Source organism: Paenarthrobacter sp. (assembly GCF_031180005.1).
GTDB lineage: Bacteria > Actinomycetota > Actinomycetes > Actinomycetales > Micrococcaceae > Arthrobacter.
The window spans coordinates 54430-111033 of record NZ_JAPSHI010000007.1 but is presented as its reverse complement, the minus strand read 5'-3'; the positions used below and the strand labels follow the sequence as shown (position 1 = coordinate 111033).

Here is a 56604-nt window from a genome sequence, read left to right as displayed (position 1 = left end):
ACACGCAAACCCAGGTGGTAGCGGCGCCCATCCGGCTCGTAGTCCACAAACCCATCGCGCGTCAGCGAGCCCAGCAGCCTGTAGGTGGTACTGAAGGGGAGGTTCGCACTCCTCGCCAGGTCCGCTGCACTCGCCCCGCGGGGTTCATTGCCCAGTAAAACCAACAGGCTCAAGGCCTTGCCGACCATGTCGGTCTTTGTGTCCTCTTTCACACTCATGTCTCGATGCTCTCATATAGTGAGAGCTATTTCTAGATGGTGGCGACTTCTCTTGACAAGTGACCCCACTCACAGCCAGTATTGCTGTATTGCACAAGTAGCTCTCACCATGTGGTTACTTGTGCAGGGATCGACCGGCCGCACCTCGCTTGGGTCTCCCCACAGAAGCCAGATCCGCGACATCGTCGTCACAGAAGGAACACCCATGAGCCAAACAATGCCGTCAGCGACGCCAGGCACTGAAACCACCGCCGGAACACCCAAGAAAGCCGCGCTTGCCAGCTTCCTGGGCAGCGCCGTCGAGTACTACGACTTCTTCATCTTCGGTTCTGCCGCGGCCCTGATCTTCCCCCACGTCTTCTTCCCCTCCGCGGATGCCAACGCGGCCATCATGTCCTTCGCGACCTTCGGTTTCGCCTACATCGCACGTCCTGTAGGTGCCGTGATCCTGGGCCACTTCGGTGACCGCATTGGCCGGCAGAAGGTCCTCATGTTCACGCTGATCCTGATGGGGGCCGCCACTTTCGTGATTGGCTGCCTCCCGGACTTCAAGACCATTGGCTGGTGGGCACCCATCCTGCTGGTAGTTGCCCGCCTTTGCCAAGGACTTTCCGCCGCTGGTGAGCAGGCCGGTGCTTCCTCCATGACTTTGGAGCACGCCCCGGATAACCGCCGCTCCTTCTTCACCTCATGGACCCTCACCGGCACCCAGGGTGGCCAGATCCTCGCTGCGTTGGTGTTCATTCCTGTGGTGGCACTGCCTGACGACATCAAGTACGGCATCGGTTGGCGCATTCCGTTCTGGCTCAGCGCAGTAGTTGTCTTGGTGGCCTTCTTCATCCGCCGCACCCTCCACGAGCCGCCGGCCTTCGCGGAAGCCAAGAAGAACAATGAGATCTCCAAGCTGCCTGTTGCCGATCTCCTGAGGCTGCACTGGCGCGATGTCCTCCGCGTGGTCTGCTGCGCCTTCATCGCCGCGGTGAGTACGGTCTTTGGAACATTGGCCATCAAATACGCCCAGGATGTTGCAGGCGTCAACAGCACCATCACGCTCTGGCTGGTGGTTGCAGCCAACGTTGTTGCCCTGGGAACCCAGCCGCTGTTCGGCATGCTCTCGGACAAGATCGGCCGCAAGCCAGTGTTCATCTACGGAGCGCTCTCCAGCGCCATCATGACTCCGGTGTTCCTGCTGACCCTCGAAGGTGGCAACGTGCCGCTGATGTTCCTGGTCTCCGTGGTGTTCTTCTCCTTCGGATACGCCGCCGCCAACGCCGTATGGCCGTCCTTCTACGGCGAAATGTTCAGCACCAAGGTCCGCTTCTCCGGTTTGGCAATTGGCACCCAGTTGGGCTTCCTCATGGCAGGCTTCGCACCGGCCATCGTCACAGCCTTGGGTGGCACTAAGCCCGGCGGATGGGTCCAGATCTCCATCTTCACCGCGGTGATCTGTGTGATCGCAGCTGTCTCGGCCATGACCGCCCGCGAATCAGCCAAAACTCCCACCACGGAGCTCGGCCTGCACAAGCAAGTTCACTAAGCACCCCGGCACTAAGAAAACCCTGAGCTCCTTCCCGGCAACCGGGCCTGGAGCACGGAAATCAGGAACTATCGCGGGTCCAGCACCACCGTTTGGAACGCCCCCCGGCCGGTGCCTGTGTAGAGGAATAGTGCGCCGTTGCCGGCCACGCCAACCACGGAAGGATTGCCCGTCCCGGTGAAGGCATTACCCAAGGCCGCGAAGGAACTAAACATGTTCCATCCAGCTCCCATGGCCACCCGGGCCAGGAAGCCTCCGTTGCCGTTGCCCGGGTAGAGCCAGAGCGAGCCATCTGTTCCACGGGCCATGATGTCTTCCCAGCCGTCGCCGTTGAAGTCGCCGCCCTGCATCACGGAATTGAAGATGTTCCAGCCGGTGCCGATCTGCCGCCACGGCTGAAAACCTCCAACGCCGTTACCCGGGTAGAGCCACAGGCTTCCATCGGCAGCCCGCGCCACAAGGTCCGCTTTGCCGTCACCGGAGAAATCGCCCGGTGCGAGCATCTGGGTAAACCCCTGCCACCCTGTGCCGATCTGCTTTCGGGCCAGGAACTGCCCGCGACCATCCGTCGGGTACAGCCACAACACCCCGTCGGACGTGCGCGCCACAAGGTCCGGGTGGCCATCGCCATCGAAATCGCCTGCAGTGAGGACCGAATTGAACGCACCCCAGCCCGAACCAATTTGGACTCGCGGCAGGAAAGCGCCCGAACCATTCCCGGGGTAAAGCCACAGGACGCCGTCGGTGCCGCGCGCCAGAATGTCAGCGACAGCATCGCCGTCGAAGTCTCCCGCCTCCCACACCTGGCTGAACTGGTTCCACCCGGCCCCGATGGCCAGGCGTTCGGCAAAACCTGAGCCGCTGCCCGGGTAGAGGCGCATGGTTCCTGCCGATGTCACCGTCAGGACGTCGGAGCGCGTGTCACCCGTGAAGTCTTGCCCGCCCACGATGTCGCCCACGGCATTCCAGCCACTTCCGACGGCGACACGCGGCGCGAAACCACCCCAACCATTGCCGGGGTATAGGTAAAGAGTGCCATCGCTTGCCCGTGCGAGCAGGCCGGCTCCGGCACCGCCAAAGGAACCGTCGGAGGTGATGCTGGTGAAGCCGTTCCAGCCCGAACCGATCTGCGACCATGCACGGAAGCCCCCTTGACCATCGCTGGGGTAGAGCCACAGAGTGCCATCGGGCTTGGTGGCCATGACATCGGGCCGGGCATCGCCGTCGAAGTCCCCCACGCCAATGAGGTTCGAGAAGCCCTGCCAACCGGATCCGACCTGCCGTTTCGCTAGGAAACCACCATTGCCATCACCTGGATACAGCCAGAGGACACCGTCGCTGGTGCGGGCCAGGATGTCGCCCCGGCCATCGCCATTGAAGTCCGCAATGCCCGTCATGGTGTCGAAGATGTTCCACCCCGAGCCGATCTTCCGGGGATTATCAAGCCTGTTGCCGGGCAGCCCTGCGTAGAGCATCAGGGAGCCGTCAGCCTCACGGGAGAGGACATCGGCTAGCCTATCGCCGTCGAAGTCGCCCGCCGAGAAGCGGACCTTCGCCGTGAGCTTGGGATCGGCAAAGATAGTGACCGACGCCGATGTGGTGGACACCGAATTGATGGTCACCTGGGTGCCGGTATAGGTGGTGAAAGTGCTGCCGGCCTGCCAGGCGTGGTTGCTGGCGTACCAAGGTTCCGGGAACGGCTTGGTGGACGGCATGAGGATCAGGGACGAAGCTATGGTGGCTCCGCCGCGCTGGACGATCTTGACACCCCTGTTTCCGGCCGGCCTTCCCGAGTCGTCGAGGTAACTGTCATAGCCTGCGGCCTGCCGCAACTCAAGGTAGTAGACCTCTTTGCTGATGGGATCGGTGAACTTGATGGCACGCTGTGCTTCGGTCCCGCCCCACGGTTTAAGCGTGTAGGTCTTGGCGCCCGTAGCGACGCCAACATCACGGATTTCATCACCACGGCCCAATCCTGCGTAGTCCCACAGCGGGCTGCTGATCACGGGCGAAGCGAATTGGGCTGCCCCCATGATGTCCGTGGTGTCGCCGTACTCCCGGATGTAGCAGGAAGGATCCGTGAACCGTCCGTTGCCGTCAACCCCGACGTCGGACACTCCACTGCCGCACTGCAACGCGTCCGCATGCATGAGGCCAATGACGTGCCCGAACTCGTGGCTCATCACGTTGTTCGTGAACCCGCTGATCTGCGGCAGGAGAACGCGGCCACTATAGCTTCCGCTGCTATATCCGGCTCCGAGGGCGTTTCCGGACAGAGTGGATGTAGGAATGAAAATTACCAGCGCCGTATACGGGCTCGCCGTCCACTTCAGCTCGCTGGTAATGATGGACATGATGGTGCTGTAGCTATCCGTTGACTTCGCCTTGGATTGGTGCCCGGCAACCTTGCTGTTCACTGTCATGGACAGCTTGTTGGCTGTCATCGCTTTCCAATAGTTGCTGGACGCGGCGACAGCCTGTTCAGCGCCAGTCATGGACACCGTATTGGTGTTGTCTGCCAGCTTGGCAGTGACCAGCCGCACCCGGATGTCGCCGCTTGGCCCCACAGCCGCCGGGCCGGCGTCGGGCGATGTGTTGAACGGTGTGGCGAGCTCGGGGGGTACCTCGAACGTATGCTCCGAGTGCGGGGTTCCCTCCACGAACTGGACATTGGGGTTGTCCGGCCCGGGCAACGGCACCGCCGTCGCGGGGGTTTGTACGAAAAACAGGCCGGTAGCAAACACCACCAAGCCTGTAGACAACGCGATTGTTCGCCGTAGCACACCCATTTGATCTCCCCGGGGACGGAGCTTGTGATTCCTGTGAGTCTCAAGAACCGAGATCAGGCTACAACCGGGTAGGCGGCGAGCCCGGCAGGCGGGGCTGGCCGCTTGGAAACTCAACCATCCCGGAATGCTAACGGGACCCTAACCGGGACGAAATACCGTGGCAACATTGCCGCGCCACACTGGAATAGCCGGCAAGTGCAGGCACAAGCTCCAGCCAGGAGGAAACCATGCTGAAGGTAGCCACCCCTCACACAACACGAATACGTGCTATCAGCCAACTCCACCGCGGAGACGAGATCGAAGCCCGCCTGTCCGTAGGTCCCGCTTACGATGACGTAGTGATCCGCCGCGGGTGCGTTCAGGAAACGGCGCCGGGCATCGGCGTGGTGTGGATCATGGACCACGCCTCCGGGATGCGGAAGGCAATCAATACTGACGAATGCAGTGTTTGGCGCGTCGCCTGATCCGGATTGACCCCAAACCCCTCTCAGCCGCCGGCCACGGATTGGATGATCAAAACCTCCTGGCCAGCCGCGACCTCCGTATCAAGACCTTTCACACGCCGGATCTCATCACCGTTCACGTAAATATTCACGTAGCGGCGCAGCGCCCCGGTTTCATCACGCAAACGCCTGGCCAGCACCGGGTAGTCTCCGGTTACCGTGTCCAGCAACTGTCCAACGGTCACAGCCCCGTCGGCGGACGCAGTCAGATAGGACTGTCCGCCAACGAGGGGCTGCAGGACACCAGGTAACAGGACCGTAAAGTCAGCCACCACCGGCCTACCCAAGCACCGGGGCGTCGGCTTTTTCTTCGGTGCCGGCCGGTATGCCAACCACGACGGCGGCACGCACGCACAGCACGTCCGGCAAGTGCGAGGCCACTTCAGTAAATGTCTCGCCCTCGTCAGCACTGGCATACACGGCTCCCCCGCGGGTTCCGAAGTAAACGCCAGTAGGTTCGGCGGTGTCCACGGAAGCGGCGTCCCTGAGCACGGCGTTGTATTCGTGGTCAGGGAGGCCTGTGTGCAGTTCTTTCCACGTTCCGCCGGCATCGTCGGTGCGGTGGACGCTGAGCTTGCTGTCCGGCGGGATGCGTTCGCCGTCCGCTTTCAACGGGATCACCCAGGCGGTGCCCTCGCGGCGCGGATGGGTCAGCATGACGAACCCAAAATCCGCCGGCAGCCCGTCCGCGATCGAATCCCAGTTCTCGCCGCCGTCGTCCGTGCGGTACACCCCGTGATGGTTCTGCGCATATAAACGATTCTCGACGGCGGCATCCGCCGCGATCTTGTGAACACACTGGCCGAACTCGGGATTTGGATCCGGCATGAAGTAGGCCGAAATTCCCTTGTTCCGGGGCTCCCAGGAGGCACCGCCGTCGAGCGATCTGTAAACGCCGCCCGTGCTCATGGCGATGTGGACCTTCTCGCCTGACGGATCAACCACGATGGAGTGCGCGGCCGCTCCTCCGTACCCGGCGCCCCACTCACTGCGGTGGGGGTGGTCCCAAAGTCCGCGGTTCAGCTCAAAGTGTTCGCCGCCGTCGGTTGATTTCCATACCGAAATGGGCTCACACCCGGCCCAGACCACGCCTGGTCGGGAGTCGGCGTCGGGGTATATCTGCCAAATGCGTTCCAGCGCGGCGTCTGTGCCGTTCGGAAATTTGATGGCACCCTGCTCGGGCTCGGTCCATGTGGCGCCAAGGTCGTCGGAGTGCGCCACTGTGGGACCCCAGTGCTCGGAGCGTACGCCAACCATGATTCGTGTATTGCCGTTCCGCGTGTCTATCCCGATGCTTGGAATCTCACTCATCAGGAAGTGCGGGCCGGAGAGGGACCATTCCTTGCGGTCCGGGCTGTTTGCCAGCCACAGGCCTTTCTTGGTCCCGATCGCGATGACGTAACTCTCTGCAGTAGCCATGGTCCCCATCGAACCATCAGGGCGTGTGGGTGGCAACGGTTTTCTGCCCTATGTGGATAGTCTGGTTTCCGGATAAAATCCTCCTCACGGTTACAGTGTGGCCAAACCCCGAATCGTGACGCGAAAATCGAGAAAAACTTTTTCCCGTGATGTGGCGGCCGTTGTCCACTGATTGGAAGAAACGTGCTTGACTGTGGTTCGCGGTCAAAAGGCCGCAGCAACTTACTGGGGGAATACATGTTTTGCGAGGTCAAAGAGCCATGAGACCAACAAAAGGGAATTCCGCGGTGGTCGGCCGGTAGCAGGACCACGCCATGATTGCAGCCTCCATGCAAGAGGGAACGATAGTCCTGGACCCGTTCTCCGTAAGAATGGTCCTCGCGGCCGTCATCCTAACCCTGATAGTTCTCTCCTGTGTCTCCTCCCGGCGCCTCCGGTCACCGTTCACCGATTGGTGGCGGGCGTCCCTGTGCCTTTTCTTTGCCGGAAATTGCGCCTTCCTACTCAACGGAACTTCCTTACTGGCGTGGGCCAATCCGCCCGGCAAAGCGCTAGTGGTCGCCGGAGCATTCAGCGTCTGGGCAGGAGCACGAAAACTTCGGGACCGTAAAATCAGCGCTTGGCAGCTGGCACCGGCACCCCTGATCACCTACGTTGCGTCGGTGCTGGACACAGCGGAATCCAGTCTCTGGTCCGGTGGTTTGGTCTATCTGGGCCTGACAGCGGCAGGCCTTGGCGTGTCCGCGGCAGAAATGTGGTTCGCGAAATCAACCCATACCCGGGCGACCAAGTTCCTGGCCCTCACCGCCGCACTTACCTCCCTGTACTACCTGGGCCGGGCAATCACGTTTGTGCTGGAAGGGCATGATGGGAACTTGTTCCAAACCGTCTTCGGCTATGCGCCGGCGGCCCTGGTACACCTAATTTTCCTGGTGTCGCTGTCCTTCACCATGAACGCGCTCAGCAATAACCACCTGATCAGAAAACTCAGGGAACGCGCCGAACGGGACCATCTCACCGGCCTGCTGAACAGGGGCGCCTTCCTTGGCCTGGCTGCCGATGAGCTGGCAGGCCAACGAGGTGGTGCCTTGATCCTGGCAGACCTCGACTACTTCAAAGCCGTCAACGATGAACACGGACATGCGGCCGGGGACGCCGCGTTGTGTGCCTTCGCCGAGGCCTGCACCGCTTCGGTTAGGTCAACCGACCTTGTTGGACGGTACGGCGGAGAAGAATTCATCCTGTTCCTGCCCGGGGCGACGCAACAGCGGGCCGAAGCCATCGCCTCGGAGATCAGCCATCGTCTCTCCGCAATGGAAGATCCGGATGGTTTGCCGTTTCCCACAGTCAGTTATGGCGTCACTTCCACTGGTGCTGAGGCTCCAGACCTGGATTTCATGATCAAGGTGGCAGACGCCGCGCTATATAGCGCCAAGGCCCAGGGACGTAACAGGGTTGTTGGCGCAGACCCAGCGGAAATTTCACTGCCTTAGTTTCACCGGGCCGTAGTCATGGACATACGGCGCATAGTGTCGGGCCTCACCCGTAGCCTGTTCTTATGGCCCGTTTTGCAGACTTACAGGGACTCGAAGGCTGCAACGAGATCCTCAACAACACCCGCGGTGGCCGTGCGGAGCTTGGAGAAAGTCACGAGTGAGGGTAGGGCGTTCCGTGTCCGCAAGCGCTTGGTATCGCGTTGTGTGACGTTATGCCTAGGCTGTGGGTGGCAAGTGAGAGTTCCCACCCGTGGATGACTGAGAACAACGATGATGGAGATCAACGATGACTGAAGCAAACACCAACGTACGTGCACAACAGCTGAAAGCCCTGCACGAGGCACCGGAAATCCTGAGCGTGGTTAATGTGTGGGACGCCGTCAGTGCCCGCACTGTTGCAGAACTTCCTGAAACCAAGGCCATCGCCACAGCAGGGCATTCCATTGCTGCGGCCTTTGGCTATGCCGACGGAACGATGCCGTTGGACGTCGCGCTGGATGGTGTCAAGCGAATCGTCGACGCCGTGGACCTCCCGGTCACTGCCGACTTGGACGATGGCTACGAGAACCCTGCCGAGACCATCCGCCGGGCGATTGGGATCGGCGTCGTTGGGGCGAATGTTGAAGACCGTTTGCGGCCCTTCGACGAAGCTGTTGCCCGTGTGCAGGCCATCATTTCTGCCGCCGCGGACGAAGGCGTCGAATTCCAGCTGAATGCACGCACAGACGCGATTGCCCGGGGCGGGGACCGTCCCATTAAGGACAGCATTGAGGACGCCATCACCAGGGGACGCGCCTTCCTTGACGCCGGTGCTTCGCTGGTCTTCGTGCCCGGTGCCATGACCCGTGAGGTCATCGAGCCTCTGGTTGAAGGCCTCGGCCACGGGAAGCTCTCCGTGATCGGCGCGCCCGGCGCCCTTCCGGCAGCTGAGCTTCAGGAACTTGGTGTTGCCCGCGTGTCCTATGGTCCCTTCACCCAACGGGTCGCGTTGCGTGCCCTTCGGGATCTGGCCACTGACCTTTACGGCTCCGGCGTGGTCCCTACTGATACACCTGCGCTGAACTAGTTGACGACTGTCTGGGTGCCGTCTGCCTGACCGGTCCTGCCTGTCCTGCCTTTCAAGGCGGGACAGGTCAGGCACCCGAGCGGGTGTCGAAGGCAGCCGCAGACTCCCGAAGCAGGCGGGCCACCGTGTCCAAGGGCAGGCTAGCGGCCTTTCTCCGGTCGAACCTCCGCAAGGCGATGTGCCGGGTTCCCAAGCCAGGAACATCCAGGATGTCCACCTGGTCATGGACGACGCCCGTCAGCGCCAGGGTGGGCACAATCGCAACCCCCTCACCAGCAGCGACGAGTGCCAGCGCGGTGAGTGTGTCGTGATACTGATGAACAGTCTCAATCCGTGCCCCCGTCGAGTGACGGAGGCGCCCAAGTACTGCAGTGTTGGCCGCTGATGGCTCGACTCCCAGCCATGGCAAGTGCAAGCGGCTCAGGTCAATGTTGTCCGTTCCCAGCAAGGTTCCTGCGGGAACCACAAGCTTCCATGGCTCGTCGAGCAGGGGTTCCTGGACCATTCCGGCCGCCATCGGACGCTGCTCTGCCGCCGTCGAATCCTGTTCGATCACCACAGCATCTAGCTGACGCTGCCGGAGCAACCGCATCAGGGCTGGAAAGCCGTCCTCGACGATCTGGATCTGCAACTGGGGGTATTGGCTGCGCCATTCGGGAAGTCGCGGGATTACAACGGTGCGCATGAAGCTGGTGAATCCGCCAACCCGCACCACTCCCGCGATGTTGACCTCACTTTGCATCCGGGCCCGGGCCACGTTGAGCGCCCGTTCTATTTCTTCCCCTGCCTCCGCCATGGCCAAGCCTGCAGGTGTGAGCACTGAACCTTTGGGGGTGCGGAGGAGTAGCGCCTGCCCTGCCTCGTTCTCGAGTTTGCTCAGCTGTTGCGACACTGCGGACGCCGTAATCCGCAATTCATCAGCTGCCGCAAGGACGCCTCCAGTGCGCGCGACGGCAAGGAGCACAAGCAGCCGACGCGGATCCATCTCCATGTTAAGTACTCCTAAACACCGGCTTCAGAATATTGCAATTGAACTAAATGACTTCCTCACTCAATATTGACTCAAAAGCACGATTCAGTCGCCCAATGCCGACTACCGAATCAAGCCCGCATCCCGAATCGAACGCCGCCCGTCGGCTTCATTCGGATGCCCAAATCCTGAAAGGACTCCCATGGAACTGCTGTTCGAAATTGCCGGTTGGGCCGGCGCAGTGGCGATGCTCGGCGGCTATATGGCGGTGTCCATGGGCTGGCTACAGGCGGGCAGCACCTTCCAGACCGTAAATCTCTTTGGTTCGTGCGCCTTTATCGTCAACGGCACACTACATGGAGCGTGGCCCTCCGTGGTGACGAACGTGGCGTGGTTCCTGATCTCAGCCATAGCGCTTCTCCGGATGAGGGCCAAGCAGAAGCCAGCTCAGACGGTTGCCCAGTATCAGGAGAGCCCGTCGCTGGGTCCGGACACTGCCGCCCAGGTTATTGTCACGGCCACCCGGCCAGCCGCCAGCTGCGCCTAGTTGGTTCACGGGGAACCGCCATCCCGATGAGGAAAGGCCCCGTAACTCCACGAACTCTGTCAGTCCACGAACTCCGACTGAGTCTCGATGAAGTCCCAGTCCGCCGTAGTCAGCACACCACTGACCTTGTCCGGATGAGGCCCGCCGGCCTCGGCAATGTGCTGCATCACCTGTAACGGCAGCTCTTCTGCGCGCAGGTTTTCGCGCAGCCATTCCTTGCTGTCCAAGTGCAGATCGAGCCACCACATGTAGATTTCCATCGCGGACCGCCTTCCTTCGGATGAGCCGTGAGCCCGGATTAACCGTAGGCCGCGTCAGGAACGTCTACAAGGGTTCGAGTGAGCACAAGTAGCTGTTCAAGTACGCGCTGCAGCGCAACAATAAGGTATGGCTGCGGAAGATTTCAGCGGACGGATTCCCTTGGTGGTCGGAGTGCTGCCGGATCAGCATGTGGAAGTCCTCCAGACTGCCAGGACTCTCGCCGAACAATTGGGCGTGCCGCTGGTTTGTGCGTATGTGGATGAGGCCAGCTACCTGGTGGAGTGGGACCCCTCGCGCGAGACACACCGGATGTCGCTGCATCCCGAAAAGGATGACGAGGACATCGCGGCAGTCCGTGGTGATCTTGGCAAGACCATCGCGGAGGCCATGGGCGGTGGCACGGCGGATTGGACGTTGCGCTTGCTCGCCGGGGATCCTGCCCGCGCACTGGGCCGTTTGGCCTCGGACATTGACGCTTCAATGATCATCGTAGGGACCCCCGAGCCTGGGCTGGGGCACAGGATTTCCGAAGCCCTGAACGGCTCGGTAGCAGCCTGGCTGAGTCATCACCAACGGCGTCCGGTGCTGATTGTGCCCCAAAAGAAGAGCCACCTAGCTGCCCATAAAAACTAAAGCGAAAGTACTTATTCGAGGTGGTGGCGAAGGCGTCGCACGGCACGTAGAGTAATTACTGCAGGACGGCGAGAGCCCCTGCTCAAAGACCGCTCCGGAGTGCGTATCCCCCAATAACGCACTCCGGAGCTCTTTGTTTAAGCGACGGTTTGCACCCTTCAATCGAGGGTTGCACCGCGTGCCGCCACCACCTTCTTTGACGCAAAAACGGCCCCGACACACCCTTTTCTTAGGCGTGTCGAGGCCGTTGTCATTTCAATGTGGGTGGTGACCGTACAGGCTCGCGGAGGGAAACGCACGACGCCGCCACTTGGCTTGGTTGCCGCCAGCCCACCTGGCGCCAGCCCACCTGGGTAGGGCGCCGGAAGCTCACCTCACGAACGTGTACAGCAGCGCCGCCATACCGAAGCCCACTATGGAGAGCACTGTTTCCAGCACGGTCCACGTCTTCAGGGTGTCCTTGACTGACATGTTGAAGTACTTGGAGATGATCCAGAATCCGCCGTCGTTCACGTGGCTCGCGATGATGGAACCCGAGGAGATGGCCACCACGATCAACGCGAGTTGCGGTTGCGAGTATCCCGAGGCAAGGCTTGGAGCCAGGATGCCGCCGGTGGTAACAATCGCAACGGTGGCTGAGCCCTGGGCGATGCGCATGCCTGCGCTGATCACGAATGCGGACAGGATGATGGGAAGCCCGGCCTGGGACAACGTATCCGCCACGGCCTTGCCAACTCCGGTGGCGGAAAGGACGGCACCGAAGAAGGCACCCGCACCAACAACCAGCAGGATCATGCCCACGGGACGCAATGAGGAACCCGTGATTTCGCTGAGTTCGGCGGACGTCATGCCGCGGCGGATTCCCAGGAGCCACATAGCCAGGAGCACAGCGACGGTCAGCGCGATAGCAGGGTTGCCGAAGAACTGGAGGACATCGCGGAACGTGCCTGCGGGAGCGAAGATGTTGCCGAAGGTGCCGCCGAGGATGAGGATCATGGGCAAGCCAATGGCCAGCAGGACCAGCCCGATGGACGGTTCGTGGCCCTTGGCTTCTTCAGCCTCGGGGACGATCCGGTCCTCCGGGACGGAAATCATGACGCGCTTGCCGATCCAGGTGCCCCACAGGATGCCCGAAGCGAACCATGCAGGAATACCGCAGATGAGGCCCATGAGGATGATCCAGCCGAGGTCCACGCCGAACAGTCCGGCCGCAGCAACGGGGCCGGGATGCGGTGGAAGGAACGCATGCGTCACTGAGAGGCCTGCCAACAACGGCAGCGCGTATAGAGCCAGCGACTTGCCGCCACGGATTGCGGCAACGTAAACCAGCGGTGCCAAGACAAAAATGCCGATGTCGAAGAATACGGGGATACCCAGCACGAAGCCGGTGATACCCATGGCCAGCGGGGTGCCCTTTTCACCGAAGATCTTCACCAGTCTTCCGAGCAGCACCTCAGCACCGCCGGAGCGCTCAAGAATGGCACCGAGAACGGTACCGAGGCCGATGATCACCGTGATGTGGCCAAGGATGCCGGCGAAGCCCTTCTCAATGAGGGCGTCGCTGCTTTTGGTGGCCGAACCGACCAGGGCCTCCACGGAAATCCCGCCCACCAGAGCCACGATCACGCCGGTTCCCACCAAGGCGATGAACGGTTCGAGCTTGACCTTGATGATCAGGAACAGCAGGAGGGCGATGCCGGCACCTGCCAGGAGGAGCAGGCCGGCGGTGTCGTGCCGCAGCCATTCAAGGAATTCAGTCATGACGAGTCTTTCTGGGTAAGTCCTACTTGAGGGTGCCGGTGAAGGCTGCGGCACGTGCCGCGATGTCTGCCCAGTCACCTGCAGCAACGGCTGCGGGCGGGACCACGCTGGTGCCGCAGCAGACTGCGGCAGCACCGGCGTCGAGGTAGCTCTTGGCGTTCGAGGCGTCGATGCCTCCCGAAGGCAGCAAGCGGATGCCCGGGTACGGGCCCTGCAGGTCCTTCAAATACGCCGGGCCGAGCTGGCGGGCGGGAAAGATCTTGACGGCAGCCGAGCCCAGTTCCAAGGCCTGTGCCACCTCCGTGGGGGTCATGGCACCGAGGCTGAACGGGATCCCGGCGGCGACTGCAACGGCCGCCACCTCGGGGCGGAGGCCGGGCGTCACCAGGAACTGCGCGCCGGCGTCGATCGCTGCACGGGCTTGGTCAGCAGTCAGCACGGTGCCGATTCCGACGACGGCACCATGCTCCGCCGCGGTCTCCGCTGCGCGCTGCACGTGCTTGAGCACATCCGGGGTGGTGAATGTCAGTTCGACGCTGCGGATGCCGCCGTCGGACAGTGCCCGGCAAAGATCCGCGGCGTCCGTGATGGACGGGGCGCGAACCACAGCCAAGGTGCGGTCGGCTTCGAGCTGCTGGAGGAATTGTTCAGGAGTCATGCTGTCCTTCTCTGGTGAGGCCGCCGCTGCTGCGACGAAGGGCACGGCCGGCGCGGGCACCGGTGGGCTGACCGCGGTCGATCGCTGCCGTGCCGTTGACGAAGACGTACTGGATGCCGCTGGCGGCCTGGCGTGGGTTCTCGAAAGTGGCTTCGTCGCGGACGGTTTCCGGATCGAAAAGCACGACGTCGGCTGCGAACCCTTCGCGGACCAGGCCCCTGTTGTGGAGCTTGAGCCGTGCGGCGGGCCGGCCCGTGAGGTGATGGACCATATCCTCGAGGCTCAAGAGTCCGAGGTCCCGCGAGTAGTGGCCGAGGTAGCGCGGGAACGTGCCCCAGGCTCGTGGGTGTGGCTTGGCGCCGACCAGGAGTCCGTCGCTGCCGCCGGTGTGAGTGCGGTGCTTCATGATGGCTTGGACATTTTCCTCGTGGCCCACGTGCTGGAGGATGCCGGTACCGAGGTGGTCTTCCGTGAGGATCTGCGCGAAGACGTCGAACGGCTCTTGGCTGGTCTCTGAAGCGATGTCCCTGATGGTCCGGCCGACGTAGCCGGCGAGCGCCGGGTTCTGGACGCCGCTGATTTCCAAGGTGTCCCACTCGGCCACCACGCCGTGGCAGCCGTCGGAGCCGTAGATCTCCACCGCTTCCCGGATGCGTGCGCGGGTACTGGGATCGGCCAAGCGCGCGAGGGTGGCCTCTGTCCCGCCCGAGGACGCCCAGCTCGGCAGGATCGCGCTCAGCGTGGTGGCACCGGGAAGATACGGGTAGGTGTCGAGGGTGATGTCCACGCCGTGGTCCAGGGCTTCGTCGATCAGGTCGAGGAGTTCCCCTGCGCGGCCCTTGTTTTCCGCGAAATTCATGGTGGCGTGGGACAGGTGGAGTGCGCAGCCGGTGTCGCGGCTCAGCCCGATCATCTCGGCGTAGGCACCCAGTGCGCCTTTGCCGTAGGAGCGATGGTGCGGCGCGTAAAAACCGCCGAGCTCGCCCACAGTTCGGCAGAGCCCAGCCAGTTCCTCGGTCTGGGCATACATGCCGGGCGTGTAGGTAAGGCCCGAGGACATTCCCACCGCACCTTCCGCCATCGCCGTGCGAATGATGTCCTGCATCTGCCCCTGCTGTTCCGGCGTGGGGTCACCTTCGGCGAAGCCCATAACCAGGGCCCGGACGGTTCCTTGGGGAACAAGGTAGGCGGCGTTGGTAGCGATGCGGCCACCATTTTCTTCCGCGTCGAGCCGGTCGAGGTACTCCCGCACGGTCCGCCAGTTCCAGTCAAAGTCGGCAGGATTATCGTTCCAGCCGGCGATCTTCTCGCGGACACCTGCGAGCGTGGCCTCGTCCACGGGCGCGTAGGACAAGCCATCCTGGCCCAGCAGTTCGGTAGTGACACCTTGGCTCAGCTTGGCGTAGTGGTCCCTGTTCACCAGGAGCTGCAGGTCCGAGTGTGCGTGCATGTCGATGAAACCCGGGCTCAGGACCAGGCCGTTGGCATCGATGACGCGGTCCGCACCGCTGTCGGTGAGGGAACCGGCGTCGAGCGTTCCGGCGTCGACGACGGCGGCAATCACCGCACCGTCCAGCAGGACGTCCGCACGGCGCCGGTCTGTTCCTGTTCCATCCACCAAGGTGGCATTGCTGATGATGGTCTTCATGCTGTCCTAGAAGAAGGTATGGATGAGGTCGACGATGGTCTGGTTGCCTGGGCTTTCGGCTGATCCGCTGTCCGCGAGCACCGGAATGACGGTCCACTTGTCGAATGCGGTGCATGGGTGGGAGAGGCCCAGCCGGACGACATCGCCGGGACGGACAGTGGTGGTGGACGCTTCGTAGCTCATGAAGCTGTGTTGATCGTTGACCGAGGTGATCTTGGCGTCAAGCAGTGGCTCCATTGCCCCACCCAGGACAGGTCCGATGAACTGCGGTTCGGGCAGGCCTTCGTCGAACGGGAGGTCGCGTTTCCCGGCGTCAAGGATGGCGAGGCCGGGTTCAGTCTGCGAAACAACCCGCGCCCAGCCGTACAGGCCGGCTTTGAAGGGCTGATCACCCTCGCGGGAAAACGGTGAGATTCCGCGGTAGAAACCGTCGTCGTGGATGATGTAGGCGCCGCTGCGGATCATGAGGTCCACGGCAGGTCCCCCAAGTTCGGCACCGGTGCTGATGGTAGGTGCGAGGACGGTCACGACGTCGTCAAAGTAGGCGCTGCCACCGGCGGTAATGATCACTTTGCTGGAACCGTACAGGTCTGCGGCGAGCAGTTCCTCGTGAAGCAGCCGCATCTTGGCTAGATAGCCGCGAACGGCGGCCAATCCGGCGTCGTCCGCTGTGTGCGCGAGTGAGCCTTCATAGCCGCTGACGCCCACCAAACGCAGGTTTGGTGACTCGGAGATAGCGCGGGCAATCTCCATGGCAGCCTCCACAGAGCGGGCACCGGTCCGGCCGCCGTGCGCGCCGAGCTCCACCAGGACATCCAGCACAGCCTCACTACCGGCGAGTGTTCGGTTGATGACTTCAACGGTCCCCAGGGAGTCCATCCAGGAAAGGATGGGCGCGTCCGGCGTAGCAACGCGGGCAACCCACTGAATGGCGTGCGGATCCGTGAGGCTGTTGGCGAGCTGCAGGTTCCTTACTCCGAACTCACGAGCCACGCGGAGCTGTGCGAAATTGGCCAGGGTAATGCCCCAGGCGCCGCGGTTGAGCTGGTCGGTCCAGAGCTGCGGGGACATGGTGGTCTTGCCGTGCGGGGCGAGCAGGACGCCGCGTTCCCTGCACCAGTCGGCCAGCCGGTCGGCATTGGCACGGAGGGCGCGGGCGTCGAGGGTGAGCAGCGGCGTCTGGAGGTCAGCGAGCGTGTGCTTGGCGGCGAGGAAGTCCGCGTGTGTGGTGCCATTTGCGGATGCGGGCACAGCTTTATGGCGCCAGTCGAGACGGCGGTCAGCCAGGCCTGCCACGGCGGATGCCGAGATGGCTTCGGAAGTGTTCACGCGTTTCGTTCCCTTCGCTGTGCTGCGTTCTTGAAGCTGCGTTGTGGGGTTGCTGGGTGATTCTGGTGCGTTGCGTATTTTGCAACGCTGGTTGCAAACCTGCTGGTGATATGTCTAACATGGTGGCGGATCGAGAGTCAAGGCCGCTGAGAAGCGCACGAACTAGTGGGAGAACGATGCTTTCAGCTGTATGCGTGGGCGAAACCATGGCCATGCTTACCCCTGTCCACGCCGTCCCCCTGCACCTGGCAACGGAACTCCACTTCGGGATCGGCGGCGCGGAATCCAACGTCGCCATGGGCTTGGCAGCCATGGGCCTGGACACACACTGGGTCAGCCGGGTAGGCCACGACGGCTTCGGCACCCGGATCCTGCACGAGCTTCGGGATCACGGCGTGGGAATCACCGGCGTGGAAGTGGACGCATCCTTGCCTACGGGCCTGTACGTCAAGGTCCCGGCCCAGGATTCGGACCCCGACGGCGGCAGTTCGGTGTTGTACTACCGGCAAGGATCCGCGGCGTCAGCCATGGGACGGGACACGCTTTCCAATCCCGCAGTTTCCTCCTTGCTTGAGAACGCTGCACTCATCCACCTGAGTGGAATCACCGCTGCCCTCTCCCCCGAGTGTCTTTCACTGTTGGAAGCAATCCTCACCGCACCTCGCAATGGCCGGATCATCAGCTTCGACGTCAACTGGCGTGAAGCTCTCTGGGCAGGCCAGGACAGGTCCGTCCTGCAGCGGCTGGCGAACCTCTCCGATGTGGTCCTCGTTGGAAAAGACGAAGCCGAACACGCCTTCGGCACCACCGACGAAGTAGAACTTCGCCGCATGATGCCGGACCCGAAGGTGCTGGTTATCAAGAACGAGGCGATCAGCGCCATCTCTTTGGACCGGACCGGCACCCGGGAAGAGGTGCCCGCACTGTCTGTCGCCGTCGTCGAGCCTGTTGGCGCGGGTGACTCGTTCGCCGCCGGTTACCTCAGCGGCATGCTGTTCGGTCTGGGCCAGAAGGAGAGCCTCCGCCGCGGGCATGTTGCAGCTGCGTGCACCCTGACCGTGCACGGCGATCGGGGTCCGCTGCCCAACGCCGCCGAGCTGGCGGCCATTCTCGATTCTTCGGATGACGCGTGGGCTGCTATCCATGTTGAAGACGGACAATTCAACACCAGAACCGGAGCGTGACATCGTGAGCCAGAGCCTCATGCGAGCCATCGACCTGCTCGGCGAGCTCGCCGCAAAGCCAGCAACCCTGGACGAGCTCGCGTCCAAGGCCGCCGTGCACAAGACCACCGTGATGCGGCTCCTGCACGCCATGGAAGAAAAGCGCTTCGTAGTTCGGGACGAAGACCAGCGCTTCATGCTCGGCTCCAAGCTTTTTGAACTGTCATCGCTGGCTTTGGAACAGCGGGACATCCGCAAGGTGGCGCACCCGCACCTGGCCGAATTCAACGGCCGAACCGGGCACACTGTGCACCTTGCCGCATTTGAAGGGAATGAGGTGGTGTACATCGACAAGTTCGAGTCGCACCACCCCGTCCGCATGTACTCGCGCATCGGCCTGACTGCATCGCTGCACTCGGCCGCTGTGTCCAAAGTCCTCCTCTCCGACATGCCGCGCAGCCGGCAGGAAAAAATCGCCGCGGGGCTGGACTACGTGAAAGTTACCGAGAACACCCTGACCTCGCCGGAGGCCTTGCTGGCCGAACTCGAGCAGGTCAAGGAACAGGGCTGGGCCCACGACAACGCTGAGCACGAAGCCTTCGTGCATTGCATCGCGGCCCCCATCCGCGACGCCAGCGGCGCCGTTGTTGCCGCAGCCTCTTGTTCGGTACCGGTAGTGATGCTCAGCTATGAAGGCTTGCTTGAGCTGCTGCCCGACCTCAAAGCCAGCACCGAGGCCATCTCCAACGACCTCGGCTGGATCAGCCACGAAAGGAACTCAGCATGAGTGAAAAGACCGTAGTACTGACCGAAAACGCACCCGCCCCTGCGCACGTATTCTCGCAGGGCATCAAGAAGGGCGGCATGTTCCAGGTCTCCGGCCAGGGCCCCATGGACCCCGCCACCAACCAGTACATCGGTGAGGGCGATGTCCGAGTCCAGACGCGTCGCACCCTGGAGAACGTCAAGGCCATCCTCGAAGCCGGTGGATCCTCCGTCGAAGACGTCCTCATGTTCCGCGTCTACCTGACCACCCGCGATGACTTCGCCGCCATGAATGAGGTTTACGGCGAGTTCATCCGCGAGAACGTGCCCAGCGGTCTGCTGCCGAGCCGCACCACCGTGTTCGTGGACTTGCCGCACGAGGTCATGCTTGTGGAGATCGATGCCCTGGCGGTCACTGCCTAACGCTCTCTCACATCCCTACAGCTTCACGCGGACGCTCTCTCACATCCCTGAAGCACGCGACGGCGGCACTCACCTTGAGTCCCGCCGTCGAGCTTTTATGGGTGGCTGGCTTCCTGGCTGTGTGCCGTCACCACCCACTTTGGATCTGGAACCACCCCGACACGCAGCCTTCAACAGCGCGTCCAAGCCTCCCATTGTCCGAGGTCAGTGGTCACAGACGTCTCAGGGTGTCCGAAACAGGCAGCCACCTTTTCACTTGTGGATAAAGCACAAGTTTCGGCTGAGATGCTCTGCAACGTGGCAAACTAACGAGGGCTACTTATTCCCATGCGCAAATGCTGCTGGGACAAACTCGGTGGGAGGTCTACTCGATGGGCAATCGTTGGAGCGTCGGTTCTGGTTGGCCGCACGAGGATCTCAAATGAGCTTGTCCGTCCCCGAGAACAGTCTCCCAGATCTCGTTGTGGAACTCGCCTCGTTACCCAACGAGACTGAATGGGTTGAATTCAAGGAAAATATTGCTGATCCAGCAGTGATCGGAGAGTATATCTCTGCTCTCTCCAACTCGGCTGCCATGGCGGGCCAAGTATACGGATACATGATCTGGGGTGTCAGAGACACCGATCATGCCATCGTCGGGACCATCTTCAAGCCACGGCAGAAGAAAATCGGCAACGAGGAACTCGAGAACTGGCTGTTGCGAGTGGTGTCTCCCAAGATCAATTTCGAGTTTTTCGAGGTCAGGGTTCAGGATAAGGATGTCGTAGTACTTCGCATCGAACGCGCATATGGGCATCCCGTACGGTTCCAAGAAACTGAATATATCAGGATCGGTAGTTACAAAAAGAAGCTCAAAGAATTCCCCCAGAAGGAACGAGAGCTATGGCGTCTTTTTGATCGGACCCCCTTTGAGCGACTAATTTCTCTCGAGAATGTCCGAGCAGATGATGTTCTGAGGCTACTGGACTATCCTGCATACTTTGACTTGATGGAACAGCCACTTCCCGGGACTCCTAACGAAATTCTCAACGCCCTCGCATCCGAACGTTTCGTTGAGCTCTCAGGTTCTGGAGGGTGGAACATCACCAACCTTGGCGCACTCCTGTTTGCAAAGCGGCTATCCGAGTTCCAAAATCTGTCCAGGAAGGCTGCCCGGGTTATTCAATACCGCGGAGCCGGCCGAATCGAAACCCTCAAGGAACAAGTAGGTACCAGAGGCTATGCGAATGGATTTGATGGCCTCGTCGGCTACATCGAGGCATTGCTGCCAGCTAATGAGGTTGTGGAACGCGCCCTGAGGAAAGATGTTCCCATGTTTCCGCCACTCGCAATTCGCGAGATCCTTGCCAATGCACTTATCCATCAGGATTTCACCGTCGGGGGATCCGGACCGATGTTTGAAATATTTGAGGACCGTATCGAATTTACAAGCCCGGGTGTGCCTCTAATGGATCCCGCGAGGTTTGTCGACACACCACCTCAATCTCGGAACGAAGCCCTCGCTTCGGTCATGCGGAGGGCGGGGATCTGCGAGGAACGCGGAAGCGGCTGGGACAAGATTGTTTTTCAAACCGAATACCACCAGCTGCCAGCACCACTGGTAGAAGTTACAGAAAACCACACTCGCGTCGTGCTTTTCGCATATCGACCACTAACCAAAATGGATAAGGAAGATCGAGTTCGAGCCGTTTATCTTCATGCATGCTTGCGGCACGTTACACGGCAGCACACTACTAATACCTCAGTCCGCGAGCGCTTCGGGATCGAACCTCGAAACAGCGCCCAAGCTTCGCGCTTGATCCGAGAGGCTGTTGCGGCAGGAGTCATCGCCCCGTTCGACCCCGAAGCCGCACCAAAAATGCGGCGATACGTGCCGGGCTGGGCTGCTTCCGAGCCGACAGCGATCAACACTTAGCGCTAGGCGAAGGTGCCATCAGTTTTACTTGATGGGAACTTGACGGAATCACGCAACGACGGCGGGGAAGCAGTTTTCCGAGGCGGGATGACGGCATCTTCCGTGGAGCAACTCACTTGATGGGTACTTGATTGAATCTTCGACGAGGCTCGGGAGCACTGGCTGCCGTGGACGCCAGGACCTGCTCTTCGGCATGCCTGCGATCCCCGGTTCAAAAAAGCGCCTGGGTTCTGCCTCCTCAATGAGGCGGGAATCGTAACCGTGGTGCGGAAAGCGATCCAGCGACATCGGCCAAAATGGACCACTCTTTAGCTTTCTCAACTGCTCTTACTTTTGTCTTTCTTCAATCCCTATGCCCGTTAGGGCAACAAGGGCTCGCGGCATCGTGTCCACCCATTGTGAATCCGAAGCAGCCCTGGGACGCCGCGAACGCCGGCGGCCGCCTCCAAGTACCGTAGCGAAGGAACACCGTGAGACACGGCCCGGCTGGAAGAATGGGTCTGTGACCGATACGAGCACCAGCCAAGCCATCGATTGGTACCTCGCTGGACAGTTGGGCATCCGGTGGGATCGCTGGATGGCCTGATCCCTCAAGGCTTTCCTGGCCTGGTCCGCGTGCTGAACCCGGCGTCGGCTGCCGAGGGCCGCAAGCTGCGATGGTCCCGGATGGCTGGCGAATCAATGTCGATTGATTCCGAAACCCAATGGAGCGACATCGTCATTTCCTTGCGTTGGCGTGGATGCGATTTATGAGCCAGATATGGGAAGCATCGACGAAACAGTGGCCAGCATGCTCTTCCAAGTGCTTTCGAAGCACACGACGTCCCGGAATTGTTCGTTCCTCATCTGGGGAGGGATACAGCGAACTTCTGCCTGAAGTGCGCGGAGCACCTTCTGTGACCGCCAGCCTCGATCGTGTCATGCGTGTGCGCCACGGCGACCTCGACCTGGCTCTCCAGCCCGTCGACTCACCACCCAACCGGCTCGCCATGAATTGGTTGCCGGATGATGCCGCTTGGTTCGTAGGAAACGATATCTACGCTAGGTCCGTGTTCGTCGCTGGCTCATTGAGTGCGGTCGGTGCCATCCTGGCGGAACCCACGCTTGAGGCGTACCCGGTTAGACGCAGCCAGCGCTTGGTAGTGGAGGACTTCTGAATCAGGCGTGTACCGTCACCACCCACTTTGAATCTGAAATTACCCCGACGCGCCACGAAGGACGGCGCGTCGGACCCAGTCGCCCTCAAAGTGGGTCAGGAAGGTACCCGCCGGCCAACTACCGACGCCGGAACCGCCGGAACGCGCTGCCGTTTTGCGTACACACGGGCACGTTGGCTGGACAGGGCCAGGAGCACCAGAATGTCAGTGGCCAAACCGGAGAGGCCAGCTTCGAGGGTGATGTTTGCGCTGCCCGTGGAGTAGTCGATTGCCTGGACCAGGATCGAGATGGAGCTCAAGCCCATGGCAATCACGCGGGCACCATTGCTGCCAAGGAAGATGCGCCAGGCCAGGAAAACTTCACCCAGCCCGAACACCAGGACCACAGCTGCTATCAAGGCGATTGCCGCCGTCGTGCTTTGCGGGTCTGACGAGTCGTCGTCGAAGGTGAGCCCGGAAATTTCACCGCCGGAGGTGAACAACGTGATCGCCAGAACCAAAGCCGCCACCGCCCTGGCCACCACCAAAGCAGCCCCCATCAAGATGGGGGCGGGCCGCCTGTCCCTGCTATCGGTGCGGCTGGGCGGCTGATCCGCGGGCACCAGGACGCCGCGAGCGTCGACGATCGGCAAGTCGCCGTCAGTAGAGATTGAATCCCCGCCGCCGTTGCGTGAGTGGTACCCGGTGGAGAAGTCCTTGATGACTTGGACTGAGACAGCTGGTTCCGCAGCCGAAACGGTTGAAACGATGTGGTCCCGCTCCACGTCGGTGTTCTGCTCAATCTTGTGCGTGATCTGCAGAGTGAACAGGGAGAAGCCAACGCTGCGGTCGTAGGTTCCGGCGGCAAGCCAATCCACTTTGTGTCCACCCGGTAGGAGCCAGCCTTCGGGGCAACGCCAGAAGCGGACGTGGTGGCGTTTGCCCGGGTTGTTGTCCACTTCCTGCTGGTAGGCGAAGTCTTGCTGCCGATCAAAGAGATACAACGGACTGACGGGCGCCTCGGAGTAGCTACGCCGGAAAATAGTTGAGCTGATGATGCGCCGGCTGCTGACGAAAGTGACGTCGTCGGCGTTGGTCCATCCAGCAGATTCCATGATGGCGCGGACCTGGGGCTCGGCGCCCAGCAAGGCAACGTTGACCGGGTCACCCAAGAGCCCGTCGCTGGTCCTTGCCCGTCCAATGAAATAGCCCGGCACATAGATGGAGGTCAGGATCCGGTGGAGCCGTGGGAGCAGCAAATAGGCGAGGAACGCCCAGAACACCACGTAGAACCACACCTGCCCCCACCCCAGCTGGAAGCTCTCGCCCACCAACAAGAATGCAAGCCATACTGCGGCGACTCCGCCCAGGACGAAGAAGGCGTGGTCGAGCCGGGTGTCTGTCACTCCTTTGTTGGCCGCTTTGAACATGGATGCTCCCCCTCCGCTCCTTAAGCTTCGGTGTTGGGGCGGCCGTTGTACAGACACCAATACATACAGCGCCGGAACCCAACACCTTCCTCACCGAACGCAGGGAGGCACTGAAGGCCGAGGTTCAGTGTCCTTCAGCACTGAGGCGAGTCCCGGTGTCGAGCGTTACGCCGTGATATCAAGTGATCTGAACCTGAAGTTTGTTGTTCCCGATAAGCCACTGCAGCGCCTCACGAACGGCATGTTCCGGCTCGTAGCGGGGGGCGTAGCCCAGGAGGGACCTGGCTTTTTCGATGGTGAGGCAGTGGTTGCGGGAGAGGTGGGCCCAGCTCGTGTCAGCGTGTTCGGGCGTGGTGGTTTCGCGAAAGTCCTCCCAGCTGACCATCTCCGAGTGTGGCTCCCGCCCGAACCACGATGCCGCGATCTCCAGGTAGCCACGAACTGTCAGGGCGGACGGAGCAACAATGTTGAAGTCCTCGCCGGCGCCCGATTCCCGGCTCTGCATTGCTTTCTCGAAGGCCTGCGCGAGGTCGTCCGCGTGGACGTGGTGCATCAGTTCGGTGCCACTTCCCGGAATCTGAAGTGGCTGTCCGGCCGCGATCTTTTGCCACACGGAGGGATCGAAATTTCCGAGCGGACCCACGGGATGCCATCCGGGACCGACAATGTGTCCGGGGTGCAGGGACGTAGTGATGAGCCCTCCGGAGGCCGTCTCATCCTTCAGCATCCCGGCAATATCGCGTTTCTGGATGCCGTATTCATCCAGCGGCTCCGCGGTGGAGTCCGACCCCTCTGAGATGGGCAACTTCCGACTGGCACCATAACGCCAGATCGACCCGCAATGCAGCAGATGCCCCGTCTCGCCGCGCAGACGGTTCACCAGCGCCGTGGCGGAGTCGAGCGTGAAGCACACCAGGTCAATTACGACGTCGGCTCCCAGTCCGGCGACCCGGTCACCGAAGGTGCCCTCGCGATCTTCGAGGTGGCGGTCCGCGGTAACCTGCCGGACCTGCTGCCACTCGGGCGCATCAACGTATGCCTTGCTGGTCCCGCGGCTGATATTGATGACGTCGTGTCCGCCCCGGACGAGCCTGGGGATGAGGAATGAGCCAATATGACCGCTTCCGCCGATAACAACAATTTTCATGTGTCCTCCGATCTTCACCAGTCACGGTAATGACTGTTCGGGGCCCACCCGTAGGGCCGGATAGGGCTTTCGCGGACCGTTGACTGTCTTCGGCCAGATGCTTACTCTATCGAAATGACTAACGTAAAGAAGAAGATTGCGTCCATATTCGCGGCAACCTCTATCCTGGCTGGCGGTGGAATTGCTTTGGCTGCCCCGGCCGAGGCTGCCAGCACCTACGTTTACTGGTTTCACACGAAGGCGACTTGCGAGTCGAACCTGGATGCCGCCAGGCCCGGATTCGGTTCCTACGTGCGCCTGGTCGAAGGGTGTGTCCGGAACGGCAACGGCTACGCCTACACGGTGGTGTGGCGGTACTGACAGCCCCACACCCAGTCCGCACAATTCCAAGCCCGACGTCGGCACCCACCTGAGTGACGACGTCGGGCTTTATCGTGTCCACCGCCGTGCCACCAAGGTCAACCCAACACATAATAACGAGACTTACTTGTTCCCGGGTTAGACAAACGGCAGGCTCCCCCGACTAGCATGAATAGTCCGGGCAAGCCCGGGTACGTGACCTCTTGAACGACCCCCTCGGACGGTCGGCGTTGACGCGGCGACCACGTAAAGGAGAAAACTGTGCGGGAGCCTGCAGTCAACGAGAGCGTGTCAGAAATCAGCGAAACTCCGGAAGGAAATCCGGAGGAGACGCCACAGGAAACGCCCGATGAAACCGCAAGCGAACCGGCGGAAATCACGTTTGACGAACAGTTCTATCCAGCTCGCCCCAAGGCACTGCGGCCGATCGCCCGCCGTCGGCAGTTTTTCGCCGCCCGCCCATCGTTGGAATTCGACGGCCTTAACAAGACCTACGTGGATTGGCTTCGAAACCAGTCCATGCTGGGCGACGCCAACACCATGGCGCGCCAACTCTCGGGGCAGGCGAGCATGTGGCAGAACTCCTATGCCAGGCCGAATCCGCGGGCGGCCGTGGAGCGCGCACCCGTCTGGTTCACGGCTTACCCCTTGTCGTTCATCACCAAGGATGGACAGTCTTTCCTTTCAGCGTTGGGTGATCCCGCACTCTGGGACGCTTTCAGCGAAATCGGCATCCGGGGCCTGCACACCGGACCTGTCAAGCTGGCCGGTGGCATCCGTGGCTGGTCCCAGACACCCAGCGTGGACGGCCACTTTGACCGGATCAGCATGGCGATCGACCCCGCTTTCGGCACCGAGGAAGAGTTCCGCCAGATGTGCGAGGTGGCCAATGACCACGGCGGCACCGTCATTGACGACATCGTTCCCGGGCACACAGGCAAGGGAGCGGACTTCCGACTCGCTGAAATGAACTTCCGGGATTACCCCGGCATTTATCACATGGTGGATATCCCAGAAGAGGACTGGCACTTGCTGCCCGACGTCCCTGAGGGCGAGGACTCGGTGAACATCAGCCCGGCGACTGAGGAAGCCCTGCAAAAGGCCGGGTACATCATCGGGCGCCTGCAACGGGTCATCTTCTACGAACCCGGCGTCAAGGAAACCAATTGGAGCGCCACCAAGCCCATCATCGACACCACGGGCAAGACCCGCCGCTGGGTCTATCTGCACTACTTCAAGGCCGGCCAGCCTTCCATCAACTGGCTGGACCCAACATTCGCCGGCATGCGCCTTGTGGTTGGCGATGCCCTGCACTCTTTGCTGGACCTGGGCACCGGCGCGCTCCGGCTTGATGCCAACGGATTCCTGGGCGTGGAGAAGAGCGCGGAGGAAGAACCGGGCTGGTCCGAGGGCCACCCCTTGTCCGAGGCCGCCAATCAGCTTATTGGTTCCATGATCCGCAAGGTGGGCGGGTTCTCCTTCCAGGAACTCAACCTCACCATCGATGACATCAAGTCCCAGTCCGAGTCCGGCCCGGACCTCTCTTACGACTTCATCACCAGGCCCGCCTATCACTACGCCCTGGTCATCGGCGATACAGAGTTCCTGCGCCTGACCCTGCGGCTTTCCATGGAGATCGGCGTGGACCAGGCCTCGTTGGTTCATGCCCTCCAAAACCACGATGAACTGACCTACGAGCTGCTCCACTTTGCCGCCGGGCACAGGGACGACACCTTTGAACTTGCCGGCGAGGAGCTAACCGGTGCGGAGGTGGCGGAGAAAGTCCAGAACACCATGCGGGAACGGCTCACGGGGGAGAACGGACCGTACAACGCGGTGTTCACTACCAACGGCATTGCTTGCACCACGGTCAGCTTCATCATGGCGGCCCTCGGCATCAAGGATCAGGATGCCATCACCCAGGAGCAGGAAGCACAGGTCCTGGACGCCCACGTGCTGCTGTCCATGTACAACGCGCTGCAGCCCGGAGTTTTCGCGCTTTCCGGTTGGGACCTCACGGGCATCACAGCGCTTGATCGCGAGACGGTCCGCGAGCTCACGTCGCAGGGCGACACCCGCTGGATCAACCGTGGCGCACACGATCTCATGGGCACCAGTCCGGATGCGAAAACCTCCCTGGCCGGAATGGCCCGTGCGCGGAGCCTCTACGGTCCGCTGCCCGAGCAGCTGAAGGACCCGAACTCTTACGCCCGGCGGCTCCAGCAGATCCTTACTGTGCGGGAGGAGTCGGGGATCGCCACCAGCACGCTGCTGGACGTGCCGGACGTTTCCCATCGAGGGCTGCTGGTGTTGGTCAACCAGCTCGCCGACGGAGCTTTACAGGTCACCGTCCTGAACTTCTCGGACCAGGACATTGCGGGCAGCATCCAGTCCTCGCACCTGGTTCCGGGCTCCACTGTCCACGATCTTTTCAGCGGCGAAGACGTCAGCCAGGTGGATGATCTCCACAGCTTCTTCCTGGAACTGCCTGCCTTCCAAGGCACGGCGCTTCTTTTGAAGGATCCGATCGTTGAGGACGACGTCGCCGAATAGGAAGCACGACGTCGGCACTAACGGTGAGTGCCGACGTCGAGGTTTTTCGGGTGCGGGCAGGAGAAGGTCAGGGCAGCGCGTCCCAGCTTTGAACCAGGAAAGCCGCTCCCGTTGGGGAGCATTCCCCCGGTTCACGCTCGGGTGAGAGTCCTCCTCCGAACGCGAACTCATCCCCGATATTCAAGGATTTGCCATCGGGAAAGACCACTCCCGTCTCTGTGATTCTTGTCCCGAAGGGGAAAATGAGTCCACCCGCACTGCCCTCAGTGGCGACGTCGGAAAAACACCCCCCGGTGTTTAGGCCTAGTTTCCCCATGTTCAGGGCGTCCATGTGAAAGTCCGACTCTCTGCCTATGGAAACAGCGGCCTTGTTGCCGTTGCCGCCGGTGATGATCTCGGCGTCGAACGTCGGCATCTGAATCCCCGTAATTTCGGGCAACGGTAGCCCGCTCGAGGAATCTGTTTCCGGCGTAGGATCCACCTGGGTTACCGCCGGCGCAGCTTGCTCCGGCGGCCGAGCCGAAATGGCGGTCGTCACCGCTACCCCGGCCACTACAGCTGCAGCTGCCGCCGCCAATACGAATCCTGCCATGAACCGCACACGGCGTTTGGCAGGCTGTTGATGGAAATCCGTAACGGACCCACCCACGGTGATGTGCTCGGCGTCAGTGTCCATAGCAGCCAGGCTTTTCCCACGGCTACCGGCAAGTTCTTCTTCCGTGACAGCCAAGGCAGGGTCTGCCGCAATCAGGCGTTCCATGCGGGTCGCTTCTTTCCTCTTCATCGCTGCACGTCCTCTGTGGTGTGGCCCGCCCGAAGCAGATAGCTGAGTTGTCTCCGCGCTCGGTGCAATCGCATCCTGACGGCGGTGGCGGTGACATTAAGCAGGTCGGCGACCTCGGCCGAAGTGAATCCGTCCCAGTAGGTCAAAAGAAGAACCTCGCGCTCCTCGGGCTTGAGCCGGTCCAGCGCGTCAGCCACTGTACCGTCGTCGGAACCCAGCTCCTGCGCTCTCTGCCGCTCCAGTTGCTGCGTGAGGTTCATGGAGCGAAGGCTTGCACGATAGTGGTTTCGGAGGACATTGCGGGCAATGCCAAACACCACAAGAACAGAGAGTTCCTGGTCCTGTCGGGTTTTTTCCCAGGCGATCCGGAAGACGTCGGCAGTGAGATCCTCTGCCGTGGACGCACCCTCCGTTCGACGCCGGAAATAGCGATAAACGTTGTCATGGCACGCGGCATGTGCAGCCAGGAATTGCTTCTTTCTGCCCAATTCCACGCGATCCCCCTGCTCCGTCTGCACCCTCATACCCTGTTAATGTCCGGCAGACAGGAAAATGTAACCAACTTCCCCTGGCTTTCCCGCGAGAGCCGACGGTCAGCCGTGGTTGCGGCGGGCCTCTGTCTGTGTGAAGAGCAGCCAAGTCAACCAGACGCCCACAAGGATCGCGGCGCCGGGCAGCAGGTCCACGGGTGCGACTTCGCGACCCGCGGGGAGTACCCCGAACCCAATCCCAACAGCACCTGCCACGACAGCCAGGCTGATGGCGTCGGAAGCCAGTTCAGCTGAGCGGCGCCGCACCAATTTGACCACCAATTCTCCTGCCATGATCAGCACAATGGCCGTACCCATCCCCAGGGGGTAGGCGCTGAATCCCGGCACCATCTGCTGGCTTACGGCCCACGCCATAAAAACAAGCAGACCGGCAAAAAGAGCAAGGGAGGTGATGAGTGATGCTGCTATGGTCATCCCGGTCATCCGCCGCTCCTTGTCGTGGCGTTTCCGTGGGATATAGTCCCATGCCCCTCGGGTGAGCTTGGAGCTGATCCATCCCGCAACTACCACCAAGACCAGCGGAACCAGGACGGGCGTGACGTAGTTGTTGCTGACCGCCCAAAAGAACGCCAAAAACGCCGTGTAGACCTGAGGGGTGGCAACGATTCCCAACCACCAGCCCATCAGGAATTCCTTGCGGGCTCCGGGGAGGTCAACAGGATGGACAAGGAACTGGGTTTCCGGGTCCGGCAATTGGACCTTTTCTTCGATGGGATTCACGACGTCCTCCAAGGGACCTGCTCGATATAGGGCGGGCGCAAACCCGCTCTTGCGATTTCGTATACCTTCTGGCGCGCCACGCCGAGCTCAGCGGCTACGGTTACCGCGCTGTATTCGTCCAGCAGTTCGGCAACCGCTGCCGATCTGACTCCGGACGCCCTCGAGTTCAAATGCGCCGCGAAGATGCTCACTTCGGCTGAGAGGAGAGCAACGGCAAGGGGACCACCGAATGGATCTGTCCAGCCGGGCTTGCCCCCGGCGGCCGCCGCATAGAGGGCGTCCCCACCATCGTCGAGGACAGCCTTGAGCTGTTCCGGGGTGATGCCTCGTTCAGCGAACCTTGTGGCTGCGGCTTCCCGTGAGCCGTCATCCAAGGGACGATGGGTGAGGACCTGCTGCCACTGTGAATCCGCAAGGCTGGATGCAGGAATGTCACCCCTGGGTTGACTGCTCATGAAGCCATGGTGCATCTCCGGCAGTCAGCGCGTCAACCCCAGGGTGACAAATCTATGGTGCTGCAGGTGTTTCCAGGTCGATCCAGTACCGGCGGAAAAGCCGACCGTCTTCACCCGTCCGCGCATCTTCGAGCCGCCCCCCGCAGCGCTCGATGGTTCTAATCGACGCCGAATTGTCGTCATCACAGGTCAGCAGAACTCGATCCGACCGAACCCCACCCAACTCCCCCTTCGCAGCCAAACGAGCCAGCAGTTCCTGCAAGGCCCAGGACGCCACCCCCCTCCTGCGATCCGAGGGGCGAATCCCATAGCCGATATGCCCACCCGAGTTCAGGAGAGCCGGCGTCAGATGGTGCCGGAACGCAATCGCCCCTACGTAGCGTGGACCCTCCGTGATCCAGAGATAAGTGCATGGAACAATGCCGTTCTCCTCAGGTGTGCTTTCAGCGTCCAACAACTTACCAACCCAAGCTGCGAACCCCTCCGCGCTGGTGACATCGTCCGCCAGGAAGACGGCGGCGCCATCCTGATGGACGCCGCCCCACTCGCGGTGAGACTCAAGGAATGACTGGTGGAAGGCAACATTCGGCGGGACAAGTTCAAACATGACCTCGACTCTATACCCCACACGCCCTGACGGAGATCAACCGAAGCGGCACGCAAAAAAGTAATCGACAGGCTTGTCATATCTATGACAACTGTCGTAGATTCATTCCGTCCAACAAGTTTATAAACACAAAGGAGTGATTCAAGTGCTTAAGCTCAAGCGACTGGCCAAGCGCCGTTCCAAGCTGAACTTCGTGTTCAACTAAACCAAGAATAAAAAGTGGGGGCCGCGCAACGCGTGGCCCCCACTCATCATTGGAGGCAAGAATTGGCAGTCATAACCTACTCCCTCAAGCAGTCGCTACCCGTCATCACCACGGAAACGGCCGTGCAGATCGGATTGGCCCCGCCCAACGCAATCGAAATCGAGGATGCCCCGGACGGGCTCGCAGAACTACTTAGCTTCGCTTCACAGCCACGGACACTCGACGCTTTGGGCGGCAAGGCCGAACTCCTGCTGGGTGAAGGCTCCGGGGAGATCGTCGAGGAACTTATCGACGCCGAGATTCTGGTGCCGTACAGGTTCGACCTCTCCGGCCGGTACAGCCGCCATGACCTGTACTTTGAACTTGCACACAGCACCGGCCCCGGTGCCAGCGATCTGCTGCGTAATCGAAAGGTCACGCTAATCGGTGTGGGAGGGATCGGAACGAACGTAGCCATGCAACTCGCAACAGCCGGTGTGGGCACCATTGTCCTGGTCGACGGGGACACTGTGGAAGAAAGCAACCTGACCCGGCAGTACCTCTTCACTGCGCAAGATATCGGTTCCCCCAAAATTCAAGCCGCTGCAAGAAACCTTCACCTCAGGGCCCCCGGCATCAACACGGTGGAAGTCGCCTCCATGATGTCCGGAGCGAACGATCTCTTGCCTGTTTTTCAGGACTCAGACTTCGTTGTGGTCTCGGCCGATACGCCCCAGGAAGTGCTCGAGTGGTCTAACCAGGCGTCCATCGCCACCGGCACACCCTTCACTTGCGCCGGGTATCAAGATACGCGTGGAGTGGTAGGCCCGGTAGTACGGCCAGGCGTCACCCCTTGCCTGGAATGCGCAGCGACAGACAACGACGGCAGGACCAAATCAAAGGCATCGCTCTCCACCACCAATCTCAATAGCTCATACCAGGCCCCAAGCTTTGGGCCGCTGAACTCAATCGTGGCGTCCATTGCCGCAATGGAAGTGTTCCGCTACCTGCTTACCGGATCCACCAACCTTGACGGCAGGAGGCTGGTGTTTGACTCGCTGGAGTTGGCATCGGAGTTCGAAGATTTCGCCAGGAATGGCCGCTGTGCTGCGTGCGCCTGACTGCAACAAGTCCACGGCGCTCGTTGCGTTGGCGGGGGCCTACGTAGTCGCCTCGATCGCCGCAACGGTGGCCAACAGAAACTTCTGGCCAATTGCGTCAAACAATATGTTCAATGCGAAGTTCCGGGACCGCGTCTCAAGATTCGCAGTTGAATTTCACATGCCTGGTGGAACAACCGTTGCTTGCGGCCCGGCAAACTGCCTTCCAACCCAGTTCTTCCGGGCCGGAGCCGTGTTCGCCGGCATCTTCATGGGTGAGGACGAGCAACCAAAGAATGTCCTCTGCCAGAGAATCATCCAGAGGCTTCGAAGCAACGCCTGGAGACCGTTTGACGAGGTTCGCACCCCCGCTCACCTGCCCGACCATCCCTTGAGGATGGACATCCTGGTGGCAACTACTGTTCGGGGAATGCCTGAGGAAAAGGAAATTGTGTACACGTATGTTCCGACAACTTCGCCGTAAACCAGTCCAACTCCAGCATGTGCGCAATGCGGCAGTGTGGGCTGTTGCCGCCCTTGCGCTGACGCTCCGCCCCGGCCCGGCTGCTTCCCGTGACTACCGAGCTGCAGTTGCTTCACAGGAGTCAGCGGTGGACCGCACGGCTGATGAAGGGGCCGCTTGGAAGAGCCGACGCGCGGCCGCCGGACTACTGATGGCGGCCGCGGCTGCCGGCGAGGTTTGTGGAAACCCCGGGTCAAAGTCCTCTTCTTGGATTCGGCGGGCAGCGCTGGGAGTCTTCTTGGCAACACGAGCTTTGGATGCCCGATCCCTACCGGGCCGCTGGCCGTATGACACGTTCATTGAAGCGGTACTCGTCATCAGTCAGATGTCCAAGCCGGGCAGTGGCCAGTCCCCGAGCCTGCCGCTTTCGGTCTCACGGGTTGCGCTATACCTGCCCTACACGCAGGCCGGCTTGTCCAAACTCCTCCACGGCTATGACGCTTGGGTCAGGCGCGGCGATGCCAACCATATCTATCATTCGCACCTGTTGGCCTCGGATACTCACCCGTTTGCCCAAGAGCGATATAGAATGCCGGTTCGTGCCCTAACTCGCACAATTCCCTTTCTTGAATTAGTCGCACTCCCCCTTGCCCTCATTCTTCCCGGCAAGTGGCGGATGGTAGTTCCCTGCTGCACCACCATCTTTCACATGGTCATTGCCCGCACGTGGAATATCAGCTTTTGGCAGGCACCCGTAATGCAATGGCTTCTCACATCAGTGGAAAAGCAGCCCGACCTTGTCACCATTCTCCAGTCACCCCGAGGTAACTGAAGTGTCATTGGCAAAGCCATGGCAGAGACGTTTGCACCTCACGGGAATGTGGGTGAATTCGTTGGGTGGGGGTGCGTACAACATCGCGCTGCCACTCATAGTTCTGCAGACAAGCGGCAGCCTTGCCCAGATGTCCATTGTTGCCGTGGCATCACAACTTCCCAAGGCTTTCCCCGGAGTCCTCATCGGCGGACTCGCGGATCGTATGTCCCCCCGCGTCATGACCCACATCGGCTATTGGGGTCAAGCACTTGTTGTTGCTGCAATGGCGCTGCTGATAGGGCCTTGGCACACGCCCTTTTGGGTCCTCGTACTAGGCGCCTTCCTACGCGGCAGCCTAGACATGTTCGCCCGGACAGCCACCTTCGTGGCCATCCCGAAGATGTACGGTGACGGCACCGCGAAGTTCAATGCCGCAGTTTCCACCGCATGGACCTCAGCTTCCATCGTGGGTCCGGCAATTGGTGGAGCTTTGAGCGCCGTCTGGGGCCCGTGGTGGTTGCTGGCTGTTGATGCAGTGTCGTTTACGGTCATTGCCTTGATCATGAATTTCCTGCCTTGGCCGGAGCGCCCGAGCAGCCTGCCGGACCGGCCGGGTTTCTTCAAGGAACTTTCTGCCGGGTACCGGCGACTTACCCAAATCCATGGTTGGTGGCGTTTTGCCGGGACAGTTGTCCTCGTCGGCTTCCTATCCGCCCCTTTGTCCACATTGGCGATCTTCCAGACCTCCGTTGGCCTCAAGGGTTCCGCCACGGAAGTAGGAATCGTCGGTGCAGCGGCAGCTGCGGGCCTCTTCTGCGGTTCGATTCTGTCAGGTTTGCTCTCCGAATGGCGCCCAAACGTTCTGATGCAACGGTCCTCATGGCTTATGGCAGCAGGGGCCTTGCTCTTCTTCATACCGTCGTGGATTGCCGTGGCATGTGCCCTTTTCGTCGTCTGTACGGGCGGCATCGCATGGACGGTGGGACGCACGTCCCTCATCCATCAACAGATTCCCTCGTCTGACCTGGGCAAGACCATGACGGCGGTCCAGTTTCTTGAAACTGTATCCAGTCCCCTCAGCCTTGCAGTTGCCACGTTTCTTATGGGCGTCTCGTCATTCATGGCCTTTGGCTCCATCCTCCTGGCAGCCCTGCTTTCGGGGATTCTTGCGATCAATTCGGACTCCATGCTGAGGCAAAGTGACGTCAAAAGAGAGGTCAAGCAGGCGGAACCTGTCCAGTAGCCTCAGGCTGTGCCGGGCAGGCAGGTGCGCTTGTCAGTTGGCCCGGCGAAACTTCCGGCTTTGGACAGCTGCGTGCGTTTTACGCAGCGCATCAATGGAAGCCTCATATGACTGCTGGGCGACGCCCACGAACAGGCAGTCAACAACCATCATCTGTGCTATCCGGCTGCCCAGGGCTCCGGGCCTGAAGGGGCTTTCGCGGGCTGCAGTGGTCAGCACTATGTCAGCGACCCCGCCTAGTGGTGAGTCGGCATGGTTGGTGATGGCGATGGTGGCGGCGCCGGCTGCTTTGCCCGCCTTGAGGTAATCGACAGTGTCTTCGGTGGTTCCCGAGTGCGAGACGGCAATGGCGACACATTCGGCGTCGAGCAGTACCGCTGAGGTGAGGGCGGCATGTACCTCGGGCCAGACGAAGGAGACCAGGCCAATCCTGTGCAGCTTTTGCTGCAGGTCCTGGCCCACCAAACCTCCCGCTCCCACTCCGAAGATGTCGATCTTGCGGGAGCCGGACACCACGTCAATGGCCCGAGCCAGCTGTTCGACGTCCAGCACCTGGGCAGTATCGGCGATGGACATGGTCTCGTTGAATGCAATTTTGGAGACGATGTCCTGAAGCGAGTCGGCGGTGTTGATGTCCTCGTAGACCTCGGCCGGGACGCCATGGGCCACACTCTCGCGAGCAGTTTCACGTGCAAGGTCCAGGCGAAGATCAGAGTAGCCGCCGTAGCCCACCTTCTTGTAGAACCGGACCACCGAGGTAGTGGATGTTCCGCATTCCTCAGCCAGGTCGCCGATCGACATGGTGGCAGCCCGCGATGGATCCGACAGGACCAACTCAGCCACAACCTGCTCCGATGGGCGCAACGCTGGCAGGACAGAGCGAATTCGCACCAATACAGTGCGGGACGACTGCGCGTCTCGCGGCGCTTCCAGCATGGTTTCCTTCCGAAGGGCCAAACCCGATCCACGGTACCGATTCAGAGTCGCAATCCCAAGGCCCTGCCCGGGCCTTGTCATTAAGTTACACAAGCGTCAGAAAAAAGGTAAGTCATTGACGCCCTTCCGGAGAACGAATACGGTCAATGTAAGGAAAATCACAAAATTTGTCATGCTCCTCGCTCTCCTTCGAAAGGCTTTCTTCATGGCACTCGACCGTAGAAAACTGCTCCATGCATCGGGGCTGGCGGCCGCTGCCGCCGTCGTCGCGCCCTTTGCTCCCAGCGCAACCGCCAGTCCGAACCAGCCACGCCCGGGGAATCCGGGAAAGCCGGGATCTACAATCAGTGGCGCCGATGTAGCCGCTGCGAACAACTGGAACATTTTCGCCGGCCGCAAGGTGGGAGTCATCACCAACCCCACCGGCGTCCTCGCGAACTTCCGCACCATCGTGGATGACATGGCGGCCAAAGGCGTGGGGGTCGGAGCGGTCTTCGGACCCGAGCACGGCTTCAGGGGGACCGCCCAGGATGGTGCCAGCGAAGGAACATCCGTGGACCCGCGGACCGGCATCACGGTCTATGACTCCTACGGCGCCACAGTTGCCGACTATGTGCGCTTTTTCGAAGCTTCCGGAGTGGACACCATCTGCTTCGATATACAGGACGTTGGGGCACGGTTCTACACCTACATCTGGACCATGTGGGGTGCAATGCAGGCGGCGTCGAAGACAGGGGCGACTTTTGTTGTCCTGGACCGCCCGAACCCCATCGGCGGCCAGGCCCGCGGACCAGTCCTGCAGAAGGGGTTCGAGTCCGGTGTTGGCCAACTGGGCATCGCACTCCAACATGGGATGACGGTGGGCGAGCTCGCCAAATACTTCAACGCAGTTCACCTCCCGGCCGCCGGCCTCACACCCATCCAGGACCTTCAGGTGGTGGAGGTCCAGGGCTGGCGCCGCGAGATGACGGGACCGGACAACCGGGCGATGTGGATCCTGCCGAGCCCTAACATGCCAACACCCGAAACTGCCACCCTGTACCCTGGCACAGCCCTTTTCGAGGCCACCAATATGTCAGAGGGGCGCGGAACCACCCGGCCGTTCGAACTCATCGGCGCACCCTACGTGGACTACCGCTGGGCAGAGGCCCTGAACAGCAAGGGCCTTGCGGGTGTCACTTTCCGAGAGGCGTACTTCCAGCCAACGCTTTCCAAGAACCAGGGCCTCATCTGTGGCGGCGTGCAGGTTCACATCACCGACGCCACCCGCGTTGAAGCACTGGAAGTGGGAACCCACATGTTGGTGGAAGCCAAGCGCTTGTATCCCGGTTTCGGTTGGCGTGGCGACGGCGGACGATGGATGGGCCTGCTAAGCGGCTCGGCCCGCTTTGCTGAACAGCTCGACGCCGGTGCTGACGCCAAGACGATCATGGACAGCTGGCGGCCCGAACTGGACCAATTCGTGCGCGACACCCGCGAGTACCTCCTCTACAACGGCAAGCGCTAGTCCTACAGACACACAAACCTCAACCGCAACATGGACGACGGGATTGGGATTCACATGCAAAGACAACGAACTTCACTCATGACGGCGGCGGCCACCGCGCTGTTAATGACGGGCACAGGGGTGCTGGCTGGCGCGGGCACTGCACTTGCGGCCGCACCCACCAAGGCAAGTACGACGACGACCTCCGCCTCGCCGGATATCGAGGCGATGATCGCCGCCATGACGCTGGACGAAAAGATCGGCCAGATGACCTGGACGCACGTCTACGGTTCATCGGCAGACGACGCCTCCATGGCAGCAAAGAATCAAGAGCGGTATGGCGTCAACACGCCAGCGGAGGTGGTGGAAAAGTACAACCTTGGCGGCGTCCTCTACTTCGCATGGTCCGGAAACACCACCACCCCCCAGCAGGTTGCGGGCCTCTCCAACGGTCTGCAGCAATCGGCAATGCGGGAGGACGGAAACGGCATCCCACTTGCAGTCACCATTGACCAGGAAGGTGGTTTGGTTGCCCGCATCGGGCCGCCCGCAACGGTGCTTCCAGGGAACATGGCCCTCGGCGCCACGGCAGACGTAAGTCTCGCCAAGGCGCAAGGTGAAATCCTGGGCTCCGAAATGCGTGCCATGGGTATCAACGTTGACTTCGCACCGGTCCTGGATCTCAACTCCAATCCTGACAATCCCGTCATTGGAATCCGCTCCATGGGTGAGGACCCTGCGCTGGTCAGTGCACTCGGGGTCGCCCAGATCGAAGGCATTCAAGCACACAACGTAGGTGCAGCCGCCAAGCACTTCCCCGGCCACGGCGACACCTCTGTTGACTCGCACTATGGACTGCCCACCGTCACCTACGATCGCGAGACCCTCAATCAGCACTTGAAGCCGTTCAAGGCCGCAATTGATGGCGGCGTGGATATGGTCATGACGGCACACATCATTGTGGAGGCTATTGATCCGGAGATGCCTGGCACCCTGTCCCACAAGGTACTCACGGGCTTGCTCCGGGACGAGATGGGCTTCAAGGGTTTGGTGACAACCGATGCCCTGGATATGGCGGCAATGGCTGCCGAATGGACGCAGGAAGAGATCGCAGTGAAGGCGATCCAGGCCGGCTCTGACATCCTCCTCAACTCCCCGGATGTGGATGCATCGTTCGCCGGAGTTCGCGCCGCCGTCGAATCCGGCGAGCTCACCGAGGCCCGCCTGGACGATTCTGTCCGAAGGATCCTTGAATGGAAGGTCAAGCGCGGGGTCTTCGAACAACCCCTGGCCGACCCCGCCGCTGTGGACAGCATCGTTGGAAGCGCGGAGAACCTGGCCACGGCCAAGCTGATCTCCGAGCGGGCAGTCACGCTCCTTCGCAATGAAGACCAGGTTTTGCCGCTCGCTTCGGGCAGTTCCGTGCTCATGGTGGGCGCCGGTTCAGCATGGCCGGAACTCATGGGTCCAATGCTTAAGGATCAGGAATTCGCGGTGACGGAAGACTACGAGGATGGCGCTTCGCCGTCCGCCGCCTACCGCGCGCGTGCGGTAGCCGCCGCCGGCAACGTCGACGCCGTCGTCTTCGCTTCGTACAACGCAACCAGCAATGCTGCACAGCAACAGATGGTGGCGGAACTGGCAGCCACAGGAACTCCCGTAGTCGTTGTGGCCACACGAAATCCCTACGACATCAGTGTCTTCCCCGGTGCCGACGCCGTACTCAACAGTTATGGGGTTAAGGAGGTCAACTTTCACGGTGCAGTCCGCGCCATTTCGGGCGCGATCAACCCGAGCGGCAAGCTGCCAGTGAACATTCCCGAAGCCGACGGCGACGGCTTCCTTTTGCCGCTGGGCTTCGGTCTGAGCTACGAAACGGCGACGCCGGCGGCGGTCATCTTCACGGACCGGCCGGGTCATGGGCAGGATGCCTACACCATCCCCGCCGTCGCGGGTGTGTCGTACCTGATCGGCGGCAAGGAAGTTGCAGCCGGGAGCTACAGGAAGCCCGCCGGCACTGTGAGCGTCACAGCGGAACCCGAGCCGGGATACGTCTTCACCATTGAATCCGTCACGGAGTGGAGCCACACGTTCACCACAGGACTCCCCAAGTCCTAGGAATAGTCACACCACCGGCGAGTTCATCAGTGCCACCGTGATGAGCAGGGCAACCCCGAACATCGGCAGGCAGAGAATGATGTTGGTCAGGCGGTTGTCCCTCATCACGGCCACGAACTCCCGGAGGAAGGCACTTGGCACGAAGTATCTGGCCGTAGGAGCACCCACAACCTCGGCGTTGATCCGTTGCCGACGGGTCAAAAGTGCTGTGCGCAGTACGTGGTAATTGTTGGTGCACACCAGCAAGGGCCCATGAATGCCCTTATCTGCCAACAGGGCAACGGAATAGGCAAGGTTCTCGCGGGTGGTGGTGGCTTGGTCCTCTTCCAGCACGTCCGTGGCTGCCGCACCCTTTGCCACCAAGTACTCCTTCATGGCGGTGGACTCCGGCCGCGGCTCGTCCGCCCCCTGGCCCCCGGAAGGTACCAGGACAGGCTTGGCCGGAGTGCCGCCGTCGTAAATTTCCAGGGCTTTATTCAAGCGCGCGGCGAGCAACGGCGGGACCTTGCCGTTAATCAGGCCGGAGCCGAGGACGACGACGGCCGCCGGGTTCGGGCTGAAACCCATCCGTGAATACACCATCGCGTATCCCAGGAACACCACGAAGGCGCAGCCGAGGTAGGAGCAGAGGAAGAACGCGAGAGCGGCGACGCCGGCCAATACCGGCTGCCCGCTCAGCACAAAAAGGAAGGCGATTACAGGGGCTAGGAACACTGCAAGTCCCACCGCGATCGGCAGGAAGCTGGTGATGCCTGGGCCTTCCCTGCGGACCATCGTGATGCCGTTGGCGATCAGGAAGCCGGCAAACACGAAAATGCTCAGTACGGGGACTACCAAGACCACCAGGTTCAACCATTCGAACCATGGGTTCAGGTCTATGAGGAACTCCAGAAGGGCCTGCAGGAGGAACCATGCCGCCACCAGCAGGAACACACCGTTCCGGAGCCGACGCCGGTCGGACTGGAACGAGGCAAGGAAGAGCCCCGCAAAGAGAAGTCCAAGGACCAGGTTCAGCATGATCCAAGCCTATGCGCTGGGGCTGCTGCCCTCGACGGCGGCCACCTCGCCGATCTCGTACGAACGCCGTCAGAAGTAAGACGGAATAGCCCGTGATAGATTCGACAGGCGAAAAAACGCAAACAAAGGTGGTTGATCATGGGCGGTGCAAGGACATCCCGGCCGCGGTATTTCAGGGCTGTTGCTGCATCGCTGTTGCTGGTTACCGTCTCCGGCGGCCTTTCGGCGTGCGCGGAAGAAAAGAAGCCTGCACCCCCTTATCCCGCGGTCGAATGGCAGGGATCTGCGCCGAGCGAGCCCCTAGAGGCTGACCCGTGGGTCATGGCGGCCCGCAAGTCACTCGAGGCCCAGGCTGTCGCGCAGAATATTACGGACTTCACCCTGCCCGAGTTGGTGGAGACCACTGGCCTGAAACTTCGAGTTCGCATTTCCAGGCCTCCGTTGAACGACGTCGCCCAGAAACGTCGCCCCGACATCCGCCCGGGACCTGATCCTTTCCTCCCTATGAAGGTCCAGCCGGGCCCGGTCCCCGGCACTGCCGAAGTGCACGGTTGCTTGGTGCCGTGGGCATCCGAAACTGGTGACGTGCCTGATGAATTGAGTGCCTCCGGCGTGATGTTCCGGATGGAACAACTCGCGGAAGGGCAACAACGGATCAGCAGCGTCGTTACACTTCCGGATCTGGACTGCAGTACCGCCGTACCGCCGCTTGCATTCTTCGTGCCTGCTCCCCAGCCGTCGGATGTCACCGACGCCAAAGACATTGTCCGGGCTAAGCGAACCGAGATCGATCCTGCCTAGCAGGTTCCTCAGCGTTCCCCGGCGATCCGTTCAGCAAAGTCGTTGAGTACCGCCGCAACAGCGTCCGGATGGCGGCCGGGCCAAGGCCCTGACATCCAAGCGCCTTGCTGATCCCGTTCCCTCTCCATGGCTACGCGAGCCAGCTCTTCAGGCACGAGATTGAAAAAACGTCATCGGGGATGGTCTCCCGATCGTGCCCTGTGTTGGTCCACCAGTCACCGAAGGTCTCACCCGGCATCGGAATCATGGCCGAGAGATACACCAGGCCGTCGGAGTGGAGTTCGTCGCACACCAAGGGTGCGGTGAAGCCACCCAGCGAGTGCCCCACCACGATGGAGTGCTCAGCAGGAACCCATCGTAGTTCCGATCCTCCGACTTGGACCAGAACACTTCGGAGATAGCACACAAGGGAAACGCTGCGAACTCCACGCTCGTAGACCGCCTGCAGCTACGCGAGGCTTTTGGGCTCGCACCGAGCTGGCGACTCCCGATACCCCCCGGGGGTACTTGACGAATACCCCCTATGGGTATAGTTTCAAGTTATGAGCACGCCAGACCTGAGCATGAGCAATCCGGATGCACCCATCATCGAGGTGGATCCGGAGAACGCCGCACCCCATGGGTACACCAACAACAAGGACGCGTACCTCAAACGCTTGAAGCGGATTGAAGGGCAAGTCCGCGGTATCGCGCGGATGGTGGAGGACGACAAATACTGCATCGACATCCTCACCCAGGTAGCAGCTGCCACCAAGGCCCTCCACGCGGTCAGCCTGGGCCTCTTAGAGGAGCACATCGGCCATTGCGTCGTGGGTGCCGCCTCCGAGCCCAACCCCGAAGCCCGCGCCGAACAGATCGACGCCAAGGTAAAGGAGGCCACCGATGCCATCGGGCGCCTGCTGCGGTAATTCCGCCAACAATCAACACACCATTCAACTCATCACCAAGGAGAGCGCCATGAGCCAGACCATCCAGACCAACGTCAACGTTTCGGGTATGACCTGCGGCCACTGCGTCTCAAGCGTGAGCGAAGAACTTGAGTCGCTCAGCGGTGTCGAAAACGTGGCCGTAGATCTCAATCCCGGCGGACTGTCCACCGTGACCATCACATCAACCAAGGAGCTCTCGCCGTCTGAAATCGGCGAGGCCGTGGCAGAAGCCGGCTACCTGGTGGTAGCCAACGACGCTTAGGAGTCCTCTTGAGTAGCCAGGAGACTTTCAACCAACCCGCACACAGGGTCATCGAACTGGACATCGAGGGCATGACCTGCGCCTCGTGCGTCAATCGAGTGGAACGAAAACTGGGCAAGCTCGAGGGCGTGGAGGCCAGCGTCAACCTCCCCCTCGAATCAGCCCACGTCACAGTCCCGGCAACCGTGACAGATCAGCAGATTGTGGACACCGTCAACGCCACGGGTTACAAAGCCACAGTCCGCCAAGCCCCATCCCAAAACACCCGTCCCGGACACACTCCCACCAAACAAGCCACACCAAGCGGCGCCGCCGGTGGCATGCGGCAGCATGCGTCTAAGGGAGGCACGACCGAGCATGCAGAGCATGGTGCCAGTGGCGCCGCGGAAGCCGACCACACGGACCACGGTACGCACGAAGACCATATGGCTCACGGCCCGGCAGCCTCAACCCTGCGCCCACGCCTGATCGTCGCTGCACTGCTAACCGTTCCGGTGTTCGCAATTTCGATGATCCCCGCCCTGCAGTTCGCCAACTGGGGATGGGTTGTGGGCGCGATGGCCCTGCCGGTGGTGAGCTGGGCGGCCTGGCCGTTCCACAGGGCAGCCGCTATCAATGCCCGGCACTTCGCCTCCACCATGGACACGCTAGTTTCGATCGGCGTCATCGCTGCTTACCTCTACTCGGCGTGGCAACTTTTTGCGGATCCCCGCATGACTGAACACCCCGGCATGGAAAACATGTCCGGTGGCGGCCTGTACTTCGAGGTTGCCGCGGTGGTCACAACGTTCCTGCTTCTGGGCCGATACCTTGAAGCGAACGCCAAGGCCAAAGCCGGCAACGCGCTCAAGGCATTGCTAAACCTGGGTGCCAAGGATGCAACGATCCTCGTGGAGGGCATGGAGCAGAAGATTCCTGCCGATCAACTCCTCGTAGATGACGTCATTGTTGTCCGCCCCGGCGAGAAGATTGCCACCGACGGCGTGGTGACGGACGGCGCATCCGCCGTCGACGCCTCACTGGTCACGGGTGAATCGGTGCCGGTGGAGGTTGGACCGGGCAGCCTGGTGACGGGCGCTACGATCAACACCTCTGGTCGCTTGCTGGTCCGGGCCACCCGCGTGGGCTCGGACACGACGCTCGCTCAGATGGGGCGTTTGGTCAGCCAGGCCCAGACGGGCAAAGCACCCATTGCGCGGCTCGCGGACAGGATCAGTTCCGTCTTCGTCCCGATCGTGCTGGTCATTGCCCTGGTCACGTTTATCCTTTGGCTGTTCTTCTCGGGTGACCTCAACGCGGCCTTCACGGCAGCTGTTGCCGTTCTGGTGATCGCCTGTCCCTGCGCTTTGGGCTTGGCAACTCCCGTCGGGCTGCTGACTGGGACTGGCCGCGGAGCTCAACTGGGCATCCTCATCAAGGGCCCACAGGTCCTTGAGGACACTCGCCATGTGGACACCATCCTGCTGGACAAGACGGGTACTGTGACCAGCGGCAAGCTCGCAGTGGACCACACTGTGGCCCTCAACGGCTACGCCCCGGCCACCGTCCTGACCCTGGCCGGAGCTGTTGAAGCGGCCTCTGAGCATCCGATTGCCCATGCGATTGCCGCCTCGGCAAAGGACGCCATGCCCGACGCCGGCACCTTGCCTGCTGTTGACGGCTTCAGTTCCGCTCCCGGTGGCGGCGTGAGGGGAACCGTTGTAATGGACGGGGCCTCAAAGACCGTGGTTGTCGGACGCTCGGGCTGGCTCGAGCAGAACGGCGTCCCTCTCGATTCGAACCAACGGGAAGCCTTGGCGGCAGAAGAAAACGGCGGAGCCACAGCCATTTGGGTTGCAGTGGACGGCAAGGCCGCAGGAATCGTCAGCCTGAGCGACACCGTCAAGCCCGGATCCGCAGCGGCGATACAGAAGTTGAAGGAGATGGGAATTCGCCCCATCCTGCTGACCGGAGACAATGCTGCAGTGGCCGCCCAAGTGGCTGCCGCCGTCGGGATTTCACCGGAAGACGTGTTCGCCGGTGTGCTGCCGGAGGGGAAAGTTGAGGCGGTCCGGAAACTCCAGGCATCCGGTGCCACGGTGGCCATGGCCGGTGATGGCGTCAACGACGCCGCAGCCCTGGCCCAATCGGACCTCGGTATCGCGATGGGCTCGGGGACGGACGTTGCCATCGAAGCGTCGGACCTGACCGTGATGGGGAGTGATCTGGGTCAGCTGGTGCAGGCAATCGAGCTGTCCCGCAAGACTCTTTCAACCATCAAGACCAACCTGTTCTGGGCGTTCTTCTACAACGCGATTGGTATCCCGGTGGCAGCACTTGGATTCCTGAACCCGATGATCGCGGGCGCAGCAATGGCAGCCAGTTCGGTGCTGGTTGTTGCGAACTCGCTGAGACTGCGCTCGTTCGGTAAGTAAACCCCCACCGACCGGCAGTTGTGGCCTGGGCTACGCGGTTCCGAAACGGACCGCAGCCCGGGCCTTCGCTTTGGCGGCTTCCTCGTCACGGTTCTTCGCCGGGCCGTGGCTCACCAAGGAGTCCAAGAGATGCTGCGTAATATGCGCGATCTCGTGGACGGCCTCCGCGAAAGCTTCCTCATTGGCTTTGGAGGGCTTGGTGGATCCGCTGATTTTGCGCACGTATTGCAGGGCAGCGGCCTCCACTTCGGCGCTCGTAGCGTGCGGTTCGAAGTTATGCAGGGTCCTGATATTGCGGCACATAACCCCATGCTAACTATGGGCAGTGCTACATGGGGAGGGGTGCCCATCGACGGTTTTTGGATTCCCGGGATAGGTTTTAGCTATTGGATCTTCCGGATGAGCCGGAGGCCGCTGGGGATGCCGAAGAGCTCGGGTCCGAAAAAATGAAGGAGAATCTCATGGCTATTTGGGGTGCAGATGTTGATCAGCTTCGTCAGCTCGGTAACAAGCTGAAGGCCGGTGCTGAGAACATCGAGCAGCAGCGTTCACAGCTCAAGGGCGCACTTGACGGCACCGACTGGAAGGGCCCGGACGCTGACAAGTTCCGCGGCGAGTGGGACAGCCAGCACGCTTCCAACCTGAAGAAGGTTGCCGACGCTCTTCGCGAAGCCGGCGACCGCGCTCAGAAGAACGCTGAGCAGCAGCAGCAGGCTTCCAACTAAGACAGTTGGGAAAGCCCCGGACGCATCAGCGTCCGGGGCTTTCGCTGTCTAAGGCACCTTAGTCGCGGGGCACCTTGGTGACATGACCGGAAGGGACGGGTTCCACGTCGTTCGGGTGATCCAGAACGCGTGCCGCTTCCTGGGCAGTATTGGCCGCCCTGCGATCTCCACGCAGCTCATCGACCCGGACCAGGACCACACCACCCACAATGAAGAGGCCGCCCAGCAACTGAATGGGGCCGGGGAGTTCACCCAGGAGCAGCCAAGCCCAGATCACGGCGAACAGGACTTCGGTGAGGGACACGAAGGACGCCACCTTGGAACCCAGGCTGCGGGCAGCCATGATGCCGGAAACGTACGCGAGCACCGTGGCCAGGATGATGAGGCCGACGGCGGAGACCCACCACGGAGTAGTCCATGGCCCCAGCGTTGTGTCCGCGGTGCTGAAGGTCATGGGCAACAGCCCCAGCAGCCCGACGAGCCACATGACCAGGGCGCCCACCAAGAGACCCCCGGAAGCGAGCACCAGCGGAGGGAGGCTGTCGTTCTCCTTGGCAGTGATGAAGAAGTAGATCACCAGACACACGGCGGCGGCCATACCCCAAAGGACCCCAACAAAGTCGACCTTCACGGCACCCGTCAGATCAAGCACCAGGACCAGTCCGCCCAGGGATAACAGGGCGCCGGAAGCGGTGAGCGCGCGGGGCCGCCGTCGGCTGGCGATCCAGAGCCATAGGACAATCATCACCGGGGCCAGATACTCAAGCAGTAGTGCTACGCCCACGGACAATCGGGCTACGGCATTGAAGTAGAAGAGCTGGCAGCCCGCCACTCCGATGAGCCCGAACAGCAGGATAGTCAGCCAGTTGTCCTTGAGTTGGTGCCACCGGCCGCGGAGAACCACGACGGCGGGAATCACCAGGATCAGTGCGGCGCCAGTGAGGCGCACAGCAACCGCGGCGCCGGGTGACCAGCCGGTTTCAAGCATCGACTTGGCAAACGAGCCGGACGTGCCGAAAACAGCGGAAGAAAAGAGTGCGATGCCGAGTCCTGATGCCAGGAAACTCTTTGCATCAGCCTTCGTCGTTGGAGCTGACACAGCAGCCTCCTGTCAGGAGTAAAGTGGGCTTATGGTCATGACAGTACTCCCGAAACATGTAAGGAGTCAAAGTGCTTTTTGCGCCTGACACCGAGGTTGCCCTTCGTAGCGTCGTCAACCTGATCAATACGGCCGCCAACGGCGCGGAATCGCTGGTCACAATGGAAGACCTCGATTCCTTCCTGGAGGCTGAAGAGTTCACCGGATCAAGGGTGAACACTCCTGCGGAACTAAGCAGCATCAAGCGCCTCCGCAGTGAACTGGCGGCACTCTGGAGCGCCGACGAGGACACGGCAGCGAAGTCCGTTAACAAGCTGCTCGCCGACGCCAAGGCACTCCCGCAGCTCGTGAAACATGACCACTGGGACTGGCACCTGCACGCCACCACCCCGGAAGCACCACTAGCAGTCCGAATGGGAACCGAAGCCGCAATGGCCATCATCGACGTCATCCGAAGCAAGGAAATGGACCGCATGCGCGTGTGCGCGGCGGACGACTGCGACGCCGTCGTGCTGGACCTCAGCCGCAACCGCTCCAAGCTCTACTGCGATACAGGGAACTGCGCTAACCGCGCCCACGTCGCTGCATATCGCGCTAGGAAGGCCGCCGAGGGTGAGTGATAGACGCCCGATATGAAGTTGGTGATGGTGGATAGGGCCTCTCCGCGCCTAAATGCGAGCGTGATTAAATTCACGATGAGTTTTGCGTCACGATTCCCGCCCTGGATCCACCTATTCCTGAGCAAGGTAATTGGGGCAGCCCTCGGCTAGGGCTGCCCTGCCAACGCGTCAGGGATAGGAACTTCATGCGGAAACAGTTCGAGCGCACACGTACCGCCGCCACAATCGTCGCCGGAGCGGTGTTGGCAATGTCCTTCTCCGCTGCCCCGGCATCGGCCGCACCGGTGGTTGACGGCGACCAGACCGGTTCCATCACCATCCACAAATTCGAGAAGCCGGACGCGGGTGGTGGTGGCGGCAACAACGGCAGCGGCGGCAACGGTGGCGGCAGCAACTTCGCTCAACCGGTACCTGACACCTCGGGCTTCACGCCTCTGGCCGGTGTCGAGTTCACCATCCAGCAGGTCAACACCATCGACCTGTCCACCAACGCCGGTTGGGACGCAGCACATAACCTGAGCAGCGTCTTCGCTCCCTCGGACCCATCCGGTTCCATTACCGGCGCCGGGTACACCTTGGCAGCAGGGCAGGCACAGACCACCGCTGCTGACGGCATCGCAGCCTTCAACAACCTTCCTGTCGGCCTGTATCTCGTGACCGAGACCAACTACCCCGCCGGCGTGACCCCCTCGGCCCCGTTCCTGATTTCCGTGCCGTTGACCGACCCGGAAAACAACGACAACTGGATCTACGACGTCCACGTTTACCCGAAGAACTCCGTCACCGGGGTGGAAAAGACCGTCACGGACGCCCCCGATGTGAAGCTCGGCGACCAGATCGACTTCACCATCACCGGTGACATCCCCAACGAGACCGTCATCGATGGTTACAAGATCGTCGACGTCCTCGATCCGAAGCTGACCTACGTTGGCGCAACCGCCACACTGCTGAACGGCACCACCATCACCGAAGGCACGCACTACGACGTGGTCTTCGATGCAGCAACGAACACTGTCTCCGTGGTCTTCACCGAGGCCGGCCGTGCTGTTCTTGCCACAAGCAACACCACCCGTGTTCAGGTCGTCGTGAACACCAACGTCAACACCATTGGTGAAATCGAAAACGAAGCACTCGTTTACCCCAACCTCCCCAGCTTCACCATCACCCCGGGCGAGCCCGGCGGCCCGGTGGTGACTCCTCCGGTTGTCACCAAGTGGGGAGAAATGACGCTGGAAAAGGTCAACGAGAACGGTGATGCCCTCGCCGGTGCTTCCTTCTCCGTCTTCGCCACCGAAGCCGACGCACTGGCCGGCACAAACCCGATCGTCCTGAGCGGCCAGAGCGTCTTCACCGTTGCTGCCGACGGAACCTTGACCATTTCCGGTCTGCGTTACTCGGACTGGGCCGACGGCGCCGCCGTTGCACCGGGCGACCCTGAATACCGCACCTACTACCTGGTGGAGACCACCGCTCCGGCCGGATACGAACTGCTCGCCGAGCCGATCTCCTTCCTGATCAACTCAGCATCCACCACGGTTGGCATTGACCTGAGCGTCAAGAACATCCCGTCCAACGGCGGCTTCGAACTGCCCCTGACCGGTGGCGTCGGAACCGGCCTGCTCTACGCAGCCGGAGCACTTCTGGTCATCGGCGCCGCACTCCTGTTCGTACGCTCACGTCGAAACACCAGGCACTAGTCGGCATCCGTCCGCCCAAGAGCAGCCCCGCGGAAGTGGAGCGTCGAACCTTGGAACGTTAGTGGCCGGCGTCGGGCGTTTCAGTCTCGGAATCCGGAGCCCCCGGGCGGCCGTGGCCGGGCCGCTTGGAACTGAGGTTGACGCCGGAGCCTTTGCCGAGGTGGTCGGCGTTCTCCTTGTGGCTCATGGACAGCATGGCCGCCACAACGAGGCTCACGATGAATGCGATGCCGGCGCCCGTGAAGGCGAGGTCGAAACGTGGCGCGCGAGCGCTGCCGCCGGAGGCGAAAATGAGCACGGCAACGAAGGCCAGTACTGCAAAGAACGCGGAGAACATGAGGGGTCCCTTGACCGAGGTCCGCATCTTGCGCGGTTCTCCTGGTGTCTGGTCTGCCACGGTCATTCCTCCAATGATGGCGGTTCGTTTCCGCCGGTAAGCAAAAGTTCTACAAAGAGTAGAACGTCCAGCTACTAGTTTACGGCCTCGGGCGAAGCGCCGGGCGCAGCGGTTCGGGAAGGGCCGCCGACCCCGGTCTTGGCATCGTGCCGCAGCGTCAAACCGGAGAGGATCCACAGCACACCGCAAATGATGGCCCCACCACCAGCCACGCCCAGCAGCGCATGTGCGCCCAAGGAAGTGAAGAACGGCAGCATCACGGCAGTACCCACAGCGATAACGCCCGAAATGAGCCAATCACGCGCCAACACGTCCCGTTTCCGGAGACCATGGACGAACTCAAGGAGGCCCAGCACCAGCAGCGCGAACATGGCCGAGAGGGCAACACCCTCGTCAGACTGGGTGACCAAGGCACCGATGCCTCCGAGTGCAACAACCACCGGAACGGCAACAGGCAAAGCCCTGGACATCCACACCGCACCTGCAGTCGCGAGCAAATACAGCCCCACAGCCCACGCCAAGACGTGCACGGACGGCGAAGCCCAGAAGATGGTGACCGCACCGAACAACAGTGCAACCGTGGCGCGGATCAGCACGGGTTTCCAGGATCCGTCCGCGGGAGCAGAAGGAGTCTGGGCAGGAGTCGCTGGGAGAGTCACCCGTCCAGTTTAGTGCGAACCCAGCACCATCCATCGATCCGTCCTCGCGCGCAGCCCCAAAGTCACACCTCGGGCCAGCATGTAGCCCAGCGCAAACGCGGCCCACAACCACAGAAGCCCCGCCTCGCCGTCGGGCTTTGTCTGGTGGATTGCCACCAGCAACGGCAAGTAGACCACCAGGTTTACGACGCCGGCAATCGCCAGGTAGCGTGCGTCACCGGCGCCGATAAGGACACCGTCCAGGACAAAGACATATCCGGCAAGTGGCTGTCCCACCGCGAGGACCCAGAGGGCTATGGTCAGGGCTGATCGGACGCCGGAGTCGGGCGTGAAGAGGTAGCCGGCCCACGGGGCCACGATCGCCAGGAGCACGCCGGTAATCACGCCGAATCCGAGGCCCCAGCGGATCATGGTGCGGGTCAATTCACGCACGCGTTGGGCGTTTCGGGCGCCAAGTTCCTTGCCGATCAGGGCTTGCGCTGCGATCGCCAGCGCATCCAGGGCAAAGGCCAGGAAGGAGAAGATGGTCATGGCCAACTGGTGCGCGGCCAGGTTTACGGCACCCTGCGCGGTCACCACCAAAACAGTCGCAAGGATGGCGAGGCGGAGGCTCAGCGTACGCAGCATGAGCCACGAACCCACCTTGGTCATGGTGCGGACGCCGTGCCAGTCGGGCTTCAAGGACACCCCGTGCTGACGTGCGTTCCGGCTGACCATTACCAAGTACACGGCAGCCATGGCCCACTGCGCGATGCTTGTACCCACCGCCGAACCCGCCACGGACATGTTCAACCCATAGACGAAGAACAGATTGAGGGCGATGTTCAGGGCGAAGCCTGCGGTTGCCACCACCAGCGGTGTCCGGGTGTCCTGAAGTCCGCGGAGCACGCCGGTACCGGCGAAGATCAAGAGCATCGCAGCCAAACCAGGCATGGACCATCGCAGGTAATCGACAGCGAATTGCTTCACGTCTCCCGTGGCTCCCATGAAGCCAACCAATGGTTCGGCCGCCACGAAACCGGCCACTGCGAGCGCCAACCCGAGCAGCAGTGCCAGCCAGACGCCGTCGCGCCCTGCCGCCAAAGCCTTCCCCAACTTACCGTCACCGATCGCCCTGGCGACCGCCGGCGTCGTCGAATATGCCAGGAAGACCATCAGCCCCACGGCAGTGTGCAGGATGGTGGACGCAAGTCCCACGCCGGCGAGCTGGTCGACGCCCAGGTGCCCCACAATGGCGGAGTCTGCCAGCAGGAACAGTGGCTCGGCAATGAGCGCACCGAATGCCGGGACTGCCAGGCGCAGGATTTCGCGGGCGTTGGAGCGGGCGGGGGCGGTTGTGGTTTGAGGCACTAAACAAGCCTAGTCCGCCGCGGGGCGGGTACATTTGGGCCGTGTCACATGAGCATCCCGTCACTGTTTCCGTCGCCCGCACCATCCTTCCCGGCTACACCCGGCAGGCCAATGCCTGGGCCCACGCCGGACAGGAACTCGCCCGCGAATGGCCCGGGTATCTGGGGTCCGGTTGGGTGCGCAATGGGGTGGATTCCACTGAATGGCACATGCTTTATCGCTTCGCGGACGCCGATTCGCTGCAGGAGTGGGAGGACTCCGAGGAGCGTCGCTGGTGGATCGATAGTGCCAGGGACATGATGGAGACCACCCGGGTTGAGCGCCATACAGGGATCGAGGGATGGTTCTCGCGGCCTGGAGATGTCTCTGTGATTGTGCCCGAAACAGTTGTGCCGCCGCGCTGGAAGCAGGCCATCAGCATTTTCCTGCCGTTCTTCCCGCTCAGCCTGTTGGCCAATTTCCTGCTGCACCCTTTGACTCAGGACTGGCCGCTGGTATTCGCGGTGCTGCTGAACATCGTGATCCTGACCCCGCTGATGACCTACATCTTCCTGCCGATCACTACCCGGCTGTTGCAGCCTTGGCTTCAGGCGAAGCCGCGCAATAAACGCCGGATGCAAGCCCGCTAGCTGGGATTCAGGTCATAAAGAGCCTCATTTAGTTGACACTTCAAGTTTCCTCGGGGATGGTTGAAGGTATGAACAAGTCCAGCTTGACCACCACAGCCCTGACCATCCTGCGAGTAACCGCAGGATTTCTCTTCGCCGCGCACGGTTGGCAGAAGTTCAACGAATTCACCATCGCCGGAACTCAGGCCTCCTTCACCCAAATGGGAGTCCCGGCCGCATCAGCAGTAGCGCCGATAGTCGCAACCCTCGAGCTCGTGGGTGGCGTTGCCCTGATCATCGGCCTCCTGACCCGCGTCTTCGCAGCCTTGCTGGCCGTCAACATGCTCGGCGCGCTGTTCCTAGTGCACGCGCCAGCCGGCGTTTTTGTCGGTAATGGCGGGTATGAGCTTGTGTTGCTCTTCGCAGGCGCCGCCTTGGCCCTGGCGCTGGCCGGAGCAGGCAGGCTTTCCGCCGACGCCGCACTATTCGGCCGCTCGGGATCGAAACTCCGCGTCCTCGCGTAGCGCCCACCACCCCGACGCTCTCGCACATAACGAGCCCTTCAGCCGATCGCTCTCTCCCTTTCTTAAGGAAAGTGAGAGAGCCTCGGGCTTTAAGGGCCGGGATGTGAGAGAACGTTCAAGGGTGCAATGCCTCAGCCAGTTCGGCGGCCGCTTCAATTGTTGGTGCCGGGGCAGTGTTTTCTGTAGTAGAAATAGCCTGATGATGACCATCCTCACCGGCGTCGGCGCCAGCACAGGTACAGCCCACGGCAATGCCCGGCTCATCCACGGTCCCGACGAGTTCACACGCTTCCAATCCGGCGATGTTTTGGTCTGCCGCACTACCGACCCCGCCTGGACGCCTCTCTTCGGAATGGCTTCAGCCGTGGTCACGGAGACCGGCGGAATGTTGTCGCACGCCGCGATCGTTGCCCGGGAGTTCGGTATCCCTGCCGTACTGGGTGTACGGGATGCGCTGCACCTTCTCGCCGACGGCGGCCCCCTGGCAATTGACGGGTCCCGGGGAACAATCACCCTGATGGATACCGAATGACACTCCTCACCCTGCATGCGGTCCGCCTCCTCGGTTTCGCTGAGACCCAGGCGGTAGCGGCTCGATTCTCGCAAGACCCCGGTTTGGTGGAGTCGCAGCTCATCGACGCCGGCGTGAACGGCTTTGTTTCGCACAGCACCTTCGCGGGGGCCAGCGGCTGGTCGCTGTCGAGTCTCGGGAGAATTGAGAACGAGCGGCTGCTGGCCGGTGAACTGGACCACGCCGGTGCACGAGACGCGGTGTTGGCGGTGCATGACAATTTCGCCGAGGTCAACACCGGCGTCGTGGGCGCCTGCAGTGCCATCCAGCTGCAATCTCCGGCGGATGAAGGCGCCGTGGACGTCCTGATAGGCGCCTTGGCGTCCTGGCGTCTACTCGAACCACAGCTGAGCGTTTTGCTGCCTCGGTTCGAGGGCTACTCCGAGCGCCTGTTGGGAGCACTCAAGCATGCTGTCCAGGACACAGCCTGGCTGACAGCTACCGACCGGGATTCCTTCCACCGGGTTTGGTTCGAACTCCATGAGGACCTGATTGCCACCCTCGGCATCCAGCGCGGGTAGTCGGACTTTGTCACGTAACAGAAACCCGGCGACAGTAAGATTCCATGCATGAGCGATGACGCCGCCAATTCAGTGACCCTCCGTTTCCTCGCGGCTCCCATGGACGTAGGCCACAGCGGGTCAGTCGACGCCGGCACCGTCCTTGAGTGGGTGGATAAGGCCGCGTACGCAGCAGCAGTTGGCTGGTCGAAGTCGTACTGCGTCACGGCGTACGTGGGCAACATCCACTTCACGGATCCCGTGAACAGCGGCGACATGGTGGAAGTGACCTCCACCATCGTCTACACCGGCCGCTCCTCGATGCACATCCACACGGTGGTCAGCTCCCGCGATCCCAAAGGTGGGCCGGAGACAATGCACAGCCAGTGCATGGTGATTTTCGTAGCGGTGGGACCCGATGGCAAGCCAATTCCTGTCCCCCAGTTTGAGCCGTCCACGCCCCAAGAGGTCGAGCAGCGCGACCACGCCTTGGCGCGCATCGAGGTCCGCGAGCAGATCGTCAACGCGATGAACGCCCAAGACTACACCGACGCCGGAACCGCCGAGCGTGTTGTCCTGCGGTTTATGGCGTCCCCCACTGACGTCAACTGGGGCGGCAAGGTGCACGGTGGCATCGTGATGAAGTGGATCGACGAAGCAGCGTACGTTTGCGCCTCCCGATACTGCGGCAAGGACACCGTGGCTGTGTTCTCCGGGGGCGTCCGTTTCTACCGGCCCCTGCTGATTGGCCATGTCGTCGAGGTAGAGGCGCGGCTCGTCTACACCGGCGCCAAGGGCATGCACATTGCGGTCCACGTACGCTCCGGCGATCCCAAGACCCGCGAAATGAACCTGACCACGTACTGCCTCACGGTGATGGTGGCGCGCGACGAAACAGGGACCGCTGTACCGATTCCTTCCTGGGTTCCAGTATCCGAGGAGGACAAGAAGCTGCACGCCCACGCCCGTGAACTCTTGGAAATCCGTGGGCGGGCACCGGGAAACCGGCTCCCGGATCACCTGTTGAAGGCGTCAGGCAGCTAACAGCCGCTTGGTCCGGACGTGGTTACGAGCCATATTGTCAGCCCGGTGTCAGGACGCAGAACTCGTTGCCTTCGGGGTCTGTGAGGCAACGCCACGGCACATCGCCCTGGCCGATGTCGATGTTAGCCGCGCCCAGTGTATGTAGCCGGACCACTTCAGCGTCTTGATCATCACCGGGATACGGCATCAGGTCCAGATGGATACGGTTCGGCAGTCTGTCGGGGTCTGGCGTGCGCAGCAACTCCAGATATGGCCCGACCCCCTCGGACGAACGCAGCCTCGCATGGTCATCGTTCACTTCGTGCAGAGTCCAATCCATCGCCTCACTCCAGAAGTCGGCCATGGCCCGCGGATCGCTGCAGTTGACCACCACCGTGGCGATGGGTCCTGTGTCCTGGTAGATCGGACGGGGTTCCAGAACGCAGAACAGGTTCCCCTCGGGATCCGCCAAGACCGTCCAGGGCACATCTCCCTGGCCTACATCGGCCGGTGTAGCGCCGAGCTCTTTGAGCCGCGCCACCAGCTCCTTTTGATGAGCTGCGGAAGTGGTTGCGAGATCGAGGTGCGCGCGATATTTCACCGTCTCCGGATCCGGAACTGTCACAACGTCAACGCAAACAGCTGAGGGGTCCGGCCAAGTGAAACCCAGGGGTTCAACGTTGGTCACACCGGGTCCCTCACTGGAGACACCCCACCCGAGGGCTTCCGCCCAAAACTGTCCGAGAGCTGAGTCATCCCGTGCTTTGAAATTCACCTGAACAAGTCTCAACGCCATGACGACTTACCCTATACCCCTGCTTCATTCCAGCAACACCGCTGCTATCCCGCTGCAGCGTCGTTGCCCAACAATGGGAAAGCGGCCAACCAACGCAATTGAGGAACTAGCCGACGAGGTTCTCCGCCGCACTGTCCATGTGCGCGATGATCGTTTCCCGTGCTTTTGCCGCATTTCCAGTCTCGATGGCAGCAACAATGTCGTGATGCCGGCCCACGCTCATATTCCGGGTGGCGCGTTCCAACCCGGCGAACATGATGGACATCCGGATGGAGCCCTCCAGGGATTCCCAGGAGTGCAGCAACGTTTCGTTTCCGGACAGGCGGCAGAGCGTGCGGTGGAACTCAAGGTCGGATTCGATCCGCTCCTGCAGTGAGGACTTGGCGGCTTTATCCATATTGTCGACGGCGGCACGCAGTTCTGCGAGCGCGGCTTCCTTGTCCGGCATGTCACTGAGGGTCCGGGCGGCCAACGATTCCAAAACGCCGCGAACAGCGAAGATATCCCGGATTTCCTTGACGTCCAGGTGCCGCACGGACATGCGGCCGCGTGCTCCGGCGGAGATCAGGCCTTCCTGTTCCAGCTGGCGCAGGGCTTCCCGAAGGGTGCCGCGGCTGATTTGGAGCATCTCGGAAAGCTCGGTTTCCACGAGGTGTCGCCCGGGCTCGAGTTCGCCACTGGTGATCGCGGTCCGCAGTGCTGCGAGTGCCTGTTCGCGCAGGCTCTTCTTCTCAAGTCCCAGCAGGGATGCGGTGACGGCCATGGTGTGTCCTCGGTTCAGTGGGCGACTGCTAACAGTCCGATGTTAACTGTCGATACTACGGGCAGCGTGGCGGGACGGGCAGTCATGTCCGTCCCGCCCAGCGAGGAAAGCTCAGCCAAGCTCCGCAAGCACCTTCGCAACGATTCGGTCTACGGACAATCCGTATCGTTCGTGCAGCGTGGGCAACGCACCGGCGTCGAGGAACTGGTCGGGAAGCGCGATGGGCACCACGCGCTTGCCGAGACCGGCGGTGACGACGGCGGAGGCAACAGTTTCGAACAGGCCGCCAACAACCGTGTGGTTTTCCAGAGTGACGGCCAGCCGGTCGGTGTTCAGCTCTGCCAGTACGGTGGCAGAGTCGAACGGCTTGATGGTGGGTGTGTGCACCACGGCGACATCCACGTTGTGCTTCGCCAGGGCATCTGCCGCCTGCAAAGCACGCATGGTCATCAGGCCGGAGGAAACGAAAACAACATCTTTGCCCTCGCGCAGGACCTTGGCCTTGCCCAGCTCGAACGTGTAGTCGTACTCGTCCAGGACGGTGGGCACGTTACCGCGCAGCAAGCGCAGGTATGTTGGTCCGTCGGAGGCCGCAAGCTGCGGAACGGCCTGTTCGATGTCGACGGAGTCGCAGGGATCCACGATGGTGAGGTTGGGCATG

General features: G+C 61.5%; 58 protein-coding genes (2 of these 58 cut by a window edge). 30 read left to right on the top strand and 28 right to left on the bottom strand.

All coding sequences use genetic code 11. The features are described from left to right. Nucleotides 1–218: the beginning of an IclR family transcriptional regulator gene (locus RIF72_RS07540; protein WP_309074217.1), read on the bottom strand. 553 nt of this gene lie to the left of the window's left edge; only the first 218 of its 771 coding nucleotides appear in the window; its start codon is at nt 216–218; its stop codon lies beyond the left edge, outside the window. A 205-nt stretch (nt 219–423) separates the two neighbouring features. Here RIF72_RS07540 and RIF72_RS07535 point away from each other — a divergent pair, with 205 nt between their 5' ends. Next, nucleotides 424–1755 carry an MFS transporter gene (locus tag RIF72_RS07535; protein WP_309074216.1) on the top strand — a complete coding sequence of 444 codons (1332 nt, stop codon included), beginning with the start codon at nt 424–426 and terminating at the stop codon, nt 1753–1755. A 68-nt stretch (nt 1756–1823) separates the two neighbouring features. Here the strand turns inward: RIF72_RS07535 and RIF72_RS07530 are convergent, their stop codons facing one another. Further along, complete coding sequence (locus RIF72_RS07530) at nt 1824–4544, bottom strand: VCBS repeat-containing protein (RefSeq protein ID WP_309074215.1); 2721 nt, start codon at nt 4542–4544, stop codon at nt 1824–1826. Nucleotides 4545–4771: 227 nt separating this feature from the next. Between RIF72_RS07530 and RIF72_RS07525 the strand changes: the two genes are divergently transcribed. Continuing rightward, on the top strand, nt 4772–5008 hold the full coding sequence (locus RIF72_RS07525) for a hypothetical protein (protein ID WP_309074214.1): 237 nt from the start codon (nt 4772–4774) through the stop codon (nt 5006–5008). A gap of 23 nt (nt 5009–5031) precedes the next feature. Here RIF72_RS07525 and RIF72_RS07520 read toward each other — a convergent pair whose 3' ends face one another. Both RIF72_RS07520 and RIF72_RS07515 read right to left on the bottom strand, forming a co-directional pair. Next, nucleotides 5032–5319, bottom strand: a complete 288-nt coding sequence (locus tag RIF72_RS07520; RefSeq protein WP_309074213.1) for a MoaD/ThiS family protein — start codon at nt 5317–5319, stop codon at nt 5032–5034. A gap of 7 nt (nt 5320–5326) precedes the next feature. After that, a complete protein-coding gene (locus tag RIF72_RS07515) occupies nt 5327–6475 on the bottom strand; it encodes an exo-alpha-sialidase (RefSeq protein WP_309074212.1) in 1149 nt (382 codons plus the stop codon). Nucleotides 6476–6780: 305 nt separating this feature from the next. Between RIF72_RS07515 and RIF72_RS07510 the strand changes: the two genes are divergently transcribed. Together RIF72_RS07510 and RIF72_RS07505 are read left to right on the top strand one after the other, a co-directional pair. Next, nucleotides 6781–7959: a GGDEF domain-containing protein gene (locus RIF72_RS07510; protein WP_309074211.1), complete on the top strand. Its 1179-nt coding sequence runs from the start codon at nt 6781–6783 to the stop codon at nt 7957–7959. A 289-nt stretch (nt 7960–8248) separates the two neighbouring features. After that, nucleotides 8249–9028, top strand: coding sequence for an isocitrate lyase/phosphoenolpyruvate mutase family protein (locus tag RIF72_RS07505; protein ID WP_309074210.1), 780 nt, complete (start codon nt 8249–8251; stop codon nt 9026–9028). 67 nt (nt 9029–9095) lie between these two features. Here the strand turns inward: RIF72_RS07505 and RIF72_RS07500 are convergent, their stop codons facing one another. After that, nucleotides 9096–10019 carry a LysR family transcriptional regulator gene (locus RIF72_RS07500; RefSeq protein WP_309074209.1) on the bottom strand — a complete coding sequence of 308 codons (924 nt, stop codon included), beginning with the start codon at nt 10017–10019 and terminating at the stop codon, nt 9096–9098. Nucleotides 10020–10200: 181 nt separating this feature from the next. Between RIF72_RS07500 and RIF72_RS07495 the strand changes: the two genes are divergently transcribed. Further along, on the top strand, nt 10201–10545 hold the full coding sequence (locus tag RIF72_RS07495; protein ID WP_309074208.1) for a YgjV family protein: 345 nt from the start codon (nt 10201–10203) through the stop codon (nt 10543–10545). A 59-nt stretch (nt 10546–10604) separates the two neighbouring features. Here RIF72_RS07495 and RIF72_RS07490 read toward each other — a convergent pair whose 3' ends face one another. Then, nucleotides 10605–10805 carry a hypothetical protein gene (locus RIF72_RS07490; protein WP_309074207.1) on the bottom strand — a complete coding sequence of 67 codons (201 nt, stop codon included), beginning with the start codon at nt 10803–10805 and terminating at the stop codon, nt 10605–10607. A 127-nt stretch (nt 10806–10932) separates the two neighbouring features. Between RIF72_RS07490 and RIF72_RS07485 the strand changes: the two genes are divergently transcribed. Further along, the gene (locus RIF72_RS07485) at nt 10933–11439 is read left to right on the top strand and encodes a universal stress protein (protein WP_309074206.1); all 507 of its coding nucleotides are present in this window, start codon (nt 10933–10935) and stop codon (nt 11437–11439) included. A 369-nt stretch (nt 11440–11808) separates the two neighbouring features. Here the strand turns inward: RIF72_RS07485 and RIF72_RS07480 are convergent, their stop codons facing one another. Genes RIF72_RS07480 through RIF72_RS07465 form a run of 4 tightly spaced genes read right to left on the bottom strand, consistent with a single transcriptional unit; the run spans nt 11809 to nt 16835 of the window. Continuing rightward, on the bottom strand, nt 11809–13200 hold the full coding sequence (locus RIF72_RS07480) for a gluconate:H+ symporter (RefSeq protein WP_309074205.1): 1392 nt from the start codon (nt 13198–13200) through the stop codon (nt 11809–11811). A 22-nt stretch (nt 13201–13222) separates the two neighbouring features. Then, nucleotides 13223–13858 carry a bifunctional 4-hydroxy-2-oxoglutarate aldolase/2-dehydro-3-deoxy-phosphogluconate aldolase gene (locus RIF72_RS07475; protein WP_309074204.1) on the bottom strand — a complete coding sequence of 212 codons (636 nt, stop codon included), beginning with the start codon at nt 13856–13858 and terminating at the stop codon, nt 13223–13225. Then, nucleotides 13848–15506, bottom strand: coding sequence for a D-aminoacylase (locus tag RIF72_RS07470; RefSeq protein ID WP_309074203.1), 1659 nt, complete (start codon nt 15504–15506; stop codon nt 13848–13850). Before RIF72_RS07470 ends, RIF72_RS07475 begins: the two co-directional genes overlap by 11 nt. A 6-nt stretch (nt 15507–15512) precedes the next feature. Then, nucleotides 15513–16835 carry an alanine racemase gene (locus tag RIF72_RS07465; protein WP_309074202.1) on the bottom strand — a complete coding sequence of 441 codons (1323 nt, stop codon included), beginning with the start codon at nt 16833–16835 and terminating at the stop codon, nt 15513–15515. Nucleotides 16836–17011: 176 nt separating this feature from the next. Here RIF72_RS07465 and RIF72_RS07460 point away from each other — a divergent pair, with 176 nt between their 5' ends. The 5 genes from RIF72_RS07460 to RIF72_RS07440 all read left to right on the top strand — a co-directional run bounded on the left by RIF72_RS07460 (nt 17012) and on the right by RIF72_RS07440 (nt 22258). Then, nucleotides 17012–18019: a sugar kinase gene (locus tag RIF72_RS07460; protein ID WP_309074201.1), complete on the top strand. Its 1008-nt coding sequence runs from the start codon at nt 17012–17014 to the stop codon at nt 18017–18019. Then, nucleotides 17979–18785: an IclR family transcriptional regulator gene (locus tag RIF72_RS07455; protein WP_309074200.1), complete on the top strand. Its 807-nt coding sequence runs from the start codon at nt 17979–17981 to the stop codon at nt 18783–18785. The genes RIF72_RS07460 and RIF72_RS07455 overlap by 41 nt, the downstream gene beginning before the upstream one ends. After that, entirely contained in the window at nt 18782–19186 is a 405-nt protein-coding gene (locus RIF72_RS07450; protein WP_024818727.1) for a RidA family protein, read from the top strand. Before RIF72_RS07455 ends, RIF72_RS07450 begins: the two co-directional genes overlap by 4 nt. A 421-nt stretch (nt 19187–19607) precedes the next feature. Beyond that, nucleotides 19608–21101: an RNA-binding domain-containing protein gene (locus RIF72_RS07445; protein ID WP_309074199.1), complete on the top strand. Its 1494-nt coding sequence runs from the start codon at nt 19608–19610 to the stop codon at nt 21099–21101. 896 nt (nt 21102–21997) lie between these two features. Continuing rightward, complete coding sequence (locus RIF72_RS07440; RefSeq protein WP_309074198.1) at nt 21998–22258, top strand: hypothetical protein; 261 nt, start codon at nt 21998–22000, stop codon at nt 22256–22258. A gap of 95 nt (nt 22259–22353) precedes the next feature. Here RIF72_RS07440 and RIF72_RS07435 read toward each other — a convergent pair whose 3' ends face one another. Then, entirely contained in the window at nt 22354–23667 is a 1314-nt protein-coding gene (locus RIF72_RS07435) for an LssY C-terminal domain-containing protein (protein ID WP_309074197.1), read from the bottom strand. Nucleotides 23668–23845: 178 nt separating this feature from the next. Further along, on the bottom strand, nt 23846–24814 hold the full coding sequence (locus RIF72_RS07430) for an NAD(P)-dependent oxidoreductase (RefSeq protein WP_309074196.1): 969 nt from the start codon (nt 24812–24814) through the stop codon (nt 23846–23848). Nucleotides 24815–24928: 114 nt separating this feature from the next. On the opposite strand from RIF72_RS07430, the gene RIF72_RS07425 reads away from it, so the two are divergent. Then, a complete protein-coding gene (locus tag RIF72_RS07425; protein ID WP_309074195.1) occupies nt 24929–25174 on the top strand; it encodes a hypothetical protein in 246 nt (81 codons plus the stop codon). 261 nt (nt 25175–25435) lie between these two features. Next, nucleotides 25436–27727 carry a maltose alpha-D-glucosyltransferase gene (treS, locus tag RIF72_RS07420; RefSeq protein WP_309074194.1) on the top strand — a complete coding sequence of 764 codons (2292 nt, stop codon included), beginning with the start codon at nt 25436–25438 and terminating at the stop codon, nt 27725–27727. Between the two features lie 67 nt (nt 27728–27794). On the opposite strand, the gene RIF72_RS07415 is transcribed toward treS, so the two are convergent. From RIF72_RS07415 to RIF72_RS07395, 5 genes are all read right to left on the bottom strand, one after another. After that, nucleotides 27795–28511, bottom strand: coding sequence for a hypothetical protein (locus tag RIF72_RS07415; protein WP_309074193.1), 717 nt, complete (start codon nt 28509–28511; stop codon nt 27795–27797). Further along, a complete protein-coding gene (locus RIF72_RS07410) occupies nt 28508–29005 on the bottom strand; it encodes a sigma-70 family RNA polymerase sigma factor (protein WP_309074192.1) in 498 nt (165 codons plus the stop codon). Before RIF72_RS07410 ends, RIF72_RS07415 begins: the two co-directional genes overlap by 4 nt. 99 nt (nt 29006–29104) lie before the next feature. Then, nucleotides 29105–29782, bottom strand: a complete 678-nt coding sequence (locus tag RIF72_RS07405) for a hypothetical protein (RefSeq protein WP_309074191.1) — start codon at nt 29780–29782, stop codon at nt 29105–29107. Beyond that, nucleotides 29779–30237, bottom strand: coding sequence for a hypothetical protein (locus RIF72_RS07400; RefSeq protein ID WP_309074190.1), 459 nt, complete (start codon nt 30235–30237; stop codon nt 29779–29781). Before RIF72_RS07400 ends, RIF72_RS07405 begins: the two co-directional genes overlap by 4 nt. Nucleotides 30238–30289: 52 nt before the next feature. After that, entirely contained in the window at nt 30290–30844 is a 555-nt protein-coding gene (locus RIF72_RS07395; RefSeq protein ID WP_309074189.1) for a GNAT family N-acetyltransferase, read from the bottom strand. Nucleotides 30845–31111: 267 nt separating this feature from the next. Between RIF72_RS07395 and RIF72_RS07390 the strand changes: the two genes are divergently transcribed. From RIF72_RS07390 to RIF72_RS07380, 3 genes are all read left to right on the top strand, one after another. After that, a complete protein-coding gene (locus RIF72_RS07390) occupies nt 31112–32149 on the top strand; it encodes a TOMM precursor leader peptide-binding protein (RefSeq protein ID WP_309074188.1) in 1038 nt (345 codons plus the stop codon). Between the two features lie 440 nt (nt 32150–32589). Next, complete coding sequence (locus RIF72_RS07385; RefSeq protein WP_309074187.1) at nt 32590–33423, top strand: hypothetical protein; 834 nt, start codon at nt 32590–32592, stop codon at nt 33421–33423. A gap of 1 nt (nt 33424) precedes the next feature. Next, complete coding sequence (locus tag RIF72_RS07380; RefSeq protein ID WP_309074186.1) at nt 33425–34648, top strand: MFS transporter; 1224 nt, start codon at nt 33425–33427, stop codon at nt 34646–34648. A 33-nt stretch (nt 34649–34681) separates the two neighbouring features. On the opposite strand, the gene RIF72_RS07375 is transcribed toward RIF72_RS07380, so the two are convergent. Continuing rightward, nucleotides 34682–35584 carry a MurR/RpiR family transcriptional regulator gene (locus RIF72_RS07375; RefSeq protein WP_309074185.1) on the bottom strand — a complete coding sequence of 301 codons (903 nt, stop codon included), beginning with the start codon at nt 35582–35584 and terminating at the stop codon, nt 34682–34684. 205 nt (nt 35585–35789) lie between these two features. On the opposite strand from RIF72_RS07375, the gene RIF72_RS07370 reads away from it, so the two are divergent. Continuing rightward, on the top strand, nt 35790–37091 hold the full coding sequence (locus RIF72_RS07370; RefSeq protein WP_309074184.1) for a DUF1343 domain-containing protein: 1302 nt from the start codon (nt 35790–35792) through the stop codon (nt 37089–37091). A 54-nt stretch (nt 37092–37145) separates the two neighbouring features. After that, on the top strand, nt 37146–39188 hold the full coding sequence (locus tag RIF72_RS07365) for a glycoside hydrolase family 3 protein (protein WP_309074183.1): 2043 nt from the start codon (nt 37146–37148) through the stop codon (nt 39186–39188). 6 nt (nt 39189–39194) lie between these two features. Here RIF72_RS07365 and RIF72_RS07360 read toward each other — a convergent pair whose 3' ends face one another. Further along, complete coding sequence (locus RIF72_RS07360; RefSeq protein WP_309074182.1) at nt 39195–40205, bottom strand: YdcF family protein; 1011 nt, start codon at nt 40203–40205, stop codon at nt 39195–39197. Nucleotides 40206–40343: 138 nt separating this feature from the next. Between RIF72_RS07360 and RIF72_RS07355 the strand changes: the two genes are divergently transcribed. Continuing rightward, complete coding sequence (locus RIF72_RS07355; protein WP_309074181.1) at nt 40344–41006, top strand: hypothetical protein; 663 nt, start codon at nt 40344–40346, stop codon at nt 41004–41006. Nucleotides 41007–41136: 130 nt separating this feature from the next. On the opposite strand, the gene RIF72_RS07350 is transcribed toward RIF72_RS07355, so the two are convergent. Further along, nucleotides 41137–41412 carry a hypothetical protein gene (locus RIF72_RS07350; RefSeq protein WP_309074180.1) on the bottom strand — a complete coding sequence of 92 codons (276 nt, stop codon included), beginning with the start codon at nt 41410–41412 and terminating at the stop codon, nt 41137–41139. A gap of 136 nt (nt 41413–41548) precedes the next feature. Between RIF72_RS07350 and RIF72_RS07345 the strand changes: the two genes are divergently transcribed. From RIF72_RS07345 to RIF72_RS07335, 3 genes are read left to right on the top strand one after another with little or no spacing between them, the layout of a single operon-like run. Beyond that, nucleotides 41549–41914 carry a metal-sensitive transcriptional regulator gene (locus RIF72_RS07345; RefSeq protein WP_309074179.1) on the top strand — a complete coding sequence of 122 codons (366 nt, stop codon included), beginning with the start codon at nt 41549–41551 and terminating at the stop codon, nt 41912–41914. 49 nt (nt 41915–41963) lie between these two features. Further along, a complete protein-coding gene (locus tag RIF72_RS07340; protein ID WP_309074178.1) occupies nt 41964–42197 on the top strand; it encodes a heavy-metal-associated domain-containing protein in 234 nt (77 codons plus the stop codon). An 8-nt stretch (nt 42198–42205) separates the two neighbouring features. Continuing rightward, nucleotides 42206–44611: a heavy metal translocating P-type ATPase gene (locus RIF72_RS07335; protein WP_309074177.1), complete on the top strand. Its 2406-nt coding sequence runs from the start codon at nt 42206–42208 to the stop codon at nt 44609–44611. A 30-nt stretch (nt 44612–44641) separates the two neighbouring features. On the opposite strand, the gene RIF72_RS07330 is transcribed toward RIF72_RS07335, so the two are convergent. Then, nucleotides 44642–44914: a DUF2277 domain-containing protein gene (locus tag RIF72_RS07330; protein ID WP_011776687.1), complete on the bottom strand. Its 273-nt coding sequence runs from the start codon at nt 44912–44914 to the stop codon at nt 44642–44644. Between the two features lie 158 nt (nt 44915–45072). Between RIF72_RS07330 and RIF72_RS07325 the strand changes: the two genes are divergently transcribed. Continuing rightward, nucleotides 45073–45336, top strand: coding sequence for a WXG100 family type VII secretion target (locus tag RIF72_RS07325; RefSeq protein ID WP_011776688.1), 264 nt, complete (start codon nt 45073–45075; stop codon nt 45334–45336). 58 nt (nt 45337–45394) lie between these two features. Here RIF72_RS07325 and RIF72_RS07320 read toward each other — a convergent pair whose 3' ends face one another. Continuing rightward, the gene (locus RIF72_RS07320; protein WP_309074176.1) at nt 45395–46435 is read right to left on the bottom strand and encodes an EamA family transporter; all 1041 of its coding nucleotides are present in this window, start codon (nt 46433–46435) and stop codon (nt 45395–45397) included. 71 nt (nt 46436–46506) lie between these two features. Here RIF72_RS07320 and RIF72_RS07315 point away from each other — a divergent pair, with 71 nt between their 5' ends. After that, nucleotides 46507–47055 carry a CGNR zinc finger domain-containing protein gene (locus RIF72_RS07315; RefSeq protein ID WP_091464089.1) on the top strand — a complete coding sequence of 183 codons (549 nt, stop codon included), beginning with the start codon at nt 46507–46509 and terminating at the stop codon, nt 47053–47055. Between the two features lie 185 nt (nt 47056–47240). Then, nucleotides 47241–48752, top strand: coding sequence for a SpaH/EbpB family LPXTG-anchored major pilin (locus RIF72_RS07310; RefSeq protein WP_309074175.1), 1512 nt, complete (start codon nt 47241–47243; stop codon nt 48750–48752). Nucleotides 48753–48810: 58 nt separating this feature from the next. Here the strand turns inward: RIF72_RS07310 and RIF72_RS07305 are convergent, their stop codons facing one another. The 3 genes from RIF72_RS07305 to RIF72_RS07295 form a co-directional block, all read right to left on the bottom strand. Continuing rightward, nucleotides 48811–49155, bottom strand: a complete 345-nt coding sequence (locus RIF72_RS07305) for a hypothetical protein (RefSeq protein WP_309074174.1) — start codon at nt 49153–49155, stop codon at nt 48811–48813. Between the two features lie 68 nt (nt 49156–49223). Next, nucleotides 49224–49808: a hypothetical protein gene (locus tag RIF72_RS07300; protein WP_309074173.1), complete on the bottom strand. Its 585-nt coding sequence runs from the start codon at nt 49806–49808 to the stop codon at nt 49224–49226. Between the two features lie 9 nt (nt 49809–49817). Continuing rightward, on the bottom strand, nt 49818–51158 hold the full coding sequence (locus RIF72_RS07295) for an MATE family efflux transporter (RefSeq protein ID WP_309074172.1): 1341 nt from the start codon (nt 51156–51158) through the stop codon (nt 49818–49820). A 41-nt stretch (nt 51159–51199) separates the two neighbouring features. On the opposite strand from RIF72_RS07295, the gene RIF72_RS07290 reads away from it, so the two are divergent. The 5 genes from RIF72_RS07290 (at nt 51200) to RIF72_RS07270 (ending at nt 54405) form a co-directional block, all read left to right on the top strand. Beyond that, nucleotides 51200–51787 carry an antibiotic biosynthesis monooxygenase gene (locus RIF72_RS07290; protein WP_309074171.1) on the top strand — a complete coding sequence of 196 codons (588 nt, stop codon included), beginning with the start codon at nt 51200–51202 and terminating at the stop codon, nt 51785–51787. Between the two features lie 68 nt (nt 51788–51855). Next, entirely contained in the window at nt 51856–52290 is a 435-nt protein-coding gene (locus RIF72_RS07285; RefSeq protein ID WP_309074170.1) for a DoxX family protein, read from the top strand. A 199-nt stretch (nt 52291–52489) separates the two neighbouring features. Next, a complete protein-coding gene (locus tag RIF72_RS07280; RefSeq protein ID WP_309074169.1) occupies nt 52490–52822 on the top strand; it encodes a PEP-utilizing enzyme in 333 nt (110 codons plus the stop codon). After that, nucleotides 52819–53382, top strand: coding sequence for a hypothetical protein (locus RIF72_RS07275; RefSeq protein WP_309074168.1), 564 nt, complete (start codon nt 52819–52821; stop codon nt 53380–53382). Before RIF72_RS07280 ends, RIF72_RS07275 begins: the two co-directional genes overlap by 4 nt. Nucleotides 53383–53430: 48 nt before the next feature. Next, nucleotides 53431–54405: an acyl-CoA thioesterase gene (locus tag RIF72_RS07270; protein ID WP_091464110.1), complete on the top strand. Its 975-nt coding sequence runs from the start codon at nt 53431–53433 to the stop codon at nt 54403–54405. A 37-nt stretch (nt 54406–54442) separates the two neighbouring features. On the opposite strand, the gene RIF72_RS07265 is transcribed toward RIF72_RS07270, so the two are convergent. From RIF72_RS07265 to RIF72_RS07255, 3 genes are all read right to left on the bottom strand, one after another. After that, nucleotides 54443–55180 carry a VOC family protein gene (locus RIF72_RS07265; protein ID WP_309074167.1) on the bottom strand — a complete coding sequence of 246 codons (738 nt, stop codon included), beginning with the start codon at nt 55178–55180 and terminating at the stop codon, nt 54443–54445. Between the two features lie 106 nt (nt 55181–55286). Next, on the bottom strand, nt 55287–55943 hold the full coding sequence (locus RIF72_RS07260; protein ID WP_091464115.1) for a GntR family transcriptional regulator: 657 nt from the start codon (nt 55941–55943) through the stop codon (nt 55287–55289). A gap of 111 nt (nt 55944–56054) precedes the next feature. Next, nucleotides 56055–56604, bottom strand: partial view of a transketolase C-terminal domain-containing protein gene (locus RIF72_RS07255; RefSeq protein ID WP_309074166.1) — the 3' portion only. Its footprint extends 488 nt past the window's final position; the window shows 550 of its 1038 coding nt (coding positions 489–1038); its start codon lies off the right edge, out of view — the gene reads right to left on this strand; it ends in the stop codon at nt 56055–56057.

Coding starts and splice junctions, on each gene's coding strand:
- RIF72_RS07535 (WP_309074216.1), top strand. CDS start 424: ATGAGCCAAACAATGCCGTCAGCGACGCCAGGCACTGAAACCACCGCC.
- RIF72_RS07435 (WP_309074197.1), bottom strand. CDS start 23,667: ATGTTCAAAGCGGCCAACAAAGGAGTGACAGACACCCGGCTCGACCAC.
- RIF72_RS07480 (WP_309074205.1), bottom strand. CDS start 13,200: ATGACTGAATTCCTTGAATGGCTGCGGCACGACACCGCCGGCCTGCTC.
- RIF72_RS07415 (WP_309074193.1), bottom strand. CDS start 28,511: ATGAAGAGGAAAGAAGCGACCCGCATGGAACGCCTGATTGCGGCAGAC.
- RIF72_RS07395 (WP_309074189.1), bottom strand. CDS start 30,844: ATGTTTGAACTTGTCCCGCCGAATGTTGCCTTCCACCAGTCATTCCTT.
- RIF72_RS07370 (WP_309074184.1), top strand. CDS start 35,790: ATGGCACTCGACCGTAGAAAACTGCTCCATGCATCGGGGCTGGCGGCC.
- RIF72_RS07475 (WP_309074204.1), bottom strand. CDS start 13,858: ATGACTCCTGAACAATTCCTCCAGCAGCTCGAAGCCGACCGCACCTTG.
- RIF72_RS07455 (WP_309074200.1), top strand. CDS start 17,979: ATGTTGAAGACGGACAATTCAACACCAGAACCGGAGCGTGACATCGTG.
- RIF72_RS07355 (WP_309074181.1), top strand. CDS start 40,344: ATGGGCGGTGCAAGGACATCCCGGCCGCGGTATTTCAGGGCTGTTGCT.
- RIF72_RS07400 (WP_309074190.1), bottom strand. CDS start 30,237: ATGAGCAGTCAACCCAGGGGTGACATTCCTGCATCCAGCCTTGCGGAT.
- RIF72_RS07470 (WP_309074203.1), bottom strand. CDS start 15,506: ATGAAGACCATCATCAGCAATGCCACCTTGGTGGATGGAACAGGAACA.
- RIF72_RS07285 (WP_309074170.1), top strand. CDS start 51,856: ATGAACAAGTCCAGCTTGACCACCACAGCCCTGACCATCCTGCGAGTA.
- RIF72_RS07305 (WP_309074174.1), bottom strand. CDS start 49,155: ATGACCGTGGCAGACCAGACACCAGGAGAACCGCGCAAGATGCGGACC.
- RIF72_RS07275 (WP_309074168.1), top strand. CDS start 52,819: ATGACACTCCTCACCCTGCATGCGGTCCGCCTCCTCGGTTTCGCTGAG.
- RIF72_RS07500 (WP_309074209.1), bottom strand. CDS start 10,019: ATGGAGATGGATCCGCGTCGGCTGCTTGTGCTCCTTGCCGTCGCGCGC.
- RIF72_RS07430 (WP_309074196.1), bottom strand. CDS start 24,814: ATGAAAATTGTTGTTATCGGCGGAAGCGGTCATATTGGCTCATTCCTC.
- RIF72_RS07505 (WP_309074210.1), top strand. CDS start 8,249: ATGACTGAAGCAAACACCAACGTACGTGCACAACAGCTGAAAGCCCTG.
- RIF72_RS07385 (WP_309074187.1), top strand. CDS start 32,590: ATGTTCCGACAACTTCGCCGTAAACCAGTCCAACTCCAGCATGTGCGC.
- RIF72_RS07260 (WP_091464115.1), bottom strand. CDS start 55,943: ATGGCCGTCACCGCATCCCTGCTGGGACTTGAGAAGAAGAGCCTGCGC.
- RIF72_RS07450 (WP_024818727.1), top strand. CDS start 18,782: ATGAGTGAAAAGACCGTAGTACTGACCGAAAACGCACCCGCCCCTGCG.
- RIF72_RS07375 (WP_309074185.1), bottom strand. CDS start 35,584: ATGCTGGAAGCGCCGCGAGACGCGCAGTCGTCCCGCACTGTATTGGTG.
- RIF72_RS07365 (WP_309074183.1), top strand. CDS start 37,146: ATGCAAAGACAACGAACTTCACTCATGACGGCGGCGGCCACCGCGCTG.
- RIF72_RS07495 (WP_309074208.1), top strand. CDS start 10,201: ATGGAACTGCTGTTCGAAATTGCCGGTTGGGCCGGCGCAGTGGCGATG.
- RIF72_RS07345 (WP_309074179.1), top strand. CDS start 41,549: ATGAGCACGCCAGACCTGAGCATGAGCAATCCGGATGCACCCATCATC.
- RIF72_RS07330 (WP_011776687.1), bottom strand. CDS start 44,914: ATGTGCCGCAATATCAGGACCCTGCATAACTTCGAACCGCACGCTACG.
- RIF72_RS07270 (WP_091464110.1), top strand. CDS start 53,431: ATGAGCGATGACGCCGCCAATTCAGTGACCCTCCGTTTCCTCGCGGCT.
- RIF72_RS07530 (WP_309074215.1), bottom strand. CDS start 4,544: ATGGGTGTGCTACGGCGAACAATCGCGTTGTCTACAGGCTTGGTGGTG.
- RIF72_RS07490 (WP_309074207.1), bottom strand. CDS start 10,805: ATGGAAATCTACATGTGGTGGCTCGATCTGCACTTGGACAGCAAGGAA.
- RIF72_RS07510 (WP_309074211.1), top strand. CDS start 6,781: ATGATTGCAGCCTCCATGCAAGAGGGAACGATAGTCCTGGACCCGTTC.
- RIF72_RS07515 (WP_309074212.1), bottom strand. CDS start 6,475: ATGGGGACCATGGCTACTGCAGAGAGTTACGTCATCGCGATCGGGACC.
- RIF72_RS07265 (WP_309074167.1), bottom strand. CDS start 55,180: ATGGCGTTGAGACTTGTTCAGGTGAATTTCAAAGCACGGGATGACTCA.
- RIF72_RS07340 (WP_309074178.1), top strand. CDS start 41,964: ATGAGCCAGACCATCCAGACCAACGTCAACGTTTCGGGTATGACCTGC.
- RIF72_RS07325 (WP_011776688.1), top strand. CDS start 45,073: ATGGCTATTTGGGGTGCAGATGTTGATCAGCTTCGTCAGCTCGGTAAC.
- RIF72_RS07445 (WP_309074199.1), top strand. CDS start 19,608: ATGAGCTTGTCCGTCCCCGAGAACAGTCTCCCAGATCTCGTTGTGGAA.
- RIF72_RS07485 (WP_309074206.1), top strand. CDS start 10,933: ATGGCTGCGGAAGATTTCAGCGGACGGATTCCCTTGGTGGTCGGAGTG.
- RIF72_RS07310 (WP_309074175.1), top strand. CDS start 47,241: ATGCGGAAACAGTTCGAGCGCACACGTACCGCCGCCACAATCGTCGCC.
- RIF72_RS07280 (WP_309074169.1), top strand. CDS start 52,490: ATGATGACCATCCTCACCGGCGTCGGCGCCAGCACAGGTACAGCCCAC.
- RIF72_RS07460 (WP_309074201.1), top strand. CDS start 17,012: ATGCTTTCAGCTGTATGCGTGGGCGAAACCATGGCCATGCTTACCCCT.
- RIF72_RS07360 (WP_309074182.1), bottom strand. CDS start 40,205: ATGCTGAACCTGGTCCTTGGACTTCTCTTTGCGGGGCTCTTCCTTGCC.
- RIF72_RS07525 (WP_309074214.1), top strand. CDS start 4,772: ATGCTGAAGGTAGCCACCCCTCACACAACACGAATACGTGCTATCAGC.
- RIF72_RS07425 (WP_309074195.1), top strand. CDS start 24,929: ATGACTAACGTAAAGAAGAAGATTGCGTCCATATTCGCGGCAACCTCT.